The organism is Mesorhizobium sp. M0048, from assembly GCF_040323405.1.
Lineage (GTDB): Bacteria > Pseudomonadota > Alphaproteobacteria > Rhizobiales > Rhizobiaceae > Mesorhizobium.
The window spans coordinates 1-56,418 of record NZ_JAMYUV010000024.1 but is presented as its reverse complement, the minus strand read 5'-3'; the positions used below and the strand labels follow the sequence as shown (position 1 = coordinate 56,418).

The 56,418-nt window shown below is 62.4% G+C and carries 50 protein-coding genes and 1 pseudogene (1 of these 51 only partly in view); 21 read left to right on the top strand and 30 right to left on the bottom strand.

Annotated elements, in window-relative coordinates; genetic code table 11:
• The 4 genes in view from uvrA to NKJ84_RS19890 are tightly spaced (at most 28 nt apart) and all read left to right on the top strand, a layout consistent with a single transcriptional unit that may run on beyond the window.
• On the top strand, nt 1-197 hold the end of the coding sequence (gene uvrA / locus NKJ84_RS19905; protein WP_352507875.1) for an excinuclease ABC subunit UvrA. The gene continues 2,725 nt to the left of window position 1, outside the view; 197 of the gene's 2,922 nt are visible here — the last part of the coding sequence; its start codon lies off the left edge, out of view; its stop codon occupies nt 195-197.
• Nucleotides 197-607 (top strand): DUF302 domain-containing protein, encoded by a 411-nt coding sequence (locus tag NKJ84_RS19900; RefSeq protein ID WP_352507874.1) that lies wholly within the window; start codon nt 197-199, stop codon nt 605-607. Before uvrA ends, NKJ84_RS19900 begins: the two co-directional genes overlap by 1 nt.
• Nucleotides 604-1,074 carry a GNAT family N-acetyltransferase gene (locus NKJ84_RS19895; protein WP_502896224.1) on the top strand — a complete coding sequence of 157 codons (471 nt, stop codon included), beginning with the start codon at nt 604-606 and terminating at the stop codon, nt 1,072-1,074. Before NKJ84_RS19900 ends, NKJ84_RS19895 begins: the two co-directional genes overlap by 4 nt.
• A 28-nt stretch (nt 1,075-1,102) precedes the next feature.
• Nucleotides 1,103-1,909 carry a DUF72 domain-containing protein gene (locus NKJ84_RS19890; RefSeq protein ID WP_352507872.1) on the top strand — a complete coding sequence of 269 codons (807 nt, stop codon included), beginning with the start codon at nt 1,103-1,105 and terminating at the stop codon, nt 1,907-1,909.
• A gap of 43 nt (nt 1,910-1,952) precedes the next feature.
• On the opposite strand, the gene NKJ84_RS19885 is transcribed toward NKJ84_RS19890, so the two are convergent.
• The 6 genes from NKJ84_RS19885 to urtA form a co-directional block, all read right to left on the bottom strand.
• Nucleotides 1,953-2,153: a hypothetical protein gene (locus NKJ84_RS19885; protein WP_352507871.1), complete on the bottom strand. Its 201-nt coding sequence runs from the start codon at nt 2,151-2,153 to the stop codon at nt 1,953-1,955.
• A 216-nt stretch (nt 2,154-2,369) separates the two neighbouring features.
• Complete coding sequence (urtE, locus tag NKJ84_RS19880) at nt 2,370-3,065, bottom strand: urea ABC transporter ATP-binding subunit UrtE (RefSeq protein ID WP_352507870.1); 696 nt, start codon at nt 3,063-3,065, stop codon at nt 2,370-2,372.
• Between the two features lie 70 nt (nt 3,066-3,135).
• Complete coding sequence (gene urtD, locus NKJ84_RS19875; protein ID WP_352478979.1) at nt 3,136-3,882, bottom strand: urea ABC transporter ATP-binding protein UrtD; 747 nt, start codon at nt 3,880-3,882, stop codon at nt 3,136-3,138.
• A 7-nt stretch (nt 3,883-3,889) separates the two neighbouring features.
• Nucleotides 3,890-5,122, bottom strand: coding sequence for an urea ABC transporter permease subunit UrtC (urtC, locus tag NKJ84_RS19870; RefSeq protein WP_352507869.1), 1,233 nt, complete (start codon nt 5,120-5,122; stop codon nt 3,890-3,892).
• Nucleotides 5,119-6,735 (bottom strand): urea ABC transporter permease subunit UrtB, encoded by a 1,617-nt coding sequence (urtB, locus tag NKJ84_RS19865; RefSeq protein ID WP_352507868.1) that lies wholly within the window; start codon nt 6,733-6,735, stop codon nt 5,119-5,121. Before urtB ends, urtC begins: the two co-directional genes overlap by 4 nt.
• Before the next feature lie 101 nt (nt 6,736-6,836).
• Complete coding sequence (urtA, locus tag NKJ84_RS19860) at nt 6,837-8,147, bottom strand: urea ABC transporter substrate-binding protein (protein ID WP_502894309.1); 1,311 nt, start codon at nt 8,145-8,147, stop codon at nt 6,837-6,839.
• 301 nt (nt 8,148-8,448) lie between these two features.
• On the opposite strand from urtA, the gene NKJ84_RS19855 reads away from it, so the two are divergent.
• Nucleotides 8,449-8,844 carry a hypothetical protein gene (locus NKJ84_RS19855; RefSeq protein ID WP_023674851.1) on the top strand — a complete coding sequence of 132 codons (396 nt, stop codon included), beginning with the start codon at nt 8,449-8,451 and terminating at the stop codon, nt 8,842-8,844.
• Nucleotides 8,845-8,893: 49 nt separating this feature from the next.
• On the opposite strand, the gene NKJ84_RS19850 is transcribed toward NKJ84_RS19855, so the two are convergent.
• Both NKJ84_RS19850 and cckA read right to left on the bottom strand, forming a co-directional pair.
• Nucleotides 8,894-9,604 (bottom strand): purine-nucleoside phosphorylase, encoded by a 711-nt coding sequence (locus NKJ84_RS19850; RefSeq protein ID WP_254817383.1) that lies wholly within the window; start codon nt 9,602-9,604, stop codon nt 8,894-8,896.
• 83 nt (nt 9,605-9,687) lie between these two features.
• The gene (gene cckA / locus NKJ84_RS19845) at nt 9,688-12,261 is read right to left on the bottom strand and encodes a cell cycle histidine kinase CckA (protein ID WP_352507866.1); all 2,574 of its coding nucleotides are present in this window, start codon (nt 12,259-12,261) and stop codon (nt 9,688-9,690) included.
• Between the two features lie 201 nt (nt 12,262-12,462).
• Between cckA and NKJ84_RS19840 the strand changes: the two genes are divergently transcribed.
• Entirely contained in the window at nt 12,463-13,221 is a 759-nt protein-coding gene (locus NKJ84_RS19840; RefSeq protein ID WP_352478983.1) for a hypothetical protein, read from the top strand.
• Nucleotides 13,222-13,303: 82 nt separating this feature from the next.
• On the opposite strand, the gene dksA is transcribed toward NKJ84_RS19840, so the two are convergent.
• The gene (gene dksA, locus NKJ84_RS19835; protein WP_023674847.1) at nt 13,304-13,720 is read right to left on the bottom strand and encodes an RNA polymerase-binding protein DksA; all 417 of its coding nucleotides are present in this window, start codon (nt 13,718-13,720) and stop codon (nt 13,304-13,306) included.
• 263 nt (nt 13,721-13,983) lie between these two features.
• Between dksA and NKJ84_RS19830 the strand changes: the two genes are divergently transcribed.
• The 4 genes from NKJ84_RS19830 (at nt 13,984) to NKJ84_RS19815 (ending at nt 17,761) form a co-directional block, all read left to right on the top strand.
• On the top strand, nt 13,984-14,487 hold the full coding sequence (locus NKJ84_RS19830) for a SixA phosphatase family protein (protein WP_352478984.1): 504 nt from the start codon (nt 13,984-13,986) through the stop codon (nt 14,485-14,487).
• Between the two features lie 62 nt (nt 14,488-14,549).
• Entirely contained in the window at nt 14,550-16,028 is a 1,479-nt protein-coding gene (locus tag NKJ84_RS19825) for a YcjX family GTP-binding protein (protein WP_352507865.1), read from the top strand.
• Nucleotides 16,025-17,119, top strand: coding sequence for a YcjF family protein (locus NKJ84_RS19820; protein ID WP_352507864.1), 1,095 nt, complete (start codon nt 16,025-16,027; stop codon nt 17,117-17,119). Before NKJ84_RS19825 ends, NKJ84_RS19820 begins: the two co-directional genes overlap by 4 nt.
• An 87-nt stretch (nt 17,120-17,206) precedes the next feature.
• Nucleotides 17,207-17,761, top strand: coding sequence for a hypothetical protein (locus NKJ84_RS19815; protein WP_352507863.1), 555 nt, complete (start codon nt 17,207-17,209; stop codon nt 17,759-17,761).
• 62 nt (nt 17,762-17,823) lie between these two features.
• Here NKJ84_RS19815 and NKJ84_RS19810 read toward each other — a convergent pair whose 3' ends face one another.
• Nucleotides 17,824-18,090, bottom strand: coding sequence for a hypothetical protein (locus tag NKJ84_RS19810; protein WP_352507861.1), 267 nt, complete (start codon nt 18,088-18,090; stop codon nt 17,824-17,826).
• A gap of 228 nt (nt 18,091-18,318) precedes the next feature.
• Here NKJ84_RS19810 and NKJ84_RS19805 point away from each other — a divergent pair, with 228 nt between their 5' ends.
• Both NKJ84_RS19805 and NKJ84_RS19800 read left to right on the top strand, forming a co-directional pair.
• The gene (locus NKJ84_RS19805) at nt 18,319-20,154 is read left to right on the top strand and encodes a monovalent cation:proton antiporter-2 (CPA2) family protein (protein WP_352507860.1); all 1,836 of its coding nucleotides are present in this window, start codon (nt 18,319-18,321) and stop codon (nt 20,152-20,154) included.
• 17 nt (nt 20,155-20,171) lie between these two features.
• Nucleotides 20,172-20,723: a DUF924 family protein gene (locus NKJ84_RS19800; RefSeq protein WP_502896223.1), complete on the top strand. Its 552-nt coding sequence runs from the start codon at nt 20,172-20,174 to the stop codon at nt 20,721-20,723.
• 24 nt (nt 20,724-20,747) lie between these two features.
• On the opposite strand, the gene folK is transcribed toward NKJ84_RS19800, so the two are convergent.
• Genes folK through folP form a run of 3 tightly spaced genes read right to left on the bottom strand, consistent with a single transcriptional unit; the run spans nt 20,748 to nt 22,452 of the window.
• Nucleotides 20,748-21,260, bottom strand: coding sequence for a 2-amino-4-hydroxy-6-hydroxymethyldihydropteridine diphosphokinase (gene folK, locus NKJ84_RS19795; protein ID WP_352507859.1), 513 nt, complete (start codon nt 21,258-21,260; stop codon nt 20,748-20,750).
• Nucleotides 21,244-21,603, bottom strand: a complete 360-nt coding sequence (gene folB, locus NKJ84_RS19790; RefSeq protein ID WP_023674838.1) for a dihydroneopterin aldolase — start codon at nt 21,601-21,603, stop codon at nt 21,244-21,246. The genes folK and folB overlap by 17 nt, the downstream gene beginning before the upstream one ends.
• A 3-nt stretch (nt 21,604-21,606) precedes the next feature.
• A complete protein-coding gene (gene folP, locus NKJ84_RS19785) occupies nt 21,607-22,452 on the bottom strand; it encodes a dihydropteroate synthase (protein WP_352507858.1) in 846 nt (281 codons plus the stop codon).
• Between the two features lie 96 nt (nt 22,453-22,548).
• Between folP and NKJ84_RS19780 the strand changes: the two genes are divergently transcribed.
• A complete protein-coding gene (locus tag NKJ84_RS19780) occupies nt 22,549-23,166 on the top strand; it encodes a DUF922 domain-containing Zn-dependent protease (protein ID WP_352507857.1) in 618 nt (205 codons plus the stop codon).
• A gap of 224 nt (nt 23,167-23,390) precedes the next feature.
• Nucleotides 23,391-24,872, top strand: a complete 1,482-nt coding sequence (locus tag NKJ84_RS19775; protein ID WP_352507856.1) for an MDR family MFS transporter — start codon at nt 23,391-23,393, stop codon at nt 24,870-24,872.
• A 27-nt stretch (nt 24,873-24,899) separates the two neighbouring features.
• Here the strand turns inward: NKJ84_RS19775 and NKJ84_RS19770 are convergent, their stop codons facing one another.
• From NKJ84_RS19770 to NKJ84_RS19760, 3 genes are all read right to left on the bottom strand, one after another.
• On the bottom strand, nt 24,900-25,928 hold the full coding sequence (locus tag NKJ84_RS19770) for an NAD(P)/FAD-dependent oxidoreductase (protein ID WP_254817396.1): 1,029 nt from the start codon (nt 25,926-25,928) through the stop codon (nt 24,900-24,902).
• A gap of 81 nt (nt 25,929-26,009) precedes the next feature.
• Nucleotides 26,010-26,330, bottom strand: coding sequence for a 2Fe-2S iron-sulfur cluster-binding protein (locus NKJ84_RS19765; protein ID WP_006334837.1), 321 nt, complete (start codon nt 26,328-26,330; stop codon nt 26,010-26,012).
• A gap of 97 nt (nt 26,331-26,427) precedes the next feature.
• Nucleotides 26,428-26,796: an Hpt domain-containing protein gene (locus NKJ84_RS19760; protein WP_352507889.1), complete on the bottom strand. Its 369-nt coding sequence runs from the start codon at nt 26,794-26,796 to the stop codon at nt 26,428-26,430.
• A 286-nt stretch (nt 26,797-27,082) separates the two neighbouring features.
• On the opposite strand from NKJ84_RS19760, the gene NKJ84_RS19755 reads away from it, so the two are divergent.
• On the top strand, nt 27,083-33,469 hold the full coding sequence (locus NKJ84_RS19755) for an apolipoprotein A-IV repeat region-like domain-containing protein (protein ID WP_352507855.1): 6,387 nt from the start codon (nt 27,083-27,085) through the stop codon (nt 33,467-33,469).
• Nucleotides 33,470-33,574: 105 nt separating this feature from the next.
• Here NKJ84_RS19755 and NKJ84_RS19750 read toward each other — a convergent pair whose 3' ends face one another.
• From NKJ84_RS19750 to NKJ84_RS19735, 4 genes are all read right to left on the bottom strand, one after another.
• Nucleotides 33,575-34,141, bottom strand: coding sequence for an ABC-type transport auxiliary lipoprotein family protein (locus NKJ84_RS19750; RefSeq protein ID WP_352507854.1), 567 nt, complete (start codon nt 34,139-34,141; stop codon nt 33,575-33,577).
• Between the two features lie 127 nt (nt 34,142-34,268).
• The gene (locus NKJ84_RS19745) at nt 34,269-35,642 is read right to left on the bottom strand and encodes an MlaD family protein (protein WP_254820180.1); all 1,374 of its coding nucleotides are present in this window, start codon (nt 35,640-35,642) and stop codon (nt 34,269-34,271) included.
• Nucleotides 35,643-35,655: 13 nt separating this feature from the next.
• Nucleotides 35,656-36,474 (bottom strand): ABC transporter ATP-binding protein, encoded by an 819-nt coding sequence (locus tag NKJ84_RS19740; RefSeq protein ID WP_352507853.1) that lies wholly within the window; start codon nt 36,472-36,474, stop codon nt 35,656-35,658.
• 1 nt (nt 36,475) lies between these two features.
• Nucleotides 36,476-37,660 (bottom strand): ABC transporter permease, encoded by a 1,185-nt coding sequence (locus NKJ84_RS19735; protein ID WP_352507852.1) that lies wholly within the window; start codon nt 37,658-37,660, stop codon nt 36,476-36,478.
• Between the two features lie 77 nt (nt 37,661-37,737).
• Between NKJ84_RS19735 and dgcA the strand changes: the two genes are divergently transcribed.
• On the top strand, nt 37,738-38,721 hold the full coding sequence (gene dgcA, locus NKJ84_RS19730) for an N-acetyl-D-Glu racemase DgcA (protein ID WP_352507851.1): 984 nt from the start codon (nt 37,738-37,740) through the stop codon (nt 38,719-38,721).
• Here dgcA and NKJ84_RS19725 read toward each other — a convergent pair.
• Both NKJ84_RS19725 and NKJ84_RS19720 read right to left on the bottom strand, forming a co-directional pair.
• Nucleotides 38,692-39,909 (bottom strand): MFS transporter, encoded by a 1,218-nt coding sequence (locus NKJ84_RS19725; RefSeq protein ID WP_352507850.1) that lies wholly within the window; start codon nt 39,907-39,909, stop codon nt 38,692-38,694. The two genes, dgcA and NKJ84_RS19725, sit on opposite strands and share 30 nt — an antisense overlap.
• A gap of 127 nt (nt 39,910-40,036) precedes the next feature.
• Entirely contained in the window at nt 40,037-40,858 is an 822-nt protein-coding gene (locus NKJ84_RS19720) for a UDP-2,3-diacylglucosamine diphosphatase (RefSeq protein WP_352507849.1), read from the bottom strand.
• Between the two features lie 120 nt (nt 40,859-40,978).
• On the opposite strand from NKJ84_RS19720, the gene NKJ84_RS19715 reads away from it, so the two are divergent.
• Complete coding sequence (locus NKJ84_RS19715; protein ID WP_352507848.1) at nt 40,979-41,758, top strand: SDR family oxidoreductase; 780 nt, start codon at nt 40,979-40,981, stop codon at nt 41,756-41,758.
• Between the two features lie 140 nt (nt 41,759-41,898).
• Here NKJ84_RS19715 and NKJ84_RS19710 read toward each other — a convergent pair whose 3' ends face one another.
• Complete coding sequence (locus NKJ84_RS19710) at nt 41,899-42,564, bottom strand: hypothetical protein (RefSeq protein WP_254820173.1); 666 nt, start codon at nt 42,562-42,564, stop codon at nt 41,899-41,901.
• Nucleotides 42,565-42,588: 24 nt separating this feature from the next.
• Nucleotides 42,589-43,989, bottom strand: coding sequence for a selenium-binding protein SBP56-related protein (locus tag NKJ84_RS19705; RefSeq protein ID WP_352507847.1), 1,401 nt, complete (start codon nt 43,987-43,989; stop codon nt 42,589-42,591).
• Between the two features lie 399 nt (nt 43,990-44,388).
• Here NKJ84_RS19705 and NKJ84_RS19700 point away from each other — a divergent pair, with 399 nt between their 5' ends.
• Complete coding sequence (locus NKJ84_RS19700) at nt 44,389-46,713, top strand: NADP-dependent malic enzyme (RefSeq protein WP_352507846.1); 2,325 nt, start codon at nt 44,389-44,391, stop codon at nt 46,711-46,713.
• A gap of 12 nt (nt 46,714-46,725) precedes the next feature.
• Here NKJ84_RS19700 and NKJ84_RS19695 read toward each other — a convergent pair whose 3' ends face one another.
• On the bottom strand, nt 46,726-47,346 hold the full coding sequence (locus NKJ84_RS19695) for a DUF1287 domain-containing protein (RefSeq protein ID WP_352507845.1): 621 nt from the start codon (nt 47,344-47,346) through the stop codon (nt 46,726-46,728).
• 259 nt (nt 47,347-47,605) lie between these two features.
• Here NKJ84_RS19695 and NKJ84_RS19690 point away from each other — a divergent pair, with 259 nt between their 5' ends.
• Nucleotides 47,606-48,808, top strand: a complete 1,203-nt coding sequence (locus NKJ84_RS19690; RefSeq protein WP_352507844.1) for a DUF2865 domain-containing protein — start codon at nt 47,606-47,608, stop codon at nt 48,806-48,808.
• On the opposite strand, the gene gltX is transcribed toward NKJ84_RS19690, so the two are convergent.
• The 5 genes from gltX to NKJ84_RS19665 all read right to left on the bottom strand — a co-directional run bounded on the left by gltX (nt 48,726) and on the right by NKJ84_RS19665 (nt 55,317).
• Nucleotides 48,726-50,099: a glutamate--tRNA ligase gene (gltX, locus tag NKJ84_RS19685; protein ID WP_352507843.1), complete on the bottom strand. Its 1,374-nt coding sequence runs from the start codon at nt 50,097-50,099 to the stop codon at nt 48,726-48,728. The two genes, NKJ84_RS19690 and gltX, sit on opposite strands and share 83 nt — an antisense overlap.
• Nucleotides 50,100-50,232: 133 nt before the next feature.
• Entirely contained in the window at nt 50,233-52,038 is a 1,806-nt protein-coding gene (locus NKJ84_RS19680; protein WP_352507842.1) for an ABC transporter ATP-binding protein, read from the bottom strand.
• 374 nt (nt 52,039-52,412) lie between these two features.
• A complete protein-coding gene (locus tag NKJ84_RS19675; protein ID WP_352507841.1) occupies nt 52,413-52,826 on the bottom strand; it encodes a GNAT family N-acetyltransferase in 414 nt (137 codons plus the stop codon).
• A gap of 26 nt (nt 52,827-52,852) precedes the next feature.
• Nucleotides 52,853-54,538 (bottom strand): NAD+ synthase, encoded by a 1,686-nt coding sequence (locus tag NKJ84_RS19670; RefSeq protein ID WP_352507840.1) that lies wholly within the window; start codon nt 54,536-54,538, stop codon nt 52,853-52,855.
• Nucleotides 54,539-54,603: 65 nt separating this feature from the next.
• Nucleotides 54,604-55,317 (bottom strand): DNA-3-methyladenine glycosylase I, encoded by a 714-nt coding sequence (locus tag NKJ84_RS19665; RefSeq protein WP_352507839.1) that lies wholly within the window; start codon nt 55,315-55,317, stop codon nt 54,604-54,606.
• Between the two features lie 83 nt (nt 55,318-55,400).
• On the opposite strand from NKJ84_RS19665, the gene NKJ84_RS19660 reads away from it, so the two are divergent.
• Together NKJ84_RS19660 and NKJ84_RS19655 are read left to right on the top strand one after the other, a co-directional pair.
• Nucleotides 55,401-55,964: a DUF1003 domain-containing protein gene (locus tag NKJ84_RS19660; protein ID WP_352479010.1), complete on the top strand. Its 564-nt coding sequence runs from the start codon at nt 55,401-55,403 to the stop codon at nt 55,962-55,964.
• A pseudogene (locus NKJ84_RS19655) lies at nt 55,961-56,326 on the top strand (DedA family protein); the annotation flags it as partial. The gene NKJ84_RS19660 and the pseudogene NKJ84_RS19655, both read left to right, overlap by 4 nt.
• Nucleotides 56,327-56,418: the final 92 nt, after the last annotated feature.

Below are 56,418 nucleotides of genomic sequence, written 5' to 3'. Positions count from 1 at the left end.
TCGAGCACAATCTAGAGGTGATCAAGACCGCTGACTGGGTTCTCGATCTTGGCCCCGAAGGTGGTGACGGCGGCGGCGAGCTGGTGGCGTCCGGCACGCCGGAGGACATCGTCCGCGAAAAACGCAGCTATACCGGGCAGTTCCTGAGGGAATTGCTGGAGCGGCGCCCCGGAGGCAAGCGCGAAGCGGCGGAGTGATGGCAAAGAACGGTCTCATCACGGTCCAAAGCCGCTTCGGCGTGACCGAAACCATCGATCGCCTGGTCGAAACTGTCGAACGTGCAGGATTGCTGGTCTTCGCCCGCATTGATCACGCCGCTGGTGCGCGCAGCGTCGAAACATCACTGCGTCCAACCCAGCTCCTGATTTTCGGCAATCCGAAAGGCGGTACGCCACTGATGCAGGACCGGCAGCTTGCCGGCATCGATTTGCCGGTCAAGGCACTGGCTTGGGAGGACGGGCAAGGCAAGGTCTGGCTCTCCTACAATGACGCGCACTGGCTCGCTGAGCGCCACGGCTTGGGCGACGCCAGTCGCAATGCCGTCGCTGCGATCGCCGACGGCATGGACAAGGTGATTGCGGCCGCTGCCGGCGCGGGCCAGTTTTGATGACGAGAGCCGCTCGGGCCGATGATCTCTCCACGGTGATTTCGCTCACCACCGACGCCTACGCGCCCTACACTGCCCTGTTCGGAGCGCCGCCGATCCCCGTCACACAGGACTATGCGCCGCGCATCCAACGCGGCGAGGTCTGGCTTTTGGAGCAGAATGGACAGCCGGCCGGCTTGATCGTTCTCGAACGAAATGCGGACCATACAATGATCTTCAGCGTTGCCGTTGCGCCAGCCTTTCAGGGCAAGGGTTTCGGCATCGGGCTGCTCGACTGGGCCGAGCAACAGACGCGCTTGTGGAGCTTGCCTGAGATCCGACTCTACACCAATGCCAGAATGGAACGGAACGTTTCGTTGTATAAGGCCTACGGCTTTCGCGAAACGGGTCGCCGGCCCAATCCATATCGGCCAGGATGGACGGTCGTCGACATGGCGAAAGCCGTCGAGACGACCGCCATCGCGTGATCCTTTTCTGCAAACCGGGAGGACGACCATGACTCAATCAGGAACAATCCGCGCCGGCATGGGCGGCTGGACCTTCGAGCCGTGGGACACGTCCTTCTACCCGGACAAATTGTCGAAGGCCAAGCAACTGCATTATGCCAGCCGGCAGGTGCCCACCATCGAGGTCAACGGCACCTATTATTCGAGCTTCAAGGAGCCGACCTTCGTCAAATGGGCCAACGAGGTGCCGGATGGTTTCGTCTATTCGCTGAAGGGCAACCGCTTTGTCACCAACCGCCGCGTGCTCGGCGAGGCCGGGGAATCGATCATGCGCTTCCTCGGGTCGGGCGTCGCCGCACTTGGCGACAAGCTCGGGCCGATCCTGTGGCAGTTCGCGCCGACCAAGAAATTCGACCCGGACGATTTCGAGGCCTTCCTCAAGCTGTTGCCGGAAAAGCAGGACGGCGTTGCGCTGCGCCACGCGGTCGAGGTGCGCAACGACAGCTTCGTCGTGCCGGAGTTCGCCGCCTTGGCGCGAAAGCACAAGGCCGCCATCGTCTATGCCGACCACGCCAAATATCCTGGGATTGGCGACGTTACCGGCGATTTCATCTATGCGCGGCTGCAGACCGGCAGCGACGACAATCCCGATTGCTACACGCCAAAGGCGCTCGACGAATGGGCGGCGCGCGCAAACACCTGGGCGGAAGGCAAGGTGCCGGTCGACCTGTCGCGTGCCGATCCTTCAACCGACGCGCCGGTCAAGCCACGCGATGTGTTCGTCTACTTCATCACAGAGGGCAAGGTCCGCGCTCCATTCGGCGCCATCGCCCTGATGAAGCGGGTCGCAGGCTGACGCCGCTGTCGGTGGTCCGCCTGGCTTGGTCCTAAACTACCGGCTATGCGGCGCGTTCGTCCGGACGCCGATCAACCCTGACGATCTCATTGAAAGCATCGAGATCGACATAGAAGACCTTGGTGATCTCCGCGATGAGTTCGTCGTGGTCATACCCCTGCGATTTCAGAATGTTGATGGCTGTCAGGATGTCGACGCGCTCCGTGAGCCGTCGTTTCTGATAGTCCTCGACATAGCACTCCATTGACTGGCCCTGGCTCCCAAGCACCCGAAATGTTGGACGACAACAGATCGCTCGAAGGGAAGGGCTTGCGCGCAAGCGTGCCGACGCATCCGCGCCTTCCCCTGATCTGCCAAGTTGAAACTGGTACGGAAAGCGGCCGACTCACCAAGGCCAAGCAAAATCTAGCACGCAATCTGCAGCGCGCCAGAGTTGCAAAGTAATAGAATCAATAAGAATTCAGACGGTCAGGAATTTGCGGACGTCCGCCCGGTCGAGATCCTCGGCCGAGCCGGTATGAACGATCTGGCCACGGTCCATGATGTTGACCTCGTCGGCCAATTCCCGGCAGAAGTCGAGATACTGTTCGACCAGGAGCACGGGGATGCCGGCCTGGTCGCGCAGATAGCGGATGGCGCGGCCGATATCCTTGATGATCGACGGCTGGATGCCTTCGGTCGGCTCGTCGAGCACCAGCAGTTTAGGCCGCATCACCAGTGCCCTACCGATGGCAAGCTGCTGCTGCTGGCCGCCGGAAAGATCACCGCCTCGGCGCGCGAGCATCTGCTTCAGCACCGGAAACAATTCGAAGACGTGACCGGGAATGTTGCGGTCGGCGCGCTTCAGCGGCGCGAAGCCAGATTCGAGGTTTTCCCGCACCGTAAGCAGCGGAAATATCTCCCTGCCCTGCGGCACGAATGCGATGCCCGACCGGGCGCGATCATACGCCGCGCTCCGGTCGAGCGCCTTCCCCTCGAAGGCAACGCTTCCGCTCGTCAGCCGATGATGGCCGACGATCAATCTCATCAAACTGGTCTTGCCGACGCCGTTGCGACCGAGCACGCAGGTGATCTTGCCGGCGCGGGCTGTCAGCGAGACACCGCGCAGCGCCTGAGCGGCGCCGTAATGCAGCGTGGCATTGGAGACTTCGAGCATGGTCAGCGCTTTCTCCAACGCGTGAAGAACGAAAGGTCGAAATGATGGAACGGAACGCGCCAGACCATGATCATCTCCCCAGGTAGACTTCGACGACGCGCTCGTCGGCCGAAACGAAGTCGAGGCTGCCCTCGGAAAGCACCGAGCCTTCGTGCAGGCAGGTAACCTTGACGCCGAGCTCGCGCACGAAATGCATGTCGTGCTCGACGACGATGACCGAATGGTCGCGCGCGATATCCCTGAGCAGCCGCGCGGTTTCCTCGGTCTCGGCGTCGGTCATGCCGGCAACCGGCTCATCGACCAGCAGCAGCAGCGGATCCTGCGCCAGAAGCATGCCGATCTCGAGCCATTGCTTTTGGCCGTGGCTCAGATTGGCGGCGAGTTCGTCGCGCTTGTCGCCAAGCCGGATGATGCCGAGGATGTCGTCGATCTGCCGCACTTCCGCGGCCGAGCGACGATGGAACAGTGCCGGGAAGATCGAGCGCGGGCCTTTCAGCGCCAGCATCAGATTGTCCTCGATCGTGTGGCTTTCAAAGACGGTCGGCTTCTGGAATTTACGGCCGATGCCCATCATGGCGATTTCGGCCTCGTCGTGTTTGGTCAGATCGACCTCACCGTTGAAGAAAACCTCGCCCGCATCGGGCCGCGTCTTGCCGGTGACGATGTCCATCATCGTCGTCTTTCCGGCGCCGTTGGGGCCGATGATCGCCCGCATCTCGCCTTTGTCGAGCACCAGCGAAAGGTTGTTGATGGCGCGAAAACCGTCAAAGGAAACCGAAACGCCGTCGAGATAGAGGATGGTGTTGCTCTTCGACATCAGACCATCACTCCGCCGGCTGCGGTTCGGCGCCGGAGGCCGACCAGTCGCCCGGCCTTCTCGCCGCCGAACGGTCGGTTTTCGGCGGCACCGGCGCATCGGGATCGATCCCGGCTTCCTCGGCAACCGAGGCCGCCCGCAACGCCTTGGCGTTGCCGCGCCAGGAATCCCACATGCCGATGATGCCCTTGGGCAGGAACAGCGTGACGGCGACAAACAGTCCGCCCAGCGCAAACAACCAGAATTCAGGCAGCACGCCGGTGAACCAGGATTTACCGGCATTGACCAAAAGCGCGCCGATGATCGGCCCGACGATGGTGCCGCGCCCGCCGACGGCCGCCCACACCACCACCTCGATCGAATTGGACGGCTCGAATTCGCCAGGGTTGATGATGCCGACCTGCGGTACGTAAAGCGCACCGGCGATGCCGGCCATCACCGCCGACACGGTGAAGGCGAACAGTTTGACGTTCTCCGCCCGCCAGCCGAGAAAGCGCGTGCGGCTTTCGGCGTCGCGCACCGCCATCAAAAGCTTGCCGTATTTGGAACCGACGATTGCCCAGGTGACGAAGACGGCGAGCGCCAGCATGACGGCGCTAGCCGCGAACAGCGCCGAGCGTGTCATGTCGGCCTGCACGTTGAAGCCTAGAATATCCTTGAAGTCGGTCAGGCCGTTATTGCCGCCGAAACCCATGTCGTTTCGGAAAAAGGCAAGCAGCAGCGCATAGGTCATCGCCTGGGTGATGATCGACAGATAGACGCCGGTGACGCGACTGCGGAAGGCAAACCAGCCGAAGACGAAGGCGAGCAGGCCGGGTACTGCAAGCACCATGATTGCGGCAAACCAGAAATGGTCGAAACCGTACCAGAACCACGGCAGTTCCTTGTAGTTCAGGAACACCATGAAGTCCGGCAGCAGCGGATTGCCGTAGACGCCGCGCGAGCCGATCTGGCGCATCAGATACATGCCCATCGCATAGCCGCCGAGTGCGAAGAAGGCGCCGTGGCCGAGCGAGAGGATGCCGCAATAGCCCCAGACGAGATCGAGGGCCAAGGCGAGCAGCGCATAGCAGAGATATTTGCCGGTGAGCGCGACGATATAGGACGGCACGTAAAACGCACTTGTCGGCGAGACCGCAAGATTGAGCAGCGGCACGACGATCGCAACCGCCAGCAGGATGAAGATGGTGATGGCGACGCGGCGGTCGGCGCCGGCGGCAAAGAAGCGTCGCGTGATCATGCTTCCACCGACCTGCCCTTGAGCGCGAACAGGCCGCGCGGGCGTTTCTGGATGAACAGAATGATCAGCACCAGAACGACGATCTTGCCGAGCACCGCTCCGGCATACGGTTCGAGGAATTTGTTGACAATGCCGAGCGAGAAGGCGCCGACCAGCGTGCCCCAGAGATTGCCGACGCCGCCGAAGACGACGACCATGAAGCTGTCGATGATGTAGCCGCGGCCGAGATTGGGCGAGACATTGTCGATCTGGCTGAGCGCGACGCCGGCGATGCCGGCAATGCCGGACCCCAATGCAAAGGTCAGGGCATCGACCCACGGCGTCCTGATGCCCATAGAGGCGGCCATCCGGCGATTGGCCGTGACGGCACGCATCTGCAGCCCCCAGGGCGTGCGTTTCATCACGTAAAGCAGCACAGCGAAGACGCCGAGCGCAAAAGCCAGGATCCAGAGCCGGTTCCAGGTGACCGAAAGCTGGCCGATCGCGAACGAACCTGACATCCAGGATGGGTTGCCGACCTCCTGGTTGGTCGGCCCGAAGATGGTGCGCACGGCCTGCTGCAGGATCAGCGAGACACCCCATGTCGCTAGCAGGGTCTCCAACGGCCGGCCATAGAGGAAGCGGATCAGCCCGCGCTCTATGATAAGGCCGACGAGCGCCGCCACCAGGAAGGCCAGCGGCAGGGCGATGACCAGCGACCAGTCGAACAGGCCGGGAAAGGAATTGCGGATAACCTCCTGCACGACGAAGGTCGTGTAGGCGCCCAGCATGACCATCTCGCCATGCGCCATGTTGATGACGCCCATGACGCCGAAAGTGATGGCAAGGCCGATCGCCGCCAGCAGCAGCACCGATCCGAGCGATATGCCGTACCAGATATTCTGGCCGGCGTCCCACAGCGCCAGCGTCGAATTGATGTTGGATATCGCCGCAGTCGCCGCGTCCTTCACCGCACCTTCGGAACTGGCCTCCACCGACGTGAGCAGCGACACCGCATCCCGGTCGCCGCGCGCACCGATGAGCGCTATCGCCGCCAATTTGTCGGCCTCCGGCCTGTCTGAAACGAGAACCGACGCGGCGTGGGCCTGTTCGAGCAGCGCCTTGACGCTTGCCGCGCTCTCATTGGCGATCGCGGTGTCGAGCGGCTCGATGTTTGCCGCGTCCGGCGTCTTGAACATGGTGTCGGCGGCGGCAATGCGCACCGCCGGATCCTTGGAGCCCAGCGTCAGCGTGCCCAGCGCGTCGCGGATGACGCGGCGCAGCGTGTTGTTGACCTTGATCTTGGTGATGTCGGCCTTGGCTGCTTCGCCAGACTTTTCGCCGGTGAGCGCATCGAGCAGTTCGATGCTGTCGCCGCTCTCCTTGCCGACAAAGACTACTGAATCGGCCTTGCGGACGTAAAGGCTGCCCTCCGCAAGCGCGGCAAGCGGCCGTTCGACGGCTGTGTCGCCGGTTGCCGCAAGCTCGCGCACGATGGCTTCGATCGCTGAAAAATTGGAGGCGGTGGCGAGTTTGGCGACGACCGCGCGCAGATCGGATTCGCTGGCGTTCGACGGCAGCAGCATTCCCAGAAGGAGGAGCAGCATCAAGCCAATCGCGCGGATCAGGATCATCGGTTTCTGGTGGCTCTTGGAGGTTGAATGTCGCCTCCGGGCAGGCTGGAGGACGAGCCCGCCCGGAGGCTTTTGCGGTCTGGGAGGACAGACCGGGAGGATCAGTTGGTTCCCTTGCCGCCGCATTTGCCTGTGGCGACATTGAAGTTGCCGCAGGACAGAGGCGCGCGCCAATCGGAGATCAGGTCCTTGGAGTCAGGCAGGTAGTCGGACCACTCGTCGCCCATCACCAGGCCCGGCGTCTGCGAGACGGTTTCGAACTGGCCGTCGGCCTGGATTTCGCCGATCAGCACCGGCTTGGTGATATGATGGTTCGGCATCATGGTCGAATAACCGCCGGTCAGGTTCGGCACCGAGACGCCGACCATGGCGTCGATGACCTTGTCCGGATCGGTGGTGCCGGCCTTCTCGACCGCCTTCACCCACATGTTGAAGCCGATATAGTGGGCTTCCATCGGATCGTTGGTGGTGCGCTTGTCGTTCTTGATGAACTTGTGCCAGTCGGCGATGAACTTCGCGTTCTCGGGCGTATCGACGCTTTCGAAATAGTTCCAGGCGGCGAGATGGCCGACCAGCGGCGCAGTGTCCAGACCGGCAAGCTCTTCCTCGCCGACCGAGAAGGCCATGACCGGGATGTCCTCGGCCTTGATGCCCTGGTTGCCGAGCTCCTTGTAGAACGGCACGTTGGCGTCGCCATTGACGGTCGAGACGACGGCGGTCTTCTTGCCGGCCGAGCCGAACTTCTTGATCGCCGAGACTTCGGTCTGCCAGTCGGAGAAACCGAACGGCGTGTAGTTGACCATGATGTCTTCGGCGGCAACGCCCTTCGCCTTCAGATAGGCCTCGAGGATCTTGTTGGTGGTGCGCGGGTAGACGTAGTCGGTGCCTTCGAGCACCCAGCGCTTCACCGAACCGCCATCCTCGCTCATCAGATAATCGACGGCCGGAATGGCCTGCTGGTTCGGCGCCGCACCGGTGTAGAACACGTTGCGCTCGCTTTCCTCACCCTCATACTGGACCGGGTAGAACAGGATGTTGTCGAGCTCGCTGAACACCGGCAGCACCGATTTGCGCGACACCGAGGTCCAGCAGCCGAACACCGCGGCGACCTTGTCCTTCGAGATCAGCTCGCGCGCCTTTTCGGCGAACAGCGGCCAGTTGGAAGCCGGATCGACGACCACCGCCTCGAGCTTCTTGCCGAGCAGGCCGCCCTTGGCATTCTGCTCTTCGATGAGCATCAGCATGGCGTCCTTCAGCGTTGTCTCCGAGATCGCCATGGTTCCCGACAGCGAATGGAGGATGCCGACCTTGATGGTGTCGTCGGCCGCCTTGGCGGGAACGCTCATCAGCAGGCCGGCGGTGACCACGCCGGCCGAAAACATTTTTGCTATTGTCGAGAAACTGCCCCTCATACTTTTAAACTCCCAAGCTGGTTAACTGCATCGGGACAGACCATGCAACGGCTGTGCCAATCACCGGAGCAAGGTCGGAGGATTTGAGATTTCCCAGCTCTGTCAGTCGGTTAATGTATTAGCTGCAGGAGATGAACCTCGCCTGCTATGTTCGAAACGAGAAAGGATCACCCATATCAGCCTAAGTTTTGCTCACATATAGGCCAATGCCTGAATTTTGAGCAGCATCATATGAGTGCTGGCGAGGATTGCAGCGCCGCGGCGAAATGGGCAAGTTTGAACCCCTTTAACGAGCGATCAAATGGCTTTCAGAGCTTCTTGCATTTTCACCGCCATGCTTCTGCTGGCGGCGACGACCGTAGCGCGCGCCGGCTTCAGCGACGGCAAGCTGCCGGACGGCTCCTATCATTGCGAAGTCTATCTGCTTGGCATGTTCCTCAGCCTCGGCGACATCACCATCAAGGGAAACGTCTATAGCGGTCCTGTGAGCTTCGGCATCGCGCCGCAGAGCTACAATTACCAGATGGATGCAGACGGCGTGATCACCTGGCTAGGTCCGCTGGGTGGCTATACCAGTGGCGGCAACTCGATCTCGCTTACGCAGGCGACGCTGGAAAGCGGAACCACCCCGTCCTTCGACATCATCATGAAGCAGCCAGACGGCGCCTTTACCGCCTCGACCTGCACGAAGCGTTGAAAAAAGTACGGAACCTGGCGAGGTTCCGTACTCCGAAGCACAAAGCCGCCTAGCTCTCCGCCGCCAGATCGAGCGCCAGCCGGGTCATATCGGTGAAAAGCCCCTGGCGTTCGGAATAGTCGGTCTGCTCGCCGGTTGCCACGTTGTCGACGACGGTCAGGATCGACAGCGCCCGAGCGCCGAAATCGGCCGCAATGCGGTAAAGTGCGCTGGTTTCCATGTCCACGGCGAGCGCGCCCTGTGCCTGTGCTTCGGCAAAGCGTTCGCGCCCCAGCGGATGATAGAAAATATCGCTGCAAATGGTCAGCCCGGCCCGATGGTCGATGCCGAGTTCCGAAGCTCGGGCCAATGCCTGGGTCAACAATGCCGGATCGGGGCCGGCATCGGCACGATAGAGCCCAAAAACCTGGCCGCTCTCCGCATTTTCGCCACGCACCGATTGCGCGATCACCAGGCTGCGCAGCGCCATCTCGGCGGTCAGGCCACCGCAGGTACCAGTGCGGATCAGTGTTTTCGCACCATAGAAGTCCAGCAGCTCATGCACATAGACCAGGAACGAAGAGACGCCGATGCCGGTGGATTGGATGCTGACAGGTTTGCCGCGAAACAGCCCGGTAAAGCCGAGCGCGCCGCGGCGGCGGTTGACGCAGCGCGGCGCTTCCAGAAAGGTTTCCGCCATCCATTCAGCGCGCTGCGGGTCGCCCGGCAGCAGCACCGTGCTTGCGTAGTCGCCTTTGCTAGCTTCGTTGTGTGGCGTCACGGCATGCTTTCCAAAACCCGTCGCCCGTTTCGCCTGCCATCATGGCAGTCTCACGACATTGCGCAAGCGGAGCGTTGGAAGGGTCAGGATTCCAGCATGTCCTTTACGATCGTGGCCAATTGCTTGAGCGAAAACGGCTTCGGCAAGAAGCCGAAATGCGCGTCGGCCGGCAAGTTCCTGGCGAACGCGTCTTCGGCATAGCCGGACACGAAGATGAACTTGATGTCGGGCTGCCGTTTGCGCAATTCGCCAAGCAGCGTCGGGCCGTCCATTTCCGGCATCACCACGTCCGACACCACGACGTCGACCTTGCCGCCGAGCGCTTCGTAGACCTCAAGCGCCTCGACGCCCGACGACGCCTCGTGGACGGTGTAGCCGCGCGATTTCAGCGCCCGCATGCCGCCCATGCGCACGGCGTCCTCGTCCTCGACCAGCAGCACCGTGGCCGAGCCCGACAGGTCCTTGGCTGAGTCGGCGATCTTGGCAGGTGCGGCCGGCGCCTCTCCAGCCTCGCCCGCCTTCCTTGCCTCCGCAATGTGCCGCGGCAGGAAGATGCGGAACACGGATCCCTTGCCGACTTCGGAATCGCAGAAGATGAAGCCGCCTGTCTGCTTGATGATGCCATAGACCATGGACAGGCCGAGGCCGGTTCCCTTGCCAACCTCCTTTGTCGTGAAGAAGGGCTCGAAGATCTTTTTCAGCACATCAGGCGCAATGCCGCTACCGCTGTCCTCGACCTCGACCAGCACATAGTCGGCCGGTGTAAGTTCGCGATAGGAAAAGGTCTTGCATTCCCCGGCGCTGACGTTGCGGGTACGTACGGTGAGTTCGCCGCCGGCCGGCATCGCATCGCGCGCATTGACCGCCAGATTGACCACCACTTGCTCGAATTGCCCGATATCGACCCTGACCGGCCACAGGTCGCGGCCATGGTCGATCTTGAGCTTGATGTCGTTGCCGACCAGCCGGGCAAGCAGCATCCTTAGATCCGCGAGCACGTCGGTCAGGTTGAGCACCTCCGGCCGCAGTGTCTGCTTGCGCGAGAAGGCCAGCAACTGCCGCACCAGCGAGGCCGCCCGGTTGGCGTTCTGCTTGATGTTCATGATGTCCGGGAATGACGGATCGGACGGCCGGTGGTTGGTCAACAGCAGGTCCGAGGCCATGATGATGGCGGTCAGCACATTGTTGAAATCATGCGCGATGCCGCCGGCGAGTTGGCCGACCGCCTGCATTTTCTGGCTCTGCGCCATCTGGCCCTCGAGGGCCTTTTGCTCGGTGGTCTCCACGGCATAGACGATGGCCGATTCCTCGGCGCCCTCGCCGCCGGTGCCGTCAGCGACCGCATTGACGTAGAAGCGTATGTGGCGCTCCTCATTGCCGGGCAGCACCGTATCGATCGGCTCGATGTCAGCCTGTTGCTGACGTGCCTTTTCAAAGGCCGCGGCGAAAGCCGGCCGGTCGCGCTCGTGGATCACCGTATCCAGCCGCACACGCCGATCGACCGCGTCGCGGTCGACGACCGAGGAAAACAGCGACAGGAACGGCGCATTGGTGCGCAGGATGCGGCCGGCATGATCGACGCCGGCTATCGCCATCGGCGTCGAGTTGAAGAACCGCGTGAAGCGTATTTCCGATGCACGGAGGTCGGCCGAAGCGTCCTCGCCTTGCGTCCGGTTGAGCACGATGGTGCGAGTCGGGCCGTTGAGCCCCTCTCGGCTGGCCGAGACACGATGCATGAAGCGCACCGGCAGCGCCTCGCCGGTCATCGTCGTCAGATCGAGGTCGATAACGGCATTGCGCGTGGTACCAGCGTCGGCCTTGACCGAACGGACCAGCGCCATGCCGTCGCCGGCGACGATCTCCGGCAGCGTGATGGCGCCGGGAGTGAAGCTGGCCAGGTCGATGCCCAGCCACTCCGCAAGGGTCGCGTTGATATAGGTGACGCGGCCTTCCTGGTCGGCCGAAAAGAAACCGGCCGGCGCGTGATCGAGGTGATCGATCGCCTTTTGCAGGTCGAGAAAGAACCGCTCCTGCTCGGCCCGTTCCTGCGAGATATCGGCAAGCTGCCAGGCAAGCATCGGCAGCCGCTGGCCTGGAACGCTGAACGCGCGGGCCCGGACGCGGTACCAGCGCGCGCCCGGTTCGGCGCCTGGCCGAATGGACTGCGCAAGCCGAAACTCGCCGTCGCCCGGCTGGCCGTCGCGCAGGCCCGACACCAGCCGGTATATGGTCACCGAGGCCTCGGGAACGTCTGAAAGCAAACCTTCGACCGTCTTGATGTCGGCGGCCGACTCGGCACCCGTCATATCGGCATAGGTCCGGTTGGCGTAGATGATACGGCCTTTGGTGTCGGTGACCAGGAGACCTTGTGACATCGAATCGACGAAAGCTTTCGACAGTTCGTCGCTTGTCGAGCGCGGCGTGATATGCACGAAGCCGATCGCAGTGGCGAATAGAAAGCCGACGCCGATCATCGCCAGCACGCCAAGCATGCCGAGCAGGAATGGATCGCCAAGTCGCTCTCGGAAAAGGCCGAAGACGATCGCTGCCCCTGTCAGGACGACGATGAAAACGATGAGCCGGGTGACCGCGCCCGGTCGCGTGTTCTGGTCGACGATAGGTACCGGATAGAAATCGCCGCGCGCTTCCTTGGCCATGTGCCCCCTGCTCGTGAATTCCGGCGTCGGTTGAATCATATTCTCAGGGTCGGGAAAAGGCCCGGCGGCAGATGTCCGCTAAAAATGACGCCGTTCGGCTCCCGGTTTCGAGCTGTTCACGAAGCGTGAAAGGCAACTTGCGGTGGCCTGCCGCAACAGTCTAGTGTCGCCTCTCTTCGAAAGCTGATTTTGGGGGAACCAATGCTGCAATGGCTGGATGGCGTGGCGGGGCCTGGTTATGCCGCAGCAATCCTATGGACGTTTGCAGTACTTGTCCTGCTGCTCATCATTCTTCTTATCATCAGGCTGGTCCGCAGCCTGACATTCGGAACATTCGTCGCCGGGGGCAGGAACCGCAAGACGCGGCTGGCTGTCATGGATGCCACAGCGGTCGACAGTCACCGGCGGCTGGTGCTGGTGCGCCGCGACGATATCGAGCACCTGCTCTTGATCGGTGGTCCGACCGACGTCGTCGTCGAGCGCGACATCAGGCTCTCGGCGCTGCGCCGCCCGGCATTGACCGGAGACAACAGCCATCAGCCGGCAGCAAGGCCAGCTCAGACCACAGCCGCGCCGGCGAGGCAAGCGCCGCCGCAGCCGGCAAGCGCGGCCGCACCCCCTGTCCGAGCCCGCCAGACGGCGACGATGGCGGCAACAATGCCGGCGCCTACGCCGGCGCCGAAACCGGCATCGAACGTTACACCGTTGCCAAGTTATGGATCCGTCAATGCCAATGCCTCGCGGCATGCGCCGCAGCCGGCAAGACAGGACTCCCCGGCAAGATACGAGCCGCCGGCACAGCATGAGTCGATCGACGATGCGCTGATGAAGGAGCTGGAGGTTTCCCTCGACGAGCCACGCTTCAGCCAAACGGCGAGCAAGCCGGTGGCGAAGGCATCGCCCTCTCTCGACGACGAGATGACGAAGCTCCTCGGCGAGTTGTCCAATCAGAAAAGATAGGGCGATAGCGAACGGCCAATGAAAATGGCCGGAAAACCGGCCATTTTGAACGCTCTACCGATGCCGTGTTTTTCCCGCCTGCTCAGTCGTCGCGGTAGACCTTCTCGCGCCGCTCATGGCGCTCCTGTGCCTCGATCGACAAGGTGGCGATCGGGCGCGCGTCGAGCCGCTTCAGCGCGATCGGCTCGCCCGTCTCCTCGCAGTAACCGTAAGTGCCTTCGTCAAGGCGCTGGAGGGCCGAATCGATCTTGGAGATGAGTTTTCGCTGGCGATCGCGGGCGCGAAGTTCGATGGCGCGGTCGGTTTCGGAGGAGGCGCGATCGGCGAGGTCAGGGTGGTTGGCGTTTTCCTGCTGCAGGATTTCGAGAGTTTCGCGCGCTTCGCGCAAGATGTCGTTCTTCCAGGTGACGAGCTTCATGCGAAAGTAGGATTTCTGCCGCTCGTTCATAAACGGCTCGTCTTCGGAGGGTACGTAATCGGCGGTAACGATGTCGTTCATTCGACTCACCCAACAAACCCCAAATTTGGCGCCTATATATTCGCGGACCGAAAACTGCACAAGCGCAATCGACGACAGTTTCACGCATTTGTTTATGTGGGACAAACCGACATTGGCGACATCATTCGCATGAACGGCACGCCCGAATTCGCGCATGATTCATTATGCTTGAGGGGGCATCGGCATTGCGCGCGAAACGCTTCTGATGGCTAATTCCTGCGGCCGCATTTGACCGGTCGGTACCCGACATTATCGGGGGTTCCGTGACCAGACTTTACCTGCTGAGGCATGCGAAGGCCGGCTGGGCGCTGCCTGGTGTGGCTGACTTCGACCGCCCGCTCGATCAATCCGGCTTCGCCGACGCCGAAGCGATGGGCGTACTGATGCGTTCCCGCAAATACGCACCGGCCCTCACCCTTTGCTCAAGCGCCAAGCGCGCCCGCCAGACGCTGGAAAGCTTGGCTGGCCATACCAACACGGGCCGGGTGCTGTTCTGTGACACCCTCTACAGCGACGATGCCGCCGCATACCTCACTGCCATCCGGCAGAATGGCGGGCTGGATGCCTTGCTCGCCATCGGCCACAATCCGATGATTGAGGATCTCGCCATGGCGCTGTCGGGCGACGGCAACGAGACCGCGCGGGCCATGCTGAACCACGGCTTCCCGACCTCCGCACTTGCCGTGGTCCGGTTCAACGGCGGACTTGCCGAGGCTGCGCCAGGCACCGGCTATCTCGAAGCCTTCCTGACGCCTGCGGATATCTGAGGCCATTTCAAAGCCGCGCATCAAAGCCTATATCGGAGCCTGACCGGCCCGCGAGAACAGATTTGGCATCATCGCTGACGACTTTTACCGACGAGGCCAAGATTGCCTTGGATACGTTGTCAGGCCGCGCTGCCGGGCTTTTCGCTCCGTCGCTGCGGCTTGGCGTGACCGGGCTGTCCCGCGCCGGCAAGACGGTGTTCATCTCGGCCCTTGTACACAATCTGGTCCATGGTGGACGCTTGCCGCTGTTTGAGGCACAAAAATCGGGGCGCATCGCCCGGGCTTTTCTCGAAGAGCAGCCGGACGACGCCGTACCACGCTTCCAGTACGAGGATCACATCGCGGCTCTTGTCGACGAGCGCGTCTGGCCGGATTCGACGCGTGCGATTTCCGAACTGAGGCTCACCATCGAATACGAATCGGCCTCTGGCTGGAGCCGCATGTTTTCCGCCGGCAAATTGTCGGTCGACATCGTCGATTATCCCGGCGAATGGCTGCTCGACCTGCCGCTGCTCGGCAAGTCCTACGCCGATTTTTCGCGTGAGGCCTTCGAGATGGCCGTGTTGCCGGTGCGTGTCGATCTTTCGCGGGAATGGCGGGCGCTCTCCAATCCGGTCGACCCCAACGCCGACGCCGACGAGATGACGGCGCGCCGTCTCGCCGAGAGCTTCGCGGCCTATCTCAAGGCCTGCAAGCTCGATGAGCGGGCGCTTTCGACCTTGCCGCCCGGCCGCTTTCTGATGCCCGGCGATCTTGAAGGCTCGCCCGCTCTCACCTTCGCGCCGCTGCCGAATCTGGACGGCCGGCGCTCCCGCTCGGGATCGCTGCAGGCTATGATGGAGCGGCGCTACGAGGCTTACAAGACGCATGTCGTTAAACCGTTCTTTCGCGAACACATCACGCGTCTCGACCGCCAGATCGTGCTCATCGACGCATTGCAGGCATTGAATGCGGGCCCCGGCGCGATGGCCGATCTGGAGCGCGCGGTCACCGAAATCCTGTCCTGTTTCCGGCCCGGCCGGGGCAACCTCCTGACCGACCTGTTTTCGAGGCGCATCGACCGCATATTGGTGGCCGCGACCAAGGCCGACCACCTGCACCACGAAAGCCACGACCGCCTGCAGGCCATCGTGCGGCGGCTAGCCGACCGCGCCGTGGCGCGGGCGAATTTCACCGGAGCCGACGTCGACGTCGTCGCCATGGCGGCCATGCGCGCGACCCGTGAAGGCGCGGTCAAGCAGGGCCGCGAGACTTTGCCGGTCATTATCGGCACGCCATTGCGTGGCGAAAAAATCAACGGCGAAACCTTTGACGGAAAGACCGAAACAGCCATATTTCCCGGAGACTTGCCGGAGAAAGTTGATGCGTTGTTCGACGTTGCCGAATCGATCCGCCGGCAGAACAATGACGACCCCGCAATCCGCTTCGTGCGCTTTCGCCCGCCGAAGCTCGAGCGCACCGCCGAGGGCGTCACGCTGTCGCTGCCACATATCAGGCTCGACCGCGCGCTGCAGTTCCTGATCGGAGATCATCTCGCATGAGTGCGCCCCGCAGACCGGCGGCCTTTCGCATCGAGCCGGAGCCCCAGCAGAAGCAAGATTCGACGGCTCGCCATGCTGCGTCCGAGGCCGCGCCGGCGCGAAAGCCGCGTACCGTGAAGGCGGATCTAGCTGTGGTCACACCGGCGGAGATCGACGTCTTCGACGAGCCTGATATCGTTGCTGCCGAGCCGCCGCCGGCGATTGCGCCGCGAAAACGTTCGCTGCTTGGCAGCCTGTTCTTCGGCGCGCTGGGCGTTCTGGTTTCGCTCGCCGTCGGCCTCTGGACCGACCAGCTGATTCGCGACCTGTTCGAGCGCGCCGAGTGGCTGGGCTGGCTGGCCGCCGGCATGGCCGCGATCGCCATCCTGGCGCTTCTGATCATCCTCGTGCGCGAGTTCATGGCGATTGCCCGGCTTGCCGAGGTCGAAAAGTTGCAGAAGCGGGCGCTCGATGCGATTGCCCGTGACGATCCGAAGACCGCCCGAGCCGTGGTCGACGAGTTGTCGGTCTTTGTCTCGGCCAAGCCCGAAACCGCGGCCGGCAGGCGCTCGCTGGCCGAATTGCGCGGCGAGATCATTGACGGCGGCAATCTGGTGCGCCTGGCCGAGACCGAGATCCTCGGCCCGCTCGACGCCCGCGCGAAGGTGATGATCCTCGAGGCGGCAAAGCGTGTGTCCCTGGTGACCGCGGTCAGCCCGCGCGCGCTGGTCGACGTCGCCTATGTCGTATTCGAAGCCGGCCGGCTGATTCGGCGACTGTCGGAGCTCTATGGCGGCCGCCCGGGCACGCTTGGCTTCTTTCGCCTGGCGCGCAGCGTTCTTGCCCATCTCGCGGTCACCGGGTCGATCGCCGTCGGCGACAGTTTCGTCCAACAGATCGTCGGCCACGGCCTTGCCGCCCGGCTCTCGGCCAAGCTCGGCGAAGGCGTCGTCAACGGCATGATGACGGCGCGTATCGGCATTGCAGCGATGGAAACCGCAAGGCCCCTGCCCTTTTACGCTGTCAGGCGGCCCGGATTAGGCGATTTTCTCTCCGCACTGACGTCCTTTGCAGCAAAGAAAGAAAAAGAAACATCCGTTTCCCGAACGTGACTATTGCCTTGGGGTGACAAAGCATTAACCAATCTTGTTCATGGTCGGAAGTGTCCAAACCAGTCTCTTTGTTGCCGGGTGTCGTCGATGAAAAGCGTTATTCTGTCCAGCGGGCTGCCCGTGGCGCTCGCGCTTGTCGCAACCGTCGGCATTGCCGGAAAGGCTACGGGGGCGGAACCGGACAAGCAGTTCTTTCGATCGGTCGAAGGCAAATGGGTCGGCCCCGGAGAAATCGTCGCCGGCAAATACAAGGGCACGAAATTCACCTGCAGCTTCACCGGCTCGACGCCTGACGGCAAAGTCGGCATGTCGCTCGACGGCGGCTGCCGGGTCGGCATGTTCACCCAGCAGATGTCGGCAACGATCGAGCACAAGGGCCGCCAGGGCTACAAGGGCAGCTTCATGGGCGGCGCCGCCGGGTCCGGCCTCGACATTATCGGTGGCAATGTCGTCGATGCGCACAAGGTGGTTTTCACCATCAATCGCAATCAGTTGCGCGGCGTAATGCAGGCGCTTGTCCCAGACGACAATTCGATGACGGTGACCGTTGCCGTGCGCGTCGACCAGCAACTGGTCCCGGTCATCGGCATGAAGTTGAAGCGGGTCGATGCGGTAGAAGTTGGCTCCATCGCTCCGAACTGAGTCTCCGGCATGAAAAACGCGGCAGCCAAACGGCGCCGCCCTCTTTGACATGCAATGGGCGCTCAGCCTTTGATCGCCGCAGTCAGCTCGTCATAGGCCTTGCAGGCGTCAGCCGCTGTTGTGCCACCCGGATACTTGGTTGTGACCGCTTGGACCTTGGCTGTGAGATCGGCTGCCTTGGCCGGATCCTTGGTAATCGCAGCCTGAAGCGCTGCAGTCATGTCCTGAGCCTTCTTGCTCAGCATCTCGGTCGTGCACTCCGGTGCCTTGGAACAGGCGGAGCCGGCAAGTGCCGCGATACCAACGGCAACCAGCAAAAACGTCTTCATGTCAGTCATCTCCTCAAAAAGGGCCGCGACTTGATCGTCGCTCACCCTCCACTGGCCGAAGCCGGGCGTCCTTAGCGCCGGATCGCTGGAACAAGCAACGCCCGGAGGCCCATTATCCTGTGCAGTGCGCCTGCAATATCGCTTCCACGACGCACCGGATTCGCACTGTTCGATCCGCTCCGAAGCCCCTATCTTGGCCGCTTGTTGCAAGAGAGCGGAACGGCAGGCATGGCGGCGGAGGCATCGAACAGCGATCTGATCCAGGTGGTGGCGCTGCTTGCCGCCGGCGTCGTTGCGGTGCCGATCTTCAGGCGCATGGGACTTGGCTCCATCCTCGGCTATTTGACGGCCGGCGTCGTGATCGGCCCGTTTGGGCTGCGCATCTTTTCCGAATCGGAAGCCATTCTTCATGTCGCCGAACTCGGCGTCGTCATGTTCCTGTTCATCATCGGACTGGAGATGCAGCCGTCACGGCTGTGGGGCCTGCGCCGCGAGATTTTCGGGCTTGGCGCGCTGCAGGTCGGCGTCTGCGCGGTCCTGCTGACCGGCGTCGGGCTGGCGGGAGGTTTTCCTATCGCGCAATCCTTCGTCGCCGGCGCCGGTTTCGTGCTCACCTCGACGGCCATCGTCATGCAATTGCTGGAAGAACGCGGCGAGCTGGCCACGCCCAAGGGCCAGCGCATCGTTTCGGTCCTGCTTTTGGAAGACCTGGCCATCGTGCCGCTGCTGGCGCTGATCGCCTTCCTCGCGCCGGGCGGTGCCGATATGAGCCTGTCGGATCGGTTGACGGAGGTCGGTATCGGCCTTGCCGCGATCGTCGGGCTGGTGCTTGCAGGACGCTATCTGCTCAATCCGTTCTTCCGTATCCTGGCGGATGCGCGCGCCCGCGAGGTGATGACCGCAGCCGCCCTTCTGGTCGTTCTCGGATCGGCGCTCGCCATGCAGCTTTCCGGCTTGTCGATGGCGATGGGCGCCTTCCTGGCCGGCGTACTCTTGTCGGAATCGACCTTCCGCCACCAGCTGGAGGCCGACATCGAACCGTTCCGCGGCATTCTGCTCGGGCTGTTCTTCCTCGCCGTCGGCATGTCACTTGACCTGCATGTGGTCGTCGTCAACTGGCAGCTCATTGCCATCTATGTCGTCGCCTACATGATGATGAAGGCGATCGGCATCTATATCGTTGCCCGCGTCCTCAAAACCGGCCACCGGGAAGCGCTCGAGCGCGCGGTCTTCATGGCGCAAGGCGGCGAATTCGCCTTCGTCCTCTATTCCGCAGCAGCGGCAGTCGGGATCATCGATAGCCAGGCCAATGCGATGCTGACCGCTATCGTCATCATTTCCATGGTGCTGACGCCGTTGGCAATCATAGCCCTGCGGTATCTGACGCCGCGCGACGAGCAGTCGCTTGAAGGCGTCGATGTCGCCAACGGCCTGACCGGCAGCGTGCTGATCATCGGCTTTGGCCGGTTCGGCCAGATCGCCAGCCAGCCGCTTTTGTTGCGCGGCATCGACGTATCGATCATCGACAATGAGGTCGAAATGATCCAGGCGGCAGCCGATTTCGGCTTCAAGGTCTATTATGGCGACGGCACGCGGCTGGACATCCTGCGTGCCGCGGGAGCCGGGCGGGCACGCGCAGTGCTGATCTGCGTCGACAAGCCCGATGCCGCCGTGCGCATCGCCGAACTGATCAAGGCGGAATTTCCCTTGCTGACGGTGCTGGCACGGGCTTTCGACCGCGGTACGGCGTTGCAGCTCATTCGTGCCGGCGTCGACTATCAGCTCCGCGAGACCTTCGAATCGGCGCTTGTCTTCGGCGGCTCGACACTGGAAGCCCTTGGCGTCGACCCGGAAGAGGTCGCCGAGGTCATCGAGGATGTCCGTCGCCGCGACACTGCCCGTTTCGAACTTCAGCTGGCCGAAGGCATCCGCGCCGGGCGACGCTTTCTCAAAGGCAATATCGGCACCCCCATTCCGACGCCGCTCAGCACGCCACGACGCGCGGGCCAGGCGCTCAACGAAGAGACCGCCGGCGTGCTGCAGAAATCCGAACCGGCCGATTAAACCTTGGAATGACGCGAATGATGAACGAACTGGACGAGCGCGCTCTCTCCGTCACCAGATTCTGGCGCGACGCCGGGGAGGAGGCATGGTTCGAGAAGAACGACGCCTTTGATGCCGACTTCCGCACCCGGTTTTTCGATCTGCACTTCGCCGCCGCCGGCCGCGAATGCGACGGCTGGTCTGAACACGCCGAAGGGTCGCTGGCACTGATGATCCTCCTCGACCAGTTTCCGCGAAACTGCTTTCGCGGCACCGGCCACATGTACGCCACGGACCCGCTGGCGCGGCATTTCGCCGGGAAGGCGATCGCTGACGGCCATGACCTGGCGCTCGACGAAGAGCTCCGCGTTTTTCTCTATCTGCCCTATGAGCATTCGGAGGACCTCGCCGATCAGCTCAAATCGGTGGAGCTTACAGCCGCCAAGGCGCCATCCTACCTGAAATATGCGAGCGAGCATCGCGACATCATCCAGCGCTTCGGCCGTTTTCCGCACCGAAACAGGATGCTTGGCCGCGAGACGACACCGGACGAACAAATGTTCCTCGACGGAGGTGGGTTTTCCGGCTGATTTCGGGCTCCGATGGCGGCAGCGTCAGGCCTTCCACCAATCCCGGCCTGACGGCAGCCGTTCAATGCCCGATGTGTCGACTGCGGCCAGCCGCTCCGACACGCTCTTGCTGTCGACCACGAGCTCCGGCGCAATTTCTGCCAGCGGTGCCAGCACGAAGGCGCGCTCCAGCATGCGCGGATGCGGCACCTCCAGCCCGGTCTCGTGGATAACGCGGTCGCCGAACACCAGAATGTCGATATCGATCAGGCGCGGCCCCCAGCGCTCCTCGCGCACCCGCTTCAGTTTTCGCTCGGCATCAAGGCAGAGGTCCAGCAACTCTCGCGGTGCGAGCGCGGTCCAGATTTCGGCCGCCGCATTGAGGAAATCCGGCTGATCGAGCTTGCCCCAAGGCGGCGTGCGGTAGAGCGACGAAACGGCAACGACGCGCGTGCTCTCGTCGGCATCCAGAATGCCCAGTGCCGCAGCCATCGACCTCGCCGGATCACCGAGATTGCCGCCGAGACTGAGATAGACGGTATTATTCTGGCCAGACAACGGTCACCTCGACATGATCGAGCACACCCGGCACCGGGGCATTCGGCTTGCGCACGGTGATCTCGGCCTTTTTGATCTGCGGAAACCGCGCCGTCAGCGCCCTCGCCACTTCGAGCGCCAGCGCTTCGATCAGAAAGCGCCGCTCGCCTGTAATGATCTTCTCGATGACCGCAAAAGCGATGCCGTAATTGACGGTGTCCTCGATGGAATCCTCGACCAGCGCCCGTCCGGGATCCACCGTGAGTGCCGCATCGACATAAAAGCGCTGGCCGAGCGTCTCTTCTTCGTCCAGCACACCGTGCCGAGCGAAGAAAGCGCAGTTTTTCATGCGGATGACATACATGGCTCAGCTTTCCCCGATCTCACGCGCCAGCATAGCATCGGCAATGGCCAACGCATCCACGTTGATTGCGACATCGTGGACGCGAAAGAGATGCGCGCCTTTGAGCCTCAGGATGACGCTGGTGGCCGCGGTTCCGGCGCCCCTTGCGGCTGCATCGCGGCCGGTGACGGTGCCGATAAAGCGCTTTCGCGATGTGCCGGCCATCAGTGGAAAACCCAGCGCACGAAGCTCGGAAAACCGTGCCATCAGGTCAAGATTTTCAGCGGCCGTCTCCTTGGCGAAGCCGAAGCCCGGGTCGAGCACGATATGGTCGTCGGCAACACCGCTCCGTCGCGCAATTTCCAGCGACTTCCTGAGGAAGAAGAGCTGATCGGCAATCACGTCAGGCAGTTTCTGTCGATCCCGTCCCGTGTGCATGATGACAAGCCCGGCGCCGGTTTCGGCCGCGATGCGGGTAATGCCCGGTTCGCGCTGCAGGCCCCAGACATCATTGACGATATGTGCGCCGGCCTGGACGGCGAGCCGGGCCGTATCCTCGCGATAGGTATCGACCGAGATCAGCGTTCCGACAGACGTCGCGAGCGCCTCGATGACCGGCAATATGCGAGCCTGCTCTTCCTTTGCGGAGACCGCAGACGCCCCGGGACGTGTCGATTCTCCGCCTATGTCGATGACGGAGGCCCCCTCCCCGACCATGCGGCGCGCCTGGTCAACTGCTTTTTCAGGCGCATCGAACAGGCCGCCGTCGGAAAAACTGTCCGGCGTGATGTTGAGGATGCCGACGACCACGGCCTTGCCACCAATGTCGAGATGGCGTCCGTGGGCCAACTGCCATCGCCCTGTCATCATTGCCCATCAACCATGTCCGATCCCGCGGCGTGGCCGGGGATCAATTCCGTTGCGCCGGAGACGGCGGTAAAGCAAGGTGGGCAAAGAGGCAACACGATGAAACGATCCTTCCTTTGCGCCCTGATGCTCGCCCTGACCGCATTCCCGGCCAGCGCTGCAACTCTCGTCAAGACATATAGTTATTTCCCGATCGGCGGCAGGACGCTCGACGACATCGAGACCCAGCTGTCGAAACTCGGGCCTCAGGTGAAAAGCACCGGGTCGCGGCATCCAGGCGCTACCCAGATGGCGTTCACCACCCGCGTCAGCTATGCGCAAAAGCCGGGCTCGTGCTGGATTGCCGACGCTGTCGTCATCGTCAAGGTCAAGGTGATCCTTCCGCAGTGGCGCCGCCCGCGGAAAGCCGATGCAGGCGTCAGGCTGTTCTGGGATACGTTGTCCGCCGACATCAAGCGCCATGAGGAACGCCACGTCGAGATTGCCAAGAACCATGGCCGCGAACTCGAAGACGCCTTGAAGGCGAGCTACCCGGAAAAGACCTGCGAACTGGCCAAGGCCAAGGCCGCAAAAATAACGGCGGCCATGCTCGCCAAGCACGACCAGGAGCAGATGCGCTTCGATCGTGTGGAAAGCGTCAATTTCCAAAGCCGCATCCTGCGGCTCTTGAATTACCGCATCGAGCGCATTGAGAACGGCCGACTCGCTCCCGGCTGAACTCCGCGTCGTCGGAAAAGCCAATTTGGACCAAAGCCAATTTTGCCGAAACATGGTGCCAGCTTCGAAAAACTTTCGAGCCGCTGTCGAAATCGGCCTATAGCGAACGACATATATCGAGTTCGCAGGGCTCATCTCAAAGGCACGAGAACACGGCCAATCTGTACACTCGACGCAGTCCAGCGCCTCGCGGACGTGCACCCAAGCGTAATGGGATGATGGATATGGACCAGGCTATCGACAAGCAAGCGATGGTGGAAACCAGCACGCCGCTGACCGAAACCGAGAAAAACGCCATCATCGGCGGCGTGCTTTTGTCGATGCTGCTGGCAGCGCTCGACCAGACCATCGTCGCGCCGGCGATGCCGACGATGGCACGTCTGCTCGGGCATGCCGAGTATCTGCCGTGGATCGTGACCGGCTATCTTCTGACCGCGACCGCCGTGGCGCCGCTCTACGGCAAGATCTCCGACATTTATGGTCGCCGGCCGACCGTCTATGCTGCAATCCTGATCTTTCTCGCCGGCTCGCTGGTCAGCGCCACCGCCCCCAACATGCTGGTCCTGGTTGTCGGCCGGGCGATCCAGGGCGCCGGCGGCGGCGGGCTGTTCGCCCTGACGCAGACCGTGATCGGCGACCTCGTGCCGCCGCGCGAGCGGGCTCGCTACGCCGCCTGGATCTCGGGCACCTGGGCCGTCGCCAGCATCGCCGGGCCGCTGCTCGGCGGCACCTTCGCCGAACATCTGCATTGGTCGCTGATCTTCTGGATCAACATTCCGCTCGGCCTGCTGGCGATGGCGATCATCAACAACCCGCTCAAGAAGCTGCCGATCGCCGCAAAACATCACCGCATCGACGGCCTCGGCGCGCTGCTTCTGGTCGCGGCCACCTCGCTGCTGCTGCTTGCCTTGAACTGGGGCGGCAGCGAGTATCCCTGGCTGTCGCCTGAAATCCTTGGACTGCTCTTCTGCTCAGCGGTGTTCTGGAGCGCGTTCGCGCTGAGGCTGCTGCGTGCGGCCGAACCGCTGATCTCGCTCGAAGTGCTCGGCAATCCGATCGTTCTCGCCGGGACGCTGTCGATGTTCCTGCTGCAGGCCGCCAATGTCGGCTTGTCGGTCTATCTGCCGGTCTACCTGCAATCGGTCGTCGGCCTGTCGGTCAGCGAATCGGGCACCGCGTTGCTTGGGCTGATGCTCGGCACGGTGGCCGGTGCGACCTTCAGCGCGCGAATGATCCCGCGCTTTTTCCACTATAAACGCATTGCCATGATCGGAACGGTTTTCTCGATCCTGTGCCTCGGCGTGCTCAGCCTGGTCGCCGGCCATGCCTCACTGTTGCTCGTCGAGGTGTTGACGACCTGCGTAGGCCTGGGCACAGGCACGACCTTTCCGGTTGCCACTGTCTCGGTCCAGAACGCCGTCGATCGTATGCACCTTGGCGTGGCGACCGGCGTTCTCACCTTCCTCCGCTCGCTGGGCAGTGCGCTTGGCGTCGCCATGCTTGGTGCCGTCGCCCTTGGCTACGGCCTGCCGCTGGCCAGCGAAGGCACGCAGCCGGCCGGCCATGTTGCCTCGGCCATGCCGTTCGTGATGATCTTTCTTGCAGCGGCCGCAACCTTGCTGTTGTCGTTCATCACGCTCTGGTTGATGCCGGAAAAAACGCTTCGCGGCCACGCCGAGGCTGTGGCCCCAGCGTTGGCGGAGTAGACCGGCCCGACGAAAATACAGCGAGGTTCAGTCGACCACGCCGAGCTTCTTCTGCAAGCTGGTCGACGAGGTCGTATACTGGAACACAATGCGCTCGCCGGGGCTGACGATGCGCTTGGCTGCTTGCGCCATCAAAGCGACCTCATGGAAGCCTGACAGGATCAGCTTCAACTTGCCGGGATACCAGTTGATGTCGCCTACGGCGAAGATGCCAGGCACCGACGTCTGGAATTTTTCGGTGTCGACCGGGATCAGGTTCTCGTGGAGATTGAGGCCCCATTCGGCGATTGGGCCGAGCTTCATCGTCAGGCCGAAGAATGGCAGCATCCGCGTACACGGTACTTCGATATCGCCCTCCGGTCCCTTGATGATGGCGGAGGCGAGCTGGCCGTCGGCGCCGGTCAGGCCAGTCACCTGTCCAACCTGGAATTCCAGCTGCTTCATCTCCTGCATGGCATACATCTTGTTGACGCTGTCGGGCGCTGCACGGAATTCGGGCCGCCGGTGCACCAGTGTCACGCTCTTGGCCACCGGCTGCAGATTCAGCGTCCAGTCGAGCGCCGAATCGCCGCCGCCGACGATGACGAGGTCATGGCCGCGAAAGTCCTCCATCCGGCGCACCGAGTAGAACACGCTCTTGCCTTCATAGGGTTCGATGCCCGGGATCGGCGGCCGCTTCGGCTGGAAAGAGCCGCCGCCAGCGGCGATCACGACGATTTTGGCTTCGAACACCTCGTTTTCGTCGGTAGTGACGCGGAAGCTGCCGTCCTCCAGTCTTTCCAGGCCCGAAACCATGCGGTTATAGGTGAATTCGGGCTTGAACGGCGCGATCTGCTCAAGCAGCTTGTCGACCAGACCTTGCGCCGAGATTGAGGGCCAGCCCGGAATGTCGTAGATCGGCTTTTCCGGGTAGAGTTCGGCGCACTGCCCGCCGGGCCGGTCGAGTATGTCGATCAGATGGCACTTCATGTCGAAGAGGCCGAGCTCGAATACCGCAAACAGACCGACAGGCCCTGCCCCGACAATGAGTACGTCTGTCTTGATGATAGCGGTCATGAAGCATGCGCCTTTATGGGAAACGGCGCGACACTGCATGACCATTGGTCCGCTGCCAAGCGGCAGCGGCAAAAATCGGCTTCAGCCCTGGCGGGCCGGCACGCGCACGACCAGCCCGTCGAGGGCGTCGCGCACCTTGATCTGGCATGACAGCCGCGAATTCGGCTGGACGTCGTAGGCGAAATCCAGCATGTCCTCTTCCATGGCTTCCGGCTCGCCGACCTCCGCCGTCCAGGCTTCGTCGACATAAACATGGCAGGTCGCGCAGGCGCAGGCGCCGCCGCATTCCGCTTCTATTCCCGGCACCGCATTGCGGATCGCATTTTCCATGACGGTCGAGCCGTTTTCGGCATCCACGTCAAAATGCGTGCCGTCATGGGCGATGAAGGTCAGCTTGGTCATTTGTCACCTGAAGGGAGTCTGAGCCGACATAATCACTCTGCCGGACAAGTCAACTGCGGCGCCAAAGCGCCGCTGTGTGGCGTTTCGGGAATAAGTGCTATCGGCTGATGGCGGCGACGAAGTCGCGCACTTCTTCGATCAGCGAGCCAAGCCGCTTCAGCGTGCCGGCGTCTTCGGGCCGGCATTCGATCGCACTGGCGCAATCGGCGATGGCGAAGGCGCCGACCCCGCGCGCCGAGCCTTTGAGCCCGTGTGCCAATAGCAGCCGCTGCCCGACATCCGCATCGACGATCTTGTCGCGCACCGACAGCGCCTGCTGCACGAACAGAGCCAGCACCTCCTGCTCGAGGCTCCGATCGCCCATCGTCTGGCGCGCAAGATGCGCCAGGTCGATCGGCCGCGCCCCGGCTGTCCCCGACACATCGCCGCCGGGCATCGAGAAGGCAATGCCGTTTTCGCCACGTATCACTTTGAGACTCCGTTCTTCGACCGCCGCAAAAACTAGGCGTATCCGGTGGACAACGGGTTAATGATTGGCCCGGAAAAATGTCGCGATAACGGCGCCGGAATCACGGCTGTGTTAACCTTATATTTAAAGTTTTACGTATCGGGCGGAATGCATGTTTTCTTTACCCGGCTGTGTCATTACGATACGACAGGGTCCATTTTCAGCCTCCTGCGCGGGACACGCTAGGCAGAATCAATAAGCAGAACCATAAGTCCCGCCGCAGCTTGTACAGGGTAGCGAAGGCATGGCGAAGAAACCAACGACGACAAGAACGCTCGACAGCGACGTAGCCAGAGAACTCGAAAAGGCACTCGATATCGACCTGAGCGGCGATGCCGGCGGCGACTTCGACATGGCGGCATCCATGGAAGATCTGGAAGCGCAAATATCGCAAGCCGCCGACGAGCTGGCGCGCGAAGGTCGCAGCCAGAACGAACCGCCTGCCCCGGACCAGACCCAGAGCGCGGCACAAGCCGCCAATCAACGCCAGAACGCAAATTCCGCGCCAAAGGCCAAGCCGGCTGAGTTGCGTCCTGTCGCAACGCGCAATGGCTCGCAGCCGGCAGCTTTCTCGCCGGCCAACGACGATCGTCAAAAAGACTATAAAACGCTCCTGCACACCCTCAATCGGCGCGCCTCGAACACGATCTATTGGGTCGTGGCTTTCGTTTCGCTGGCCTGGATCGCCGGCGCTGGCGGCCTTGCGAACCTGTTGTTCGGACCTGGCATCTGGAACATCCGCACCTTCGATCAGTTTTTCGCCCGTCCCGAGCTGATCGGCCTGGCGGTCGCGGCAATCGTGCCTGTCATCCTGTTCTGGGCATTCGCAGTGATGATTCGCCGCGCTCAGGAGATGCGCCTTGCCGCGCAGTCGATGACCGAGGTGGCCTTCCGTCTGGCCGAGCCGGAAAATCTTGCCCAGGATCGCGTCATGATGATCGGCCAAGCGGTTCGCCGCGAGGTGGCAGCCATGGGCGAAGGCATCGAACGCACGCTTGCGCGTGCCGTCGAGCTCGAAACGCTGGTTCACAGCGAGGTGAACCAGATCGAGCGCTCCTATTCAGAGAACGAGTCCCGCATCCGCTCGCTGGTCGATGGGCTGGGCAGCGAGCGCGAAGCAGTCGTCACCCATGCCGAGCGCGTGCGCGCTTCGATCACCGGCGCCCACGAGACACTGAAAGACGAGATCAACGCCGCCAGCGATATCATTCGCGACAGCATTCTCAATGCCTCGACCAAGCTGTCGATGACGATCAACGAATCCGGCGACACGCTGATCGACAGGATCAACGGAAGCTCGATGTCGATCTTCGATTCGGTGGAAGGCCGGCTCGAATCGATCACCGATCGGCTGTCGACGTCGGGCGAGGCCTTCGCCAGCCTGCTCGACACCCGCATCGCCAAGCTGACGGACACCACCGATGGCCTGACGCGGTCGCTGACCGACCTGCTCGACGACCGCACAAGCGGCATGGTGTCGCTGCTCGGCGGCGCCGCCCGCACACTCAATTCGGAATTCGAAGCCAGCCTCAACGGCATTGAGCGGACGCTTGCCGAACGTGGCCAGGCGCTGATCAGCGAGTTCCAGACCCGCGCCGAGGCGCTCGACACCGGCACGCAGAAGCTCAACGCCGCGCTGGAGGCTCGCGCACGCCAGATCAACGAGACGCTGGTCGAGCGCGCGCGCGAAATCGCCCACACCTTCCAGGATAGCAAGGAGACGCTGTCGGCAATGATCGATCAGGGCAAGACCCAGATCGGTGCCGACATGGCCGACATCATTTCATCGACCTCGACCATGCTTGAAGCCCGCGCCGGCGATTTCGCCGGGCGCATGGAAGCGGCACGCCATGTCGTATCGCGTTCGTTCGACACGGACATCCAGCGGCTTGCCGATGCTCGCGCCGGCATAGAGGAAGCCGTTGAAAACCATAGCCGCAAGCTTTCCGAAAGCCGCGACCGGATGGCGGCGGCAATGCAGGCCGATCTGGCGAAATTCGCCGAGGGTCGCGCCGAAATCGACGCAGCGGTGGCCAACCAGGTGCAGAAGCTTGCCGAAGGCCGCAGCCTTATCTCGCGCGCCCTTGAGGAGGATCTGCGCAAGGTCAACGAATCGCGCGCAGCGATCGACGCTTCACTGGGCAGCCATCTCGAAAGCCTTGAAGAGGGTCGCAACAGGCTGGCCCAGGCCCTGAACGAAGACTCCGGAAAACTCGTGCAAGCTCGTACGATAATTGATGAAATGGTTGCCGGGCACGTCGGCAAGCTCGCCGAAGGCCGCAGCATCCTTTCGCGCGCGCTCGAGGCCGACCTCGGCAAGTTGGCAGAGAATCGCGCCGCCATCGACGGCCTCGTCGCCGGTCAGGTCGAAAAGATCGCCGAGGGTCGCGCCATACTCGCCAGTGCGCTGGAAGCCGACATCGCCGGCATCAATGGCCTCATCGAGGCGCATTCGGCGAAATTGGCGCAAGACCGCAGCGGCCTTTCCCAGTCACTCGATAACGACCTCTCCGACATCAGGAGTCTGATCGCTGATCATTCTGGCAGGCTCGCCGATGACCGCAGCCTGCTTTCGAAGACGCTTGAGGACGATCTTGCCAAGCTGGCCGAAAGCCGGTCGAGCATCGATGGGCTGGTTGCCGGCCAGGTCGAGAAGCTGGCGGAAGGCCGCGACATCCTCAAGCGCGCGCTCGAATCGGACCTGAACGCGATCAAGGGCGTCATCGCCAGCCAGTCTGAAAAGCTGGCGGAAGACCGTGGCCAGTTGTCACGGGCGCTGGAGAGCGACCTGGAGGCTGTGCGGGGCGTTGTCTCCGATCACATGAACAAGCTTGCCGAAGACCGTTCGACCCTTTCGAAGGCGCTCGAAGACGATCTCGCCAAGTTGGCCGAAAGCCGCTCGAGCATCGATGTGATGGTTGCCGGCCAGGTCGAAAAGCTGGCAGAGGGCCGCGACATCCTCAAGCGTGCGCTCGAAGCCGATCTGAGCACTGTCAAGGGCGTCATCGCCAGCCAGTCCGAAAAGCTGGCGGAAGACCGTGGTCAGCTGTCGCGGGCACTGGAGACCGATCTCGAGACCGTGCGGGGCGTCGTCTCCGAACATATGAACAAGCTTACCGAAGAGCGTTCGGCCCTCTCGAAAGCGCTCGAGGACGATCTTGCCAGGCTGGCAGAGAGCCGTTCGAGCATCGACGGGTTGGTCGCCGGCCAGGTCGAGAAGCTGGCCGAGGGTCGCGACATCCTCAAGCGCGCCTTGGAAGACGATCTTGCCAAGCTGGCCGAAAGCCGCTCGAGCATCGACGGACTGGTTTCCGGCCAGGTCGAGAAACTGGCCGAAGGCCGCGATATCCTCAAGCGCGCCTTGGAGGCCGATCTCAACACGATCAGGGGCGCCATCGCCGATCAGTCGCAGCTATTGACCGATAATCGCGCGCAGTTTTCGCGTGCGTTGGAAGCCGATCTCGGCAACGTCAACAGCCTTGTCGCAACCCACGCAGAGAAGCTCGTCCAGGACCGCTCGACCCTGTCGAAGGCGCTCGAGGACGATCTCGCCAAGCTGGCCGAAAGCCGTTCGAGCATCGATGGGCTGGTTGCCGGCCAGGTGGAGAAACTGGCGGAAGGCCGCGACATCCTCAGGCGCGCGTTGGAAGCCGACCTGGAGAGGCTTGCAATGAGCCGCAGCGAGGTCGACGAGATCGTCGCCGGTCATGTCGGCAAGCTGAGCGAGGGCCGCGACATGCTGACCCGCGCATTGCAGGACGATCTCTCCAGGCTCGCCGAAACGCGCAAGGATGTCGACCGTTCGCTGTCCGGCCATATCGACCAGATCGCCGCCAGGAGCACCGACATCTCCGATGCAATCGCTGCCGACGTAGAAAAGATCGAGCAGGCGTTCAGCCGGCAGACAGGCATCATCGAGGAGCGCGCCAGCACCATGGAGCGGGCGCTGTCGACGGGTGTCGACAACGTTCGCAGTGTGCTCGAAAAAAGCGCGGTCTTCGTCGCCGGGGCGCTGCGCGAAAAGGTCCTGGAAGTCACCAGCGCGCTGCATGAGCAGGCGGGCGCGGCATTCAGCGATGCCGACCGCAAGATCGCCGAGCGTGCCGAGCAGACCTCGGCTGCCCTGCTCGCCAGGGCGGAGGACATCGCCCGCACCTTTGAAGAGGCGGACCGTCGTCTTGCCGCGCGCGCCGAGGATGCGTCGAGCGCCTTGATTGCCCGCGTCGACGACACGTCGAACACCTTGCTCGCGCGCGCGCAGGAAACGGCCGATCAGCTGGCAGCCAGAGCAAGCGAGATTGCCGGCACCTTCGACGCGGCGGACCACAGGCTGGTCTCTCGCGCCATCGAAACGGCCCAGTCGCTGGCGGCACGTGCCGGCGACATCCTGCGCAATTTCGAAACGGCCGACGAGCGGCTGGGCGTGCGCATCGGCGAATCCGCCGAAGCGCTCGCGGCACGCGCGTCGGATCTGGGTCGCATTTTCGATGCCGCCGACCAGCAACTTATTTCGCGCATTGCCGAAGGCTCCGAAGCACTTTCGGCCCGTGCGTCCGAGATCGGCCGCATCTTCGAGGAGGCGGATCATCGCCTGGTATCCCGTATCGCCGACAGCAGCACTGCCATCGGCGAACATGCCGACACCATTGTCGGCGCCTTCACCAGCACCGAGCAGCGGGTTGCCGAGCGCGCCAGACAGACTGGCCAGGAACTCGCCGTCCATGCCCGTGAAATCGAGCAGGTGCTCGCCGGTGCCGACGAACGCCTGGCATCGAGTGCGGCTGCCACAGCGGCCCGCGTCGAGGAGCAGGTCGCCGGCGTCGAGAACCGCCTCGCCTACTCCGCCGAGACAATGGGCCAAAAGCTCAACGAGCAGGTCGCGAACGCCGAGGCGCAGTTGGTCTCGCGTGCCAACACGATCGCCGAAACCTTCACCGCGGTCGGCCAGCATATCGGCCAGAGCACCAATGACGCTGCAAAGACCATCGGTGCCAATACTCGCGAGCTCAATACGATGCTTGCGGCACGTTCGGCTGAAATATCGAAAATCTTGGACGAGACGGCACGGCCTCTGGTCGAGCGCTTTGCCCAGGGCGGCTCCGAGCTGCAAAAGAGCATGGAAGAGGTCACAGAACGTGCGACCGAGAAGCTGCGCACTCAAAACGCCGCCCTCGTCGACGCCCTCGCCAGCCGCACGGCAGAAACCCTGTCGGCCGTCGAAGGCGCGCGCTCGACGCTTGCCGACAGCGTTGCCGACCTCATCGGCCGCATGACCACTTCCAGCTCGCAGCTCGGTCAATTGATCGAGCAGGCGGCAGGCAATCTCGGCCAGGTTGAAGAACGCCTGACCGGGAGCACGCAAAGCTTCGCAGCGACCACGGAAAAGACCGCGCAGACCTTCGCCAGTTCGGCGCGCCTGGTCGATTCGAACACGACGCGGCTCACCGAGCTGTCGTCCTCGACCTTGCGAGAGGTTGCTTCCATCGCCACCAAGTTCGACGAGCACAGCCGGTTGCTTTCCAGTGCCTCGGACCTGTTGAGCTCGGCCCAGAGCAATCTCGAGCACACGCTCGAAAGGCAATCGTCGCTGGAGGACCTCGCCGTCGGCCTTGTCAAGAAATCGGAAGATCTCGAAAGGGTCATGCGCTCGTTCGAGAATCTGGTCGGCCAAACGCTGCAGAACGCCGAAGGCAAGACGCTGGAATCCGCCGACAAGATCCGTATCGCGATTTCCGAAGTGGTCGATTCGGCCACCAAGCGCTTTGCCGATGCGACCGAGGAGATGCGGCGTACCGCCGGCTCGATCAAGAGCGAGCTCGACCTCACCCGCGCCGAGCTCAAGAAAGGCGTCATCGAGATGCCGGAAGAGGCAAAGGAATCGACCACGGCTATCCGCCGTGCCGTTTCAGAGCAGATCAACGCGCTGAAGGAACTTTCTGAAATCGTTGCGAAATCTGGCCGTAGCGCCGACAGTTCGGAACAGCGCAACCTGCGTCCGGCGCCGCAAGCGCCTGCCGCACGCGCCGCTGAGCCGCCACGTCGCCCGGCTCCGGCTCCAGAACAACGCCGTCCCCCGCAGGCGCCTTCGGGCGAGACGGCGCTGCGCGGCACGCTCGACCTCGAACGCTCCGCAGACCAAGCGCCGCGCCAGCGCGACCCCAACGGCCGCACGCCGCAAGGCGGCTGGGTGCGCGACCTCCTGACCGGTGCATCGCGCGAAGACGATGCCAAGCCGGCGGCACCCGCCGAAGCGCCGCGCCCGGCTCCCGCTGCGCGTTCGCCGCTTCATGTCGTGGAATCGCTGAACTCGCTCTCGGTCGATATCGCCCGCGCCATCGATCACGATGCCTCGATCGAGCTGTGGAACCGCTACCGGCGCGGCGAACGCGACGTCTTCACGCGCCGACTTTACACGCTGAAGGGCCAGCAGACGTTCGACGAGATCCGCCGCAAATATCAGTCGGAGGCGGAGTTCCGAGCTGCTGTCGATCGTTACTGCGACGATTTCGAAAAGCTGCTCAAGGACGTGTCGCGCAACGACCGCGACAACATCATGGCACAGACCTACCTGACCTCGGATACCGGCAAGGTCTACACGATGCTGGCACACGCCAGCGGCCGCCTTCACTAGAGCGGGCGATAGAGAATAAATGAAAAGGCGGGATTTCCCGCCTTTTTCATGCCGTACTGAATTCCATTGGCGCTGTAGAGTGCCGTGCCAGCAGTTCCGGCCGCGTCATATCACAGTGTCGGTCCAGCGGACGATTTGCCCGGCCGCATCGCCGAACGCGGCATCGAGCGCGCCGACATAGGCCTGGTTGCCATTGCCCGAAACGGGCGCGATGGCGCTAAACCTCTTCGAAGCGCGCACTTCACCGTTGCGGTCGTTCAACAGGCGCACGAACAGCTCGACCTCGGCATGTTCGCCGCCATCGACACGCACCTCGAACGAGCGGATCTCGACGATCACCTGATAGTCGATCGCCAGCCCCTCGCCCGGCTTGCCGACGCCGGTGAAGCTGCCCGAGCGCTGGAACGTCTCTGCCAGCCGCGCCTGTACGATCATCGGCAGCCGGTCGGCCCATTGCGCGCCCTTGAGATACTGGATCGATCGCGGCGATGGCTTGATGACGATGTTCTGGCTATCCAGCGCCTTGAGCGCCGAAGGCTGGGCGATGAGTATCTGCCGACGGCTGTGGGCACGCGCTTCCAGCGACGGCGCCGAAAGCTCGAACGTATCCAGCGGCGCCGGTCTGCCGCCCGGCAAGGCCGCGCAGCTTGCAAGCGAAAGCGCCAGCAACATCGCCCCGACCTTAGACCCACCCGATGTGATGCTGCCTGAACTGATCGACTTCAAACGCGATCCCCCCCGGATCGTGGAAACAATGCGCATCTGCCAGCTATGTTCTTGCGGTGGTCGGGGATCGAAGTCAACGGCGCACCCTGCCGTCGAACTGCCGGACCTCGCCCTCGCCGCCGGACAAGATCCTTTGTGGGTTGCGGCTGAGATCGGTTACCGCCTCTTCGATGCGATTGATCGAACGGCGGCTGTCCTGGACCAGCGCTTCGACGTTTTGCAGCCCTTGTCCCGAGAACCGCGCCAGATTGTCGGTAATGGTACCGAGACGGGCGTTCAGCGTGTCGGCGACCTGCTTGAACGATTTCAGCGTCGCTCTGGCGTCGGCCATGACGCCGTCGGCCTGGCCGGAGCCGAGCAGTTTGTCGACCTTGGCAAGGATACCGTCGACTCGCACCGAGGCATCGTTGAGGCGTCCTGCGAGCTGGTGCGCGTCTTTGATGGTTTCATCGATGTCATCGGCTCGGTTGGCGAACTTGTTGGTCACCTTGGCGATGTCGGCGGCAGCCTCGTTGGCGTTTTCGCTGGCCTTCTGGATATTGGCCAGCGCGGTGCGCACCTCAGCCGGATCGATGCCGTCGAGAACGCCGTCGACCTTGGCCAGCGTGCCTTGCGTCTTCTGGGCGAAGTCGTTGATCGAGCCGACCGCCGTGTCGACGTTCTTGATAACCGTGTCGAACTGCTTGCTGGTTTCCTTGAGATTGGCGGTGACCGTGTCGACGTTGGCGACGATGCTCTTGATCTGGTCCTTATCGACGGCATTGAGTAGCCCTTCCGCCGCCTTCAGCGTGCCGTCGAGCTTGCCCGAAACACCCTTCAGTTCATCCGCCAGCGAGCTGACGCTGGCCAGGAACTTGTCGACGCCGTCCGCATTCCTGGCCAGTGCATCGGAGAAGGTCTGGACATTGTTGACGGTCTGCGTCAGCGGCCCGCGCACATCCTTGGTGAAGCCTTCGAGCTCCGAAAGGACCTTGTCGGCCCGGGTGAAGATGTTCTGCGCCGTCTGCAACAGGTTGGTGACCGCCGACGGGTTGGCAACGATCTCGGCGACGCGGCCTTCCTTTTCCGCCTCGTCGAGGAGTTTTGGCTCCTTGGGGTCGGCGCCCTTGAGCTCGATGTTGGCCTGGCCGGTGAGGCCGGCAAGCCCGATATCGGCCTGCGTCGACTTGGTGATAGGCGTATTCCGGTCTATTTCGGTGTCGGCGATAGCAGCAGTCGGATTGTCGACGTCGATATAGACACGGCGCACGTCGCCGACTTTGACGCCATTGAACAGCACGAAACTGCCACGGCCGAGCCCCGAAGCGGAGCCTGGAATGCGCACGCGCAGCACCGCCGTCTCGCCCCTTTCGCCGATAGCCGCCGTCCAATAGACGAAAGCGAAAGCCGCGAGGATCGCGGCCAGCGTGAAAATGCCGACAATGACGTAGTTGGCCCTGGTTTCCATTGCTCACTTATGGCTATGCGCGCGCCGCAAGATCAAGTTGCCGGGCGCGTTTTCCGCGGAAATAGGATTTTACCCAGGGTTCCTCGCTCCTGAGCATGTCGTCGATCGTGCCCTCGACCAGCACTTTCTTGTTGCCAAGCACCGCCACGCGGTCGCACGCGGTAAACAGCGTGTCGAGATCATGCGTGACCATATACACGGTCAAATCCATCGTATCGCGCAGCTTGACGACCAATTCGTCGAATTCAGCCGCACTAATTGGATCGAGGCCGGACGTCGGCTCGTCGAGGAAAACGATGTCCGGATCGAGCGCCAGGGCGCGCGCCAAGGCGGCACGCTTGATCATGCCGCCGGAGAGCTCGGAGGGGAATTTCTGCGCCGCCTCCGGCGGCAGTCCGACCAACTCCACCTTAAGCATGGCAAGTTCGTCCATCAGCTTCTTCGGCAAATCGAGATATTCACGCATCGGCACCTGGACGTTTTCGAGGACCGTCAGCGCCGAAAAAAGAGCGCCATGCTGGAACAGCACGCCAAGCCGCATGTCGATGCGAAGGCGCTCCCTTTCGGTTGCCTTCTCGACGTCGACGCCGAACAGTTTGATTGTTCCCGATTGCTTGCGCGTCAAGCCAAGGATGGTGCGCAAGAGAACAGATTTGCCCGCACCGGAGGCACCAACAAAGCCGAGAATCTCCCCGCGCCAGATATCGAGCGACAATTTGTCGAGAACGACCTGGTCGGCGAACGATACGGTGATGTCGTGTGCTGACAGCACGATCTCGTCTTCTTTGGCCTTCGTCGCCACCTTGGTCGTGTTTGTGCCCGGCAGCTCCATCTCAGAACTCGATCGCTGCATAGAACATGGCGAAAAGCCCGTCGAGGATAATGACCACGAAGATCGACTTCACCACTGAGGCGGTCACATGCTGGCCGAGCGATTCGGCGCTGCCGCCAACCTTCATGCCCTCGACCGAGGCGATTATGCCGATGATCATGGCCATGAACGGCGCCTTGATCAGGCCCGCAAAGATGGTGCTGAGGTCGATTGCGACACGCAGCCGGTCGATGAACGCTGCCGGTGCAATATCAGAGTAGAGCCATGCAGCCAAAATGCCGCCGCCCAGTGCTGCAAAGTTGGCGATGATCGTCAGGCAAGGCAGCGCGACGACCAGCGCGACCAACCGCGGAAACACCAGCACGCCGATCGGATTAAGACCGATCACCTTCAGCGCATCGACCTCCTCGCGCATCTTCATCGAGCCGATCTCGGCGGTAATCGCGCTACCGGAGCGGCCGGCGATCATGATCGCCGTCATCAAAACGCCGAGCTCGCGCAGGATCAGCACGCCGACCAGGTCGACGACGAAGATGTCGGCGCCGAAATAACTGAGCTGATAGGCGCCTTGCTGGGCAACGATCGCACCGACGATGGCCGACATCAGCACCACCACCGGTATGGCGCCGACGCCCATGCGATCGATCTGGTTGAAGATCGCCGCCATATTGACGGCATGGCCACGGCCAAGCTTCATCTGAGAGCCGCGTATCGTGGCGCCGAGGATGTTCATTGCGGCCAGGAAATCGTCGCGCATCTCATAGACGCGACGGCCTACCGCCTCGAGCCCCCGAATGATGAAGTTGGGCGGCTTTGCCGGACCGGATCCGGGCTCGCGTCGAACCGCATCGCCGACGGCGCCAAGCAGGATCGAGGCAATCTCGCTTTGCCCCTGCATCTTGATCTCGACGCCCTTCTTTTCGAAGCTGCTGACCAGGCGATCGAGCAGCCAGGCGCCGGCAGTGTCCATCTTCTCGATCTGCGACAGATCGAGCGCCAGCGTCTTGAAGCCGCTGCGCTTCTCGATCTTGCGCATCTCGGCATCGACCAGCGCCACGGTGCGTGTCGTCCAGCTTCCCGAGAAAGCGCAGCCGAGAACGCCGCCCTCCTCGCCGATCGCGATGCGCGGCTGGTGGTCGGGCTCCTTGGCAGGGCCGCTTGCGTCGCGTTTGCGGATGGTCAACATGGCGTCCTGTTTAGCCTGACGGGGCCGAGCTGTCGATTTGCCGACATCCTCCTTGTACACAGCCGGAGCAGAAAAATATGGCGCGTGTCATTTCGGTCGAGGCCGAGCGCTTTCCGATAGCCGGGACCTTTACCATTTCGCGCGGCTCGAAGACCGAAGCGGAGGTGATTTCCTGCGCCATCACCGAAAACGGCCGTACAGGGCGCGGCGAATGCGTTCCTTACAAGCGCTATGGCGAGACCGTTGAGGGTGTGCGTGGCGCGATAGAGGCGATGCGCAGTGAGATCGCGCACGGCATCAGCCGCATCGCCCTGCTCGGTGCCATGCCTGCCGGCGCGGCACGCAACGCCATCGACTGCGCGCTCTGGGACCTGGAAGCGAAGATCAGCGGAACACCGGTGGCGCATACGATACGAACCGTTCCGTTACGACCGCTTGAGACGGCGTACACATTGTCGCTCGCCGAGCCGGAAGCGATGGCGGCGCAGGCCCGCGCCAACGCCCAGCGCCCGCTGCTCAAGGTCAAGATCGGCGGCGACAACGACATCGCCCGCATCCGCGCAGTGACGGCGGCGGCACCCGACAGCCGTATCATTCTTGATGCCAACGAAGGCTGGACGAACGACAACGTCGTGGAAAACCTCGCCTTTGCCGCTGAGCAAGGTATCGCCTTGATCGAACAGCCGCTGCCGGCGGGACATGACGGTATTCTTCGCCACATCGCGCATCCGGTGCCGATCTGCGCCGACGAAAGCGTGCACGAGGCGAAGGATATTGGAGCGCTTGTCGGCCTCTACGACGCCATCAACATCAAGCTCGACAAATCCGGCGGCCTGACCGCAGCACTCGTGCTTCGCGACCGCGCCCGCGAACTGGGTCTTGGCGTTATGGTCGGCTGCATGGTCGGCACATCGCTTGCGATGGCGCCGGCCGTTCTGTTGGCGCAGGATGCCGATTTCGTCGATCTCGACGGTCCGTTGCTGCTAGCCCGCGACCGCATTCCCGGTCTCGTCTATCAAGGGTCGCTGGTGTCACCGCCCGAGCCGGCGCTGTGGGGCTGAACGCGCCGCAAGTCCGATCAGCGCCAGGCCCGTCAGGGCGATCGGGATCATGGCAAAGAAGCCGTTCGCGCCGAAGCGGTCGTAAAGAGGACCGGAAATGAGCGTCGCCACCGCCATGAAGAAGCCGTTGGAAAAATAGGCGATGCCTTGCGCCGCCCCGGTGCGTTCTTCCACGACCGTCTCACCGATCATCTTTTGCAGGCCGATCAGCACCAGCGCCACCGAAACCGCGTGCAGCGTCTGGATCGCGAAAAACCCGCCAACGCCAAGTCCAAGCGGCCAGATCAAAGGGAAGGCGATCCAGCGCACGATAGCGCCTGTCCCGGCAATCAGCATGATCGACACGATCGAGAAGGAGGCGAAAGCCCGAGTGAAGACGACGAACATGCATATCTCGGCGACGACGCCCCACCCCCAGAGCAGCCCAACAACCGAATCGCTGATGCCGATCGACTTCCAGTAGATCGACACGAAGCCGTAGAGAAACGCGTGGCTGGCGGTGATGACGCCGACCCCGGTCGAAAAATAAAGAAAATACGGGTTGAGGAGTTTTGATGCCGATTGCTGGATGTCGGCAGCCGAAAGCGGCGAGGCGCGGCGCGGGCGGCCGAGGCGCGGCGCAATCAGCCCGGCGGCTAGCGCGGCGCATAACGACACGAAGATGATCACCGGGACAGCCTGAGCACCGCTCGCCGACAAGATGAAACCGCCGGCGAGATTGGCACAGAGATAGGAGATCGAGCCCCATTTGCGCATGCCGGCGTAGTTCGAGCCGAAGCGGCGAACACCAGAAAGGGCGAGCGAATCGGCAATCGGCGAATGCGGCGTCCAAACGACCGTCAGCGCCAGGGATACGGCAAGTACCATTGCGTAGGTCGGCGGCAGGAGGTAGCCGGCGGACAGGATCAGCGATGCGGCGACCAGCGCAACATAGACATTGGCGCGATCGCTCGCTTTGTCTGCCAGCGCGGTAAGAAAAGGCGTCGTTGCCACACGCAGGAACATCGGCGCGGCGAGGATCACGGCTATCTGCTCGGCGTGGAACCCCTTGGCCTGCAGCCACAGGGGAAAATACGGCACATGCGTTCCGAGCGGCACGAAGAGCGTGAAGAAGATCAAGCTCATGCGCAGTTCGAAATGGCGTGGCTTGACGAGCTGTTCGGGCGAAAGCGGCGGCAGCGAGGACATTGACAGGCGATCCGTCGGCACGGCATTCAGCCGGGTCGGCCCACCACACCTGCCGCTGCATAACACGGCGAAAAAGTCGATGAAACCGCTGGACTAACCGATTGAAGCGAGGGCGGCCGGGTTTTGGTCAAGCCGCCTGGACTGCCCTGCCCTTGATGTCGATCGGCACGAGCACCTCGCCGCCGACCGGAGTCTCCGGCAGGACATGCGCCCAGTGCAGGATCTCCATCCGGCCGTCAAAATGCTCGACCACCGCCGTGCAGCTCTCCACCCAGTCGCCGGTGTTGATGTACTGCACGTCCTCGTAGCTTTCGATCGCGGCATGGTGGATATGCCCGCAGATCACGCCGTCGACGTGCGAGCGGCGCGCCTCCTCGGTCAGCACGGTCTGGAACGAGCCGATGAAATTCACCGCCTTCTTGACCTTGACCTTGGCCCAGGACGAGAACGACCAGTAAGGCAGGCCGAGCACCTGGCGCAGGCGCGTGATGATGCGGTTGACCAGCATCGCCGCGTCATAGGCGTAGTCGCCGAGATAGGCGAGCCAGCGCGCATTGTGGACGACGGTGTCGAACTGGTCGCCATGAATGACAAGAAGGCGTTTGCCATCGGCGGTCTCGTGGATGGCGCGGTCGGCGACGACAATGCCGCCGAAATGCACGCCCTGGAACTGGCGCGCGAACTCGTCGTGATTGCCGGCGATATAGGTGATGCTGGCGCCCTTGCGCGCCTTGCGCAGCAATTTCTGGACGACGTCATTGTGGCTCTGCGGCCAATGCCAGCTTCGTCTCAAGCGCCAGCCGTCGACGATGTCGCCGACGAGATAGATGATATCGGCATCGTGATGGCGCAGGAAATCGATCAGGAACTCGGCCTTCGCCGCTTTCGATCCGAGATGGACGTCGGAGATGAACATGCTGCGGAAAGTGCGGGGCTCTGCGCCGGACATCATTTGTCACCGTTGCTTTCGCGTGAGGCTATGCCCCGATTCATGCAACAACCGTATGACGGTTGCGATTGGTCCAGCCATCCGGATAGGTTGCCACGGCAATCAGAGGAGAAAATCACCATGGATCTCGGCATTCGCGGCAAGAAGGCCATCGTCTGCGCTTCGAGCAAAGGCTTGGGACGCGGCTGCGCCATGGCACTGGCGGAGGCAGGCTGCGATCTGGTCGTCAATGGCCGCAGCGCCGACGTGCTGGCCAAAACCGCCGCTGAACTGCGGGAGAAATTCGGCGTCAAGGTGACCGAGATCGTCGGCGACGTATCCAAACCCGATGTCCAGCAGGCGCTGCTTGCCGCCTGCCCCGATCCCGACATCCTCGTCAACAACAATGGCGGTCCGCCGTTTCGCGATTTCCGCGCGCTCGACCGCGAAAAGATCCTCGAGGGCGTCACCCAGAACATGGTAACCCCTGTCGAACTGGTTCAGGCCGTGATCGACGGCATGGCGGCGCGCGGCTTCGGCCGCATCGTCAACATCACCTCGCTGTCCGTCTATGTGCCTATCCCCGGCCTCGACCTGTCGTCCGGCGCCCGCGCCGGCCTCACCTCGTTCCTCGCCGGCGTCGCGCGGACGGTGATCGACCGCAATGTGACGATCAACAACATGCTGCCGGGAAAACTCGACACCGACCGGCTGCGCGGCCCGCATGAACCCGGCTGTGTCGAGGATCCGGCGGCAGCTGCCGCGCGCAAGGCGCAAGCAGCAGCCAATGTTCCGGCCAAACGGCTCGGCACGCCGGAGGAATTCGGCCAGATCTGCGCCTTCCTGTGCTCGGTCCATGCCGGCTACCTGACCGGGCAGAACGTACCGGTCGACGGCGGCCTCTACGTCAGCGCGTTCTAGTGGTAGAATCCAAACGCTTGGTTACCCTCTGGACGGCGGAAGAACGACCCTTTGCGGTTGTTGGGTGCGAGCGCCGCATGATGCGATCTGACCTTCCTGACATTCGCAGAAGGGAGAATTCCTTTGCCAATGCATGCAAGCTAGCGAGCGAATCCGATACTCGCGATCCCAATTCCGCCCACCAGGATCAGGCTCAGGGCCCACACAGTGTCGAGATTGAACCAGCTTTGTGAGATGAACTTGGGTCCGAGCCATCGATAGACGGCAATGGCGATAACACCGCCGCTTACAATCATCGCGGCCGTATGGACCACGGAGACGGTGGTGGCGGTGATCAGATTACCGGCCATGAGCGTGGTAGCCGCCTGGTGTCCAACATCGAGATCGCCTGCCTGGCACAAGCCGAGATAAATCGGCACCAGCATCAGCCCGGCGCCATGCGCGGTGGCGGCCGCGAAAGACCACAAGGCCAATTGCGCCGGCGGGATACGGGCAAGAACACGCGGGTGGCGCCGGTTGATCAGGAGATAGATCCCGGCTGCGATCACAATCAACCCCGCCGCGATGCGAATCTGTCGTTCCCAGACGATGAGCGTCAGCATCGCGCCGAAGGGCAGCAGGATACCGATCATCGCCACAAAGTGGCCTATTGCCAAAAGGCCGAGCGCCCGAAACAATTCGCCGGCACGTCTGTCCAAAAGGCCGGCCGAAACGGCCAACGGCCAGCCCATGCCAGGATTGATGCCGTGATAAATGCCGCTGGCGACGACGGCCAGCCAGAGACCGGCCGTCGTCCACTCGCTCATCGCTTCATTGACCCGGGCAGTCGGTTACACCGACGGATAGCAGAACGAATCCGTCGAGCAATCGCCACCTTCCAGACGAATCTGGTGCGAGCGATACCCCTCGGGGAACTCGACATAAAAGTCCTTGTCCAGGGTGATTCCACCGTTCTCGCCGACATTGGCCTTGACCATGGCTGCCGGAATACCATCGCGATAGAACTGATCGTCCCAAGTCGAATACAGGGAGTTGGTCCAGTAAACGCGTTTGCCGTCGCGGCTGATCTCGACCATTTGCGGTCCGCCCCTGTAGTCGCCGCCGCCGGGATGCTTGGCCTTGCGCGTGATGCCGCCAATATGGATGGACCCTGCAAGCTTAGGCTTCATCGGATCGGTCACATCGTATTGGCGCATCTCGCCGGTGCCCCAGCAGGATACGTAGAGGAATCGGTCATCGAGCGACAGGTCGATGTCGGTTACTAGCGGCGGCACCGCCTCGAAGCCCTGAAGCAACGGCGGCAGGTCATCCTTGGCGGCTGCCTCGGGCGGGATGGTCGCCGTCTTTTCGCAATGGAATTTGCCGCCCTCGCGCCACCAGGTCCAGATCGATCCCTCGAGGTTTGTCGTGTCGACGACCACTCCAAGGAAACCGTATTCCTTGACCGGGTCATGGGCGGGGCGGACTTCCAGCGCCATCTGGTGGTTGGCGCCCAGATCGATGGTCTGCACGTTCCTGCGTTCGCGCAAATTCCAGAAATGCACCCGGTGTCCGTATTTGTTCGACAGGAGGTCTTCAGGCACGATGCCCTGCTCGAACTGGGGCGGAAGGGCCCACTCGCTCGACACCATGTAGTCGCGTGGCAGGTTCCACCAGAAATCATACTGCTTGTCCTGCGGCCCGCGATCGATCTCGTAGCGCCCGATGACGTCGAACGTCTGGCAATCCATGACAAAGATGCCGGGAGGTCCGTCGGTGCCGTCAGGGCCACCGCCCCCAAGCGTCGAGACATAAATACCTTCCGGACCGCAGTGAATCGTATGAGGCCTGGAATAGCCCGTCTTGGCAAACACTTCTTCTGGCTCGATGACCTTGTGTATCTTGGCCTTGGTCGGTCCGCCCTTGGTGTCGATGACGTAAATGCGCGAAGATCGAATACCGGGAATGATCAGAAAGCGGCGCTCGAGAAACGGGTGACCATTCAGCGGCGAAAGGGCCGAAGAGCACGCGTTCCAGCCGAAATGGTGAAACTCGTCGCCCTTGTTCGGCATTATCACGCTATGGACGACCTGGCCGTAGTCCTTCGACTTCGGGTTTACGTCAACTATGGCTAGTCCATCTGGCTGAGAGAAGTCGGGACTCAACATCAAAGTGTAGGCAAAATTTTCGACTGGCGCCTGCATTGCGAGCTTGGCAGTCGCGTGGAAAGTCGGGTCTGGCCGTACAGTCATTGTCGTCCTCCCTTGGCAGGTTAAGCAGTCCGACCGACAATCAGGGGCACGATCTGTGATGCGTTTGGATGTCCGCCGAAAACGTCGGGGCGCTTTGTTGTTCGCACGCTATTTCGTGCGACTTTTCGAAGAATCTCACGGATTTTGGAGAACTGCAATGTCGACTTGTTTCGCCGCAAGGCCTCTGTGAGCGACGAGCGCCACCAGACATTCGAACTGGGCGGCGTACCTCGCCGCAGCACCCCGCCTATCGCCCCAACATCTCAATGGCAGACCGCACAGGAGGGCGGGGGTGCAAGCCGCAAGCTCGCGCTTGCGACATATCACCTCTCGAAAAGCCTCGGCTGCATGCTAAGAGACTCAAAACACCAAACGGACTGAACTGAGGAGGCGGCCGTCATGACAGGCGAAAGCAAGAAGGCGGCCCGATCCGACCTCGACGAAGCGGCGCTCTATTTCCATAAGCACCCCCGTCCCGGAAAGCTTGAAATCCAGGCGACGAAGCCGCTGGGCAATCAGCGCGACCTGGCGCTTGCCTATTCGCCGGGCGTCGCCGCCCCCTGCCTTGAAATCCGCGACGACCCGGCAACCGCCGCCGACTATACAGCCCGCGCCAATCTGGTCGGAGTTGTCACCAACGGTTCGGCGGTGCTGGGCCTCGGGAACATCGGTCCGCTCGCCTCCAAGCCGGTGATGGAAGGCAAGGCGGTGCTGTTCAAGAAGTTCGCCGGCATCGATGTCTTCGACATCGAGATCGACGCACCGGGCATCGAGCGCATGGTCGAAACGATCTCGGCGCTGGAACCAACCTTCGGCGGCATCAACCTGGAAGACATCAAGGCGCCCGAATGCTTCGAAGTCGAGGAGCAGTTGAAAGCCCGCATGGGCATACCAGTCTTCCATGACGACCAGCACGGCACCGCCATCATCGTCGCCGCCGCCGTGCTCAACGGGCTGGAATTCGCCGGCAAGTCCATCTCGGACATCAAGATCGTCACGTCGGGCGCTGGTGCTGCGGCGCTTGCCTGCCTCAACCTGCTGGTCTCGCTCGGCGCGCGGGTCGAAAACATCTGGGTCACGGACCGGTTCGGCGTCGCCCATAAGGGCCGCGTCGAGGAGATGGACCGCTGGAAAGACCCTTATGTGAAGGACACCGAGGCGCGTACGCTGGCCGACGTTCTGCCCGGCGCCGACGTGTTTCTCGGCCTGTCTGCTGCCGGCGTGCTGAAGCCGGAATTGCTCCACCACATGGCGCCAAAGCCGCTGATCCTGGCGCTAGCCAATCCCAATCCCGAAATCATGCCGGAAGCAGCACGGGCGGCGCGGCCCGACGCGATGATCTGCACCGGCCGCTCCGATTTCCCCAATCAAGTCAATAACGTACTCTGTTTTCCTTACATCTTCCGTGGCGCGCTGGATTGCGGCGCAAGCGCCATCAACGAAGAGATGAAGATGGCTGCTGTGCGAGCGATTGCAGCGCTCGCCCGCGAAGAGCCGTCCGACGTTGCCGCGCGTGCCTATTCCGGCGAGACGCCGATCTTTGGTCCGGAGTTCCTGATCCCCTCGCCTTTCGATCCGCGGCTGATCCTGCGCATTGCCCCTGCTGTCGCCAAGGCAGCTTGCGAGACCGGCGTCGCGACCCGGCCGATCACCGATTTCGCCGCTTATATCGACAAGCTGAACCGCTTCGTCTTCCGCTCCGGCCTGGTCATGAAGCCGGTGTTCTCGATGGCCAAGACGTCGAGCGCCAAACGCGTCATCTATGCCGACGGCGAGGACGAGCGCGTGCTTCGCGCCGCCCAGGTCGTGCTCGAGGAAGGCATTGCCGAACCGATCCTGATCGGCCGCCCGCATGTCATCGAGGTGCGGCTGAAGCGCTACGGGCTGCGCATCAAGCCGGGCGTCGATTTCGGCTTGATCAACCCGGAAGACGATCCGCGTTACCGCCACTATGTCGACCTTTTGATCGAGCTTGCCGGCCGGCGTGGGGTGACGACGGAAGCCGCGCGCACCATGGTGCGCACCGACAATACGGTGATCGCGGCCCTTGCCCTGAAGCGCGGCGACGCCGACGCCATGGTCTGCGGGCTCGAAGGCCGTTTCGAGCGCCATTTGCGCAACGTAACGCTGATCATCGGGCCGCGCTCCGGCATTAGGGATCGCGACCTGTCGACGCTGTCCATGCTGATCTCGCAGCGCGGCATCATTTTCCTCACCGACACCCATGTCTCCGTCGATCCGACCGCCGAAGAAATTGCGGAAATGACCGTTTTGGCGGCCGAGGAAATTCAGCGTTTCGGCATTGAGCCCAAGGCAGCGCTGCTGTCGCATTCTGATTTCGGCTCCCGCGATTCGCCAAGCGCCATGAAGATGCGGCAGGCGGCGGCGATCCTGGCGCGCATCGCGCCCGACCTGCAATGCGACGGCGAGATGCATGCCGACTCGGCACTATCGGAGCAGCTGCGCCAACGCGTCTATCCGCATTCGCGGCTGAAGGGCGAAGCCAATCTGCTGGTGTTTCCCAATCTCGATTCGGCGAACATCACGCTGACCGCGCTGCGCACGATGATGGACGCGCTGCATGTCGGCCCGATCCTGCTCGGCACCGACAGCCCGGCGCACATATTGACACCGTCGGTCACCTCGCGCGGCGTCGTCAACATGACGGCACTGGCAGTGGTCGAAGCCGCGCATAAGGCGCAAGCCATCGTCGATCTGGGCTAGCGATGGGCCTTCTCAGACTGGCTTGAACCGGAAATGCCCTGTCTGCCTGAAGGCAAACAAAGTGTCCTCTTCTCTGGCGCCGCCGCCGATGTTGTGAATAACCAGCCTTCTTGTCGGCACCACAGTGGAGTGATTGGACGACACGATGGCAATATGCGACAGATTGCCGGGCAGCATCTGGGCGACGAGATCCCCAGGCCGATAATCGGCGGGGTCTTGGCTGACAGGCAAGGCAGCACCGCGCCGCTCGAAATAGACCGCAAGATTGGGCACACGGCGGTGGTCGATATTGCGGTCGGGCGCCTTCAGGCCCCAAGCCTTCGGATAGGCGGCAAAATTGGCCCGCATATCCTCATGCACCAATTCTTGCAGGTCGAGATCGAAGGCGCGGCGATAGGCACGGATCACGACATCCGTGCACACACCCCGCTCTGGCTCAACGTCCCCGCCCGGATAGGCTAGGCGTGTATAGGTCGGATCGTAGAGCGTGGTGACGCCGATCTGCTCACGAGCGGCTTCGACCAATCTGGTGCCCCAATCCGGCGTGACAAGCTTTTCCTGCGCCATGGCGACCGGCATCGCCAGGCATAAAAGACCAAATTGCACCGCGGCTCGACGGGTAATCGAGGTCATCCCAAGCCTCCGGGCATTACTGAATCCAGGCATTCTTCTCGGCGAATACGCCTTTTTCGTGCAACGCCAGGATGTCGCGGTTCTGGCTCTGTCCGAAAAAGCCGGGGGGGGGTGGTCGGCATGACAGCCCTCGTCGTGATCGCGCACAGGCGCAAGCCATCGCCGATTTGAGCCGAAGCCGGAATTGGCGGTATGCTAAACGAACGGTTAACCGCGAGCGCGGTAGTTCTGAATGACAGGCAGGTGGAGGTCCGGAGGGATGACGGGCGCACATTGCAAGCTGACGCGGGCAGCCGCGCTGCTCGGCGTCCTGCTACTGTGCGGCATTGCCGTCACTCAGTCGCAGGCCGCTTCGCGCCTCTGCCGCCAGCTTGAAGCCGATCTTGCCGCCGCTTCTCGTGGTGGCGGCGGCAAGCCGGCCCTGCTCAGGAAATATGACGACGCGATCGTCCGGCAGCGCCAGCAGATTTCAAAAGCCGTCAGCCAGTCCAGCAGCGCCGGCTGCGGCTTCTCACTGTCTCGCCGCAACGCCAACGCATGCGCGGCACTCGACGCCACCATCGATCGCATGGCTGCCAATCTCGACGCCTTGCAGGCCAAGCGCACTGAGCTTGCCGGCGGTGGTTCGCGACGCGATCGCGCGCGCATATTGGCCTCGCTTGACGCCAATGGCTGCCGCGATGATGCGGCGTCGACGCCCACACCGGTCCGCGAAGCCAGCCGTGAAAACGGCAACCGAAGCCTGCTCGACCAGCTTCTGGGCAGTGAACCTGGGGCGCCCGACCAGCCCGAAGAGCCCGACCAGGCTGAAGAGCTAAATCCGCCGCGCAACATCCGCAGCATCCTCAACAACGCCGACGAGTTGGGCCAGCCGCGAGGCGAATTCCGCACCATGTGCGTGCGGACCTGCGACGGCTATTTCTTCCCGATGTCGAATGCTGCCTCGCTGGGCGATTTCGAGCGCGACCAGAAGAATTGCGAATCGAGCTGCCCCGGCACCGAGATGCAGGTTTTCTACACGCGCGGCATGAACGACGATTCGGCGTCGATGACGTCTTCAGTGACCGGCAGGCCTTATATCGAGTTATCGACGGCCTACCTCTACAAGCAGTCCGACACGCCCCGGCCGCCGACCTGCGGCTGCAATGCCGTGCAGAATTTCCAGATCATCGCCGGCAACCCGCCAACCCCGGCACAATCCGAGGCGAGCGTGGAGACCACCCCGTTCATTCCGCTGCCGGTTGCCAGGCCTGATCCGGGCGCCGATCCGGAGACCTTGGCCAATTCGCAAGGCGGCCTCAACCGTGAGGCGATCAGACGGCTTGCCGCCAAACCTGTGCCCTCGCCGACATCGCTGCCGCCGCCGGAGCAGCGCAAGGTCAGGGTCGTCGGGCCAACGTTCCTTCCCGACCCAGCAGCGGCAACAGATCTGCAAGCTCCGGACCTGAAGACTGTCCCGTAAGCGCCAGCCTGAGCGGCATGAACAGGGCCTTGCCCTTGCGGCCGCTCGCCGCTCGGATCTTGCCGGTCCAGTCCTTCCAGACGGTGCCGTTCCAAGGCTCTTCCGGCAGCAGCTCGAATGCCTGGCGAAGAAAGTCGCGGTCCTCGTCGGAAAACTCCGCCGGCTCCTCTGGACCGTCTCGAAGCGTACGCCACCAGATCGCCGCATCGGCCAGCCTGTCGAGATTGCCGCGCACCGCCAGCCAGAAAGGCTCGGCCTGTTCGCCGGAGATGCCGAGCACGATCAGCCGGTCGCGCGCCTCTGAAAACGGCATGTGGTGCAGCAGCGTGCGGTTGAGCACGAAGAGCTCGTCCGGGTCGAATTTGGCGGCGGATTTCGATGTTGCAGCCGGATCGAAGCGCTCGGCTAGCTCGGCCATCGCCGGCACCGCTATGACGTTTTCCGAGGTACCGACGAGCACCGCCAGCGAAGCCACCGCCATCGGCTCGATGCCGCTCTCACGCAGGCTCTGGATGGACAGAGCGCCGGTGCGCTTCGAAAGTCCCTCGCCTGATGCCGTTGTCAGGAGATTGTGGTGGCCGAACGCCGGCGGCTCCGCGCCAAGTGCTCGGAACACGGCTATCTGAACGCCGGTATTGGTGACGTGGTCGTCGCCGCGAATGACATGGCTGACGCCCATGTCGATGTCGTCGACAACCGAAGGCAATGTATAGAGGTAGGTGCCGTCCTCACGCCGCAGAACCGGGTCTGAAAGCGAGGCGAGGTCGACGGTTTCTTCGCCGCGCACCAGGTCGTTCCAGTGGATTTCGGTGCGCTCCGGCTGCAGCGGATCACCGGTGAAGTTGGGCAGCAGAAAGCGCCAGTGCGGCCGCCGCCCATCGGCCTCATATTCCGCCACCTGCTCAGCTGTCAGCGTCAACGCCTCGCGGCCATAGACTGGCGGCAGGCCACGCGTGCGGCGCACCTTGCGCCTCAGGTCGAGCTCTTCGGGCGTCTCATAGCAAGCATAGACGAGGCGCGCCTCCTTCAGCCTCTCCAGTGCGGAATCGTAGATTTCCACGCGCCGCGACTGGTACTCCGTGGCGTCGGGGAAGATGCCCAGCCAATGCAGGTCATACAGGATAGCGTCGGAAAACTCCTGCGTCGAACGGGCAACGTCGGTGTCGTCGAAGCGCTGGATGAAGCGGCCTTTGTTCTTGATGGCGAACAGCCAATTGAACAAAGCGGTGCGCGCATTGCCGATATGGATGCGGCCGGTCGGTGACGGGGCGAAACGGACGGTAACTGTCATGAGCGGGGCGTACCGGATGGTTTTGCTGTTGACAAGACGCGCCCCCGCGCTCGGCGGCAGACATAGAACATGACAAAGGCGAAGAAAAGACTGCAGCGCCGCCCGCTAACAAACCCGGGCGGCGCCGTAACCGTCAGATCACCAGGCCTTTGGTCAGTTCAAGCGCCTGGCGTTCGAACAGCCGGCGGTAGATGCCGCCTTGCAGCCGGATCAGCTGGTCATGCGAGCCCTCTTCGACGATGCGGCCGCGATCGAACACCAAAAGCCTGTCCAGCGCCCGCACCGTCGACAGCCGGTGGGCAATTACCAGCGTCGTGCGGCCGACCATCAAGCGCTCCATCGCCTGCTGGATCAGCACCTCCGATTCCGAATCGAGGCTCGACGTTGCCTCATCCAGGATGAGAATGCGCGCATCGGCAAGGAAGGCGCGTGCGATTGCAACACGCTGACGCTCGCCGCCCGACAGCTTTACGCCGCGCTCGCCGACCAGCGTGCCATAGCCTTTCGGCAAATTGGCGATGAAGTCATGCGCGCTGGCCAACCGCGCCGCGTGCTCGATCTCGGCCTGCGTGGCGGCCGGCCGGGCATAGGCGATGTTTTCGGCCAGCGACCGGTGAAACAGGATCGGCTCCTGCTGGACGATTGCGATCTGTGCGCGCAGCGACGCCTGCGCCACCTTGGCAATATCCTGGCCGTCGATCAGGATATTGCCCGCAGTCACGTCGTAGAGGCGCTGGATCAGCTTGACGAATGTCGTCTTGCCGGAGCCCGAATGGCCAACCAACCCAACCCGTTCGCCCGGCGCGATATCCACTGAAAAGTCGCGATAGAGCGGCAGGCGGTGGCTGCCATAATGGAACGTTACATTGTCGAAGGTGATACGGCCATCGGTGATCCGGATCGGTTTGGCTCCGGGCCGATCCTCGATGCCGAGCGGTACGGACTGGAAGTCGACCAGTTCCTCCATGTCGTTGATCGAGCGCTGCAGATTGCGGATATGCGTGCCGATGTCGCGCAGATAGCCTTGCAGCACGAAGAATGAGGTCAGCACGAAGGCGACATCGCCGGCGCTCGCCTGCCCCCACGACCACAAAAGCAGGGAGAAGCCGATGACCGCTGCCCTCAAAAGCAGCAGCATCGTCCCTTGCGTGGTGCCGTTGACGGTGCCGCGCATCCAGGTGCGGCGCGTGCGACCGCGCCATTTGGCGACGACCTCGGCAAGCCGCGTCTCCTCGCGTTCCTCGGCGCCAAAACCCTTGACCACGGCGTTGCAGCTCACCGCATCGGCCAGCGAGCCGCCAAGCCGTGTATCCCACGCATTTGCAAGCCTTGCCGCAGGCGCGACATAGCCAAGCGACAGCATCGTCGTCACCGCGATGAACAGAACCGAACCGGTGGCGACGACAGCACCCATCAGCGGCCAGAACCAGCCAAGCAGCAGCGTCGAGCCGACGAGCATGACGACCGATGGCAGCAGCGCGATCAGGATCGCGTCGTTGAGCAGGTCGAGCGCCCACATGCCGCGCGTTATCTTGCGCACCGTCGATCCGGCGAAGCTGTTGGCGTGCCAGTCGGTGGAGAAGCGCTGGACGCGGTGGAAGGCGTCGGCGGCGATATCCGCCATCATCTTCAAGGTCAGCTCGACAATGGCCATGAAGGCGAGATTGCGTAGCACGACACCGGTGAGCGCCAGGGCAACCAGCATCGAAAAGGCCGCCATCGCCGCGTTCCACGCAACATCGTCGGCCGCAGCACTGCTGGCGACGGCATCCACCAGCCGGCCGGAATAGAGCGGCGTCAGCACGTCTGCCAAGGTCGACAGCAGGAATGTGCCCATAATGCCGGCAAGCCGCCACGGCTGACGCCGCCAATGACTGAACGTGAAGCCAAGAACGCTGCGAAAGGCGCCCGCGCGCAAATCTATTCGAAAACGAGCCATGATGTCATTCGGGCGCAAACGAGCCCGATTCCGGAAAAGGTCGAAAATTGAAAAAACCGCGTCGGGCGAATTAACACCCAAGGAATTGGCGGCTCGCCCGAATACGGGCGGCGACCGGCGTCGACGAACGCCTGTTCTCAGCTCGGCTTCGCCGCAAAGGTAAGAAACCTTCTGGCTTGCCGATTGAGACCTAGGCTTCGCGGCCTCGCATAACGATGTCAAATCCTGGCATTTCGGTCCTCCCCAAGGGGATCGCGGAAAGGCGTTTATAGAGACGCCTCAACGCCGCGCCAAGTCAGTAGATAACCCAAAGCGCATCTGGTCCAAGCAGTGAGACGATTTTGCAACAATCGCGGGTTGTGCGCTGCCTCTGTTCAGGTTGCCGTGATACGGTCGAGGCGCATATAGCGGCCGTCGGTGGAAGGTCTGAAGCCGAGCTTCTCGTAAACCGCATGGGCGTCGTTGGTCGACAGGCTCCAATGCGTGACAGTCTTGCAATCCGGATGATCGATAAGCGCCTGGACAAGCCGGGTTCCGATGCCTTGCCCGCGATACCCGGGCCAGACAATGATGTCGGCGAGATAGGCAAATACCGTACGGTCGGTGATCGCCCGACCAAAGCCGACCTGATTGCCGCCGACATAGGCGCCGACGCACAGTGAGTTGGCAAAGGCGCGGCGGTGCAGTTCATCGCTGCGGCCGCTGCCCCAATAGCTCTGCTTCAAAATGTCGGACGTCGCCCGGAAGTCGATCTGCGACATGTCAAAGCTGATCTCAAAGTTGGCCATGGCTAAACCGTTATGCAGCCAATCGCCTACCCGCCATCCCTGAACCGGTTGGTAATGGGATAGCGGCGGTCGCGGCCAAAATTCTTCCTGGTGATCTTCACGCCGGGCGCCGCCTGCCGGCGCTTGTATTCGGCGACGTAAAGCAGGTGCTCGACGCGCGTCACCGTCGCCCGGTCATGGCCGCGCGCAACGATCTCGTCGACGCCCATCTCGTTCTCGACCAGGCACTCCAATATGTCATCGAGCACCGGATAGGGAGGCAGCGAATCCTGGTCGGTCTGGTTCTCTCGCAGTTCCGCCGAGGGCGCCTTGTCGATGATATTATTCGGGATCACCTCGCCGGACGAACCGAGCGCACCCGGCGGCACATGCGCGTTGCGCCAGCGCGCCAGCGCATAGACCTGCATCTTGTAGAGATCCTTGATCGGATTGAAGCCGCCATTCATGTCGCCATAAAGCGTGGCATAGCCTACCGACATCTCGCTCTTGTTGCCGGTAGTGACCACCATCGAGCCGAACTTGTTGGAAATCGCCATCAGGATGGTGCCGCGGGCACGGCTCTGCAGGTTTTCCTCGGTGATGCCTTCCTTGGTGCCCTCGAAAAGCTGCGTCAGTGTGTGCAGGAAGCCCTCGACCGGCTCGAAGATCGGCACGATATCGTAGCGGCAGCCGAGCGCGCGGGCGCAGTCCTCGGCGTCCTTGAGCGAGTCCTTCGAAGTGTAGCGGTAAGGCATCATCACGGCGCGCAGCCGTTCCTCGCCCAGCGCATCGACGGCAAGTGCCGCGCAGATCGCCGAATCGATGCCGCCGGAAAGGCCAAGCACGACATTCTTGAAGCCGTTCTTGTTGACGTAGTCGCGCAAGCCCAACATGCAGGCGCGATAGTCGGCCTCCTCCTTTTCAGGGATTTTCGACATCGGTCCGTCAGAGCAGACCCAGATGTCATTCTTTCGCTTCCAGGTGGTGACGTTGACCGTCTCCTCGAACTGGCTCATCTGGAAGGCCAGCGTCTTGTCAGAACCGATGGCAAACGATGCGCCGTCGAAGACCAGTTCGTCCTGGCCGCCAAGCTGGTTGGCATAGATGATCGGCAGTCCGCATTCGATGACCTGGCGGATGACGATCTGGTGGCGGACATCGACCTTGCCGCGATAGTAGGGCGAGCCGTTCGGCACCAGCAGGATTTCGGCGCCGCTTTCGGCCAGCGTCTCGCAGACGGCAACTTCGCCCCAGATGTCTTCGCAGATAGGCACTCCCACGCGCACGCCGCGGAAATTGACCGGCCCCTGGATCTCGGGGCCGGCCTGGAAGACGCGCTTCTCGTCGAACTCACCATAATTCGGCAGATCGAGCTTGTAGCGTTCGGCAAGGATTTTGCCGCCATCAGCAAAGATGATCGAATTGTGCGTGCCGGTCTTGCGCTTCAACGGCGTGCCGATGATGAAGCCCGGGCCGCCGTCGGCGGTATCGCCGGCGAAATCCTCCGCCGCCCGCTCGCACGCCGTCAGGAATGCCGGCTTCAGCACCAGATCCTCAGGCGGATAGCCGGCAAGGAAAAGCTCGGTGAACAGCACGAGGTCGGCGCCTTGGCGGGCGGCATCCGCCCTCGCCTCGCGCGCCTTGGCGAGATTGCCGGCGACGTCGCCGACCGTCGGATTGAGCTGGGCGACGGCGATGCGCAATATGTCTGGAGCGGTCCTGTCTGTCGTCATGCCCGTGGGTTTAGCGCGGCAAAATTCGTCGGGCAATGGCGTTCGTTTGGACCAAACAATCGATCCTATTCGCCCATATATTCGCGCAAGGCTTCCGGCGGATGGTTCTCGCCGATCGACATTGCCAGAATACGGGAAATGTGTCGGCGCGGCAGCCCGGTTTCCGCCGCCCAGGCGTTGATCTGCGCTTGGATCCTGCCCAAATCCCTCTTCGACGTCGGGCTCTCCGCGATGTCGAGTCCGGCATCGCGCAGTGCGGCCGCCATATCGGCCGAGACAACAAAAGCGTCCCACTCAAGCCAGCGCAGAAAATACTGGCCGGTATTGCCGCCGAGCCGGCTGCCGTGCTTGCCCAGATAGGTCATCAACCCGACCTGGTCATCCGCCGGCCAATCGGCCAGGAACTTGCCGAAGCCGCCGTGCTCCTTCGACACACGCTCGACGAAGGCCGCGTTGTCGCGTACGGATTTGATCTTCTGCGGATTGCGCACGATGCGCTTGTCGGCCGTGAGATCGTGCCAGAAATCGTCAGGCTGGAATAGCAGCCGCTTCGGTTCGAAGCCAAGAAATGCTTCCTCGAAACCCGGCCATTTCTGCTCGATGACGCGCCAGACGAAGCCGGCGGCAAAGACCCGCTCAGCCATGGTCGACAGGATCCGGTCATCCGCAATCTTTGCCACCGCGGCATTGTCAGGCATTGGACCCAGCAGCGACGTAAGGGCTGCCTCACCGCCTTTGCGTTTTGCTGCACGGGCGCGAATTTTCTGAAAATCCACCATTGTTTCCTGATCCCATCGCGTCAATCTACCACTTCCCGTATGAACCGGCAGCTTCTACCTCATCGCTGACGACGGAGGCGACGATGAACAAAACGATCGAGGACCTGGCAAGCCGCTGGCTGAAGCGAAAGCCGGACGGCCTCAGCGCGCTCGAAAGCCGGGTACTGCAATCTACGCTCGAGCGCACCACGATCTCCAAGGACACCAACAAGGCCGTCGCCTTTCACCAGACGTTTGGAGATCGCCTGGCCGACACCATCGCCCGGATCGGCGGCTCGTGGTCCTTCATCCTGGCATTCATTGGCTTCCTGATCCTGTGGACGGCAGGCAATGTCTGGCTCTTGTCGAGCGCCGCCTTCGATCCCTATCCATTCATCTTCCTCAATCTCGTGCTTTCCATGGTTGCCGCCCTGCAGGCGCCAGTGATCATGATGGCGCAGAACCGCCAGACCGAGCGCGATCGAATCGACGCCGCCCACGACTATGAGGTTAACCTCAAGGCCGAGATCGAGATCATGGCGTTACACGAAAAGCTCGACGAACTGCGCCACAGCCAGATCATCGGCATGCGAGACGAGATCGCCCGGCTGGCCGAGCAGGTGAAGCGCATCGACGGCATTCTGTCGAAGCAGCGAACGTCTTCATGACGGAAGCCATCCATCGTCTCATTGAGCAATATGGGTTGGTCGCGGTTTTCCTGGGCTGCGTGGCCGAGGGCGAAAGCGCCGCCATCCTTGGCGGTTTCTTCGCGTATCAGCATGTTTTCGTCCTGTGGCAGGCTTTCCTCGCGGCAGCGCTCGGCGCTTTCGGTGGCGACACGTTCTTCTTCATCTTGGGGCGGAGCTTCGCTGACCATAAATTCGTGATCAGGCTCCGTGCCCGGCCGGGCTTCAGCCACGCCTATCGTCTCGTCACCTCTCATCCCAACATCTTCGTGCTGTCGAACCGCTACATCTATGGCCTGCGCCTGGTCGGTGGTATCGCGGCGGGGCTGTCCGAGTTGTGTGCGTCAAGTTCTGCAAAATGGCGTGGCATTGCGTTGACGTCGGCGTGTCCGCCGCGCAGCCCCCGTGTTTAGCGGAGCGGCGGACACATGACGGT

What these genes read in the sequence shown, in the direction of transcription:
- NKJ84_RS19900 (WP_352507874.1), top strand. Translation starts at nt 197, where the DNA reads ATGGCAAAGAACGGTCTCATCACGGTCCAAAGCCGCTTCGGCGTGACC.
- NKJ84_RS19890 (WP_352507872.1), top strand. Translation starts at nt 1,103, where the DNA reads ATGACTCAATCAGGAACAATCCGCGCCGGCATGGGCGGCTGGACCTTC.
- NKJ84_RS19885 (WP_352507871.1), bottom strand. Translation starts at nt 2,153, where the DNA reads ATGGAGTGCTATGTCGAGGACTATCAGAAACGACGGCTCACGGAGCGC.
- urtE (WP_352507870.1), bottom strand. Translation starts at nt 3,065, where the DNA reads ATGCTCGAAGTCTCCAATGCCACGCTGCATTACGGCGCCGCTCAGGCG.
- urtD (WP_352478979.1), bottom strand. Translation starts at nt 3,882, where the DNA reads ATGTCGAAGAGCAACACCATCCTCTATCTCGACGGCGTTTCGGTTTCC.
- urtC (WP_352507869.1), bottom strand. Translation starts at nt 5,122, where the DNA reads ATGATCACGCGACGCTTCTTTGCCGCCGGCGCCGACCGCCGCGTCGCC.
- urtB (WP_352507868.1), bottom strand. Translation starts at nt 6,735, where the DNA reads ATGATCCTGATCCGCGCGATTGGCTTGATGCTGCTCCTCCTTCTGGGA.
- urtA (WP_502894309.1), bottom strand. Translation starts at nt 8,147, where the DNA reads ATGAGGGGCAGTTTCTCGACAATAGCAAAAATGTTTTCGGCCGGCGTG.
- NKJ84_RS19855 (WP_023674851.1), top strand. Translation starts at nt 8,449, where the DNA reads ATGGCTTTCAGAGCTTCTTGCATTTTCACCGCCATGCTTCTGCTGGCG.
- cckA (WP_352507866.1), bottom strand. Translation starts at nt 12,261, where the DNA reads ATGGCCAAGGAAGCGCGCGGCGATTTCTATCCGGTACCTATCGTCGAC.
- NKJ84_RS19840 (WP_352478983.1), top strand. Translation starts at nt 12,463, where the DNA reads ATGCTGCAATGGCTGGATGGCGTGGCGGGGCCTGGTTATGCCGCAGCA.
- dksA (WP_023674847.1), bottom strand. Translation starts at nt 13,720, where the DNA reads ATGAACGACATCGTTACCGCCGATTACGTACCCTCCGAAGACGAGCCG.
- NKJ84_RS19820 (WP_352507864.1), top strand. Translation starts at nt 16,025, where the DNA reads ATGAGTGCGCCCCGCAGACCGGCGGCCTTTCGCATCGAGCCGGAGCCC.
- NKJ84_RS19815 (WP_352507863.1), top strand. Translation starts at nt 17,207, where the DNA reads ATGAAAAGCGTTATTCTGTCCAGCGGGCTGCCCGTGGCGCTCGCGCTT.
- NKJ84_RS19810 (WP_352507861.1), bottom strand. Translation starts at nt 18,090, where the DNA reads ATGAAGACGTTTTTGCTGGTTGCCGTTGGTATCGCGGCACTTGCCGGC.
- NKJ84_RS19805 (WP_352507860.1), top strand. Translation starts at nt 18,319, where the DNA reads ATGGCGGCGGAGGCATCGAACAGCGATCTGATCCAGGTGGTGGCGCTG.
- NKJ84_RS19800 (WP_502896223.1), top strand. Translation starts at nt 20,172, where the DNA reads ATGATGAACGAACTGGACGAGCGCGCTCTCTCCGTCACCAGATTCTGG.
- folB (WP_023674838.1), bottom strand. Translation starts at nt 21,603, where the DNA reads ATGTATGTCATCCGCATGAAAAACTGCGCTTTCTTCGCTCGGCACGGT.
- folP (WP_352507858.1), bottom strand. Translation starts at nt 22,452, where the DNA reads ATGATGACAGGGCGATGGCAGTTGGCCCACGGACGCCATCTCGACATT.
- NKJ84_RS19780 (WP_352507857.1), top strand. Translation starts at nt 22,549, where the DNA reads ATGAAACGATCCTTCCTTTGCGCCCTGATGCTCGCCCTGACCGCATTC.
- NKJ84_RS19775 (WP_352507856.1), top strand. Translation starts at nt 23,391, where the DNA reads ATGGACCAGGCTATCGACAAGCAAGCGATGGTGGAAACCAGCACGCCG.
- NKJ84_RS19770 (WP_254817396.1), bottom strand. Translation starts at nt 25,928, where the DNA reads ATGACCGCTATCATCAAGACAGACGTACTCATTGTCGGGGCAGGGCCT.
- NKJ84_RS19765 (WP_006334837.1), bottom strand. Translation starts at nt 26,330, where the DNA reads ATGACCAAGCTGACCTTCATCGCCCATGACGGCACGCATTTTGACGTG.
- NKJ84_RS19755 (WP_352507855.1), top strand. Translation starts at nt 27,083, where the DNA reads ATGGCGAAGAAACCAACGACGACAAGAACGCTCGACAGCGACGTAGCC.
- NKJ84_RS19750 (WP_352507854.1), bottom strand. Translation starts at nt 34,141, where the DNA reads ATGTTGCTGGCGCTTTCGCTTGCAAGCTGCGCGGCCTTGCCGGGCGGC.
- NKJ84_RS19745 (WP_254820180.1), bottom strand. Translation starts at nt 35,642, where the DNA reads ATGGAAACCAGGGCCAACTACGTCATTGTCGGCATTTTCACGCTGGCC.
- NKJ84_RS19740 (WP_352507853.1), bottom strand. Translation starts at nt 36,474, where the DNA reads ATGGAGCTGCCGGGCACAAACACGACCAAGGTGGCGACGAAGGCCAAA.
- NKJ84_RS19735 (WP_352507852.1), bottom strand. Translation starts at nt 37,660, where the DNA reads ATGTTGACCATCCGCAAACGCGACGCAAGCGGCCCTGCCAAGGAGCCC.
- dgcA (WP_352507851.1), top strand. Translation starts at nt 37,738, where the DNA reads ATGGCGCGTGTCATTTCGGTCGAGGCCGAGCGCTTTCCGATAGCCGGG.
- NKJ84_RS19725 (WP_352507850.1), bottom strand. Translation starts at nt 39,909, where the DNA reads ATGTCCTCGCTGCCGCCGCTTTCGCCCGAACAGCTCGTCAAGCCACGC.
- NKJ84_RS19720 (WP_352507849.1), bottom strand. Translation starts at nt 40,858, where the DNA reads ATGTCCGGCGCAGAGCCCCGCACTTTCCGCAGCATGTTCATCTCCGAC.
- NKJ84_RS19715 (WP_352507848.1), top strand. Translation starts at nt 40,979, where the DNA reads ATGGATCTCGGCATTCGCGGCAAGAAGGCCATCGTCTGCGCTTCGAGC.
- NKJ84_RS19710 (WP_254820173.1), bottom strand. Translation starts at nt 42,564, where the DNA reads ATGAGCGAGTGGACGACGGCCGGTCTCTGGCTGGCCGTCGTCGCCAGC.
- NKJ84_RS19705 (WP_352507847.1), bottom strand. Translation starts at nt 43,989, where the DNA reads ATGACTGTACGGCCAGACCCGACTTTCCACGCGACTGCCAAGCTCGCA.
- NKJ84_RS19700 (WP_352507846.1), top strand. Translation starts at nt 44,389, where the DNA reads ATGACAGGCGAAAGCAAGAAGGCGGCCCGATCCGACCTCGACGAAGCG.
- NKJ84_RS19695 (WP_352507845.1), bottom strand. Translation starts at nt 47,346, where the DNA reads ATGACCTCGATTACCCGTCGAGCCGCGGTGCAATTTGGTCTTTTATGC.
- NKJ84_RS19690 (WP_352507844.1), top strand. Translation starts at nt 47,606, where the DNA reads ATGACGGGCGCACATTGCAAGCTGACGCGGGCAGCCGCGCTGCTCGGC.
- gltX (WP_352507843.1), bottom strand. Translation starts at nt 50,099, where the DNA reads ATGACAGTTACCGTCCGTTTCGCCCCGTCACCGACCGGCCGCATCCAT.
- NKJ84_RS19680 (WP_352507842.1), bottom strand. Translation starts at nt 52,038, where the DNA reads ATGGCTCGTTTTCGAATAGATTTGCGCGCGGGCGCCTTTCGCAGCGTT.
- NKJ84_RS19675 (WP_352507841.1), bottom strand. Translation starts at nt 52,826, where the DNA reads ATGGCCAACTTTGAGATCAGCTTTGACATGTCGCAGATCGACTTCCGG.
- NKJ84_RS19670 (WP_352507840.1), bottom strand. Translation starts at nt 54,538, where the DNA reads ATGACGACAGACAGGACCGCTCCAGACATATTGCGCATCGCCGTCGCC.
- NKJ84_RS19665 (WP_352507839.1), bottom strand. Translation starts at nt 55,317, where the DNA reads ATGGTGGATTTTCAGAAAATTCGCGCCCGTGCAGCAAAACGCAAAGGC.
- NKJ84_RS19660 (WP_352479010.1), top strand. Translation starts at nt 55,401, where the DNA reads ATGAACAAAACGATCGAGGACCTGGCAAGCCGCTGGCTGAAGCGAAAG.